Below are 48,955 nucleotides of genomic sequence, written 5' to 3'. Positions count from 1 at the left end.
CCAAAACCGAGCAAGGTGGTGCACGCGAGGAGCAGGGTGCTGAGTTGCCACAGCCATAGGTGGTTGTCGTCGGGGGCGGTGATGACGGTAGGTGTGGCGGGCGCGTCAACCACCAGGCTCGGGTTGATCGCCACTTGCAGGGTGCGGGCCGGCAGGCTGGTGCGCTCAAGGTGATCTTCGTGGGTGTTCCACCACACCACTTCAACGGCGGGCAGTTCCAGTGCACCTGCGCGGGTGGGCACCAGGGCTTCGCGGTCTTCGCGGCTGCCGATCAGGCCGCGGTCGCTGGTCTGGTTGCCGAGCACCGGTTGGTCCGGGTAGCGGCGCAGGCCGTTGATCTCGGTGCTGGGCAGCGCCGGCAGTTGCGCGCTGGACAGGCCTTCGGCCTTGACCGTGAGGCTGCGGGTCAGGGAGTCGCCGACCTGCACATGCTCAGGCTCCGGGTTCCAGCTTTCGCTCAGGATCAGGCTGCGCGCCGGTAGCCAGGGCGTATCGGCGGGGTACAGCGCCGGCTTGGGCTTGACCACCAGCGGCAGCTCCGCCGAGCTGACGTGGATCAGCTTGCCGGGCTTGGTACCTTGCAGCGTGTTCTCCTGCGGCGGGCGCGACTCCACCAGCGTCGCGCTGAACGTCTGCGCCGGAATCGCCAATGTGCCGCTGTGCTGCGGGTAAATCGCGTAGCGGGTTTCGATCACGCCGTGGCGAATGCTGTTGATCACCTTCTCGTAGGTGCGTGACTCGCCCAATTGCTCGACGCGTGCGTCGGCAATCTGCAACGGCGTGAGGCTGCTGTCGTCATACAGCGACACCGAGTGGTACACGCGCACGGTCAACAGCGCCTGGGCCTGGACGTAGACACTGGTCTGGTCAAGATTGGCCTCGACAAACACCGGCGCCAGTTCGGCGGCTGTGTTCTGGCTGGCGGTTTCTACCACTTGCAGGCTGATCGGCTGGGTCTTGTACTCGCCTACTTGCAGGGGCGGGATGAGCACCGTGCCGTTTTCCTTGGGCAGCAGCGTGATGATCCAGCGTGTGGTGGCGTGGTTATCGCCGCCCAGCGTGGTGAGTTGGTTGATCTGCCGCGTACCGCTCACTTCGAACTGCGCATCCAGCGGCGACAGGTCGGGTTTGCCGAACTGCGTTACATCGCTGGACTCTACCGTGAGCTCCACCGTTTCCCCGGAATTGAGGCGGCTGCGGTCGACGCTGGCGGTCAGGCTCGCCGCCTGGGCGTGGCCTGCCGAGAGTGCGAGCAGGAACAGTAGGGTGGTGCGGCGGCTCATCGAGTCTTGTCCTGATGTTGTTGCTGTTCGTACCAGAATTTGCGGCGCAGCAGTTCGCCGGGGTTGTCCGGGATCTCCCGCAGCCATTGCTCCAGGGCCTGGCGACGTTCACCGTCGAGGCTGGCGTCGGCAGGAAGCAGCGGCGGGGTGGTGGTTTGTTCGTCGCCCAGTTCGCTGCCCGGTACTTCATTGCCTGGGGCGCGCGGCGTATTACCGGCCTGGGTGTCGCCGGTGCCGGCTTCCCCCTGGCCTTGGGATGACTGCTCGCCACCCGTGGTGCTTTGCCCACTCGCGCCCGGTTGCGCAGTTTGGCCGGGTTGGGTGGTTTCGTCATCCTCGTTATCGGCTGGCTTATCGGGTTCGGGCGGCTCTTTTTCCTGCATCAGGGTTTCCACCAGCGCTTTGTTTTTCAGGGCCGGTTGCAAGTCGGGTTGTGCTTCAAGGGCCTGTTCGTAGGCGTCGATGGCGGCCTCCAGCTCACCGGACTTGGCCAGGGCGTTACCCCGATTGTAGTGGGCGTAGGCGTCATTGCCCTCGGCGAAACGCTTGATGGCCTCGGCATAGTTGCCGGCTTCGTAGAGCGCTACGCCCTGCCACTGCGGGTCTTCGAAGTGTTCGGCGGCTTCGGCGGGGCGTTTCTTCTTCAGCAGGTATTGGCCTTGTTGGTCGGGACGCAGCCACAGGTCCTGCAAACCGAAGGCATAGCTGGGTTGCGGCGCGCTCAACAGCAGCAGGGGCAGGCAGAACAACCAGCCACGCCGACCGGCGCAGGCAGCGAGCAGCAACAGCGGCAGGAGCAGCCAGTAACCCTGGTCTGCCCAGGTGTCGAGGTGCAGCAGTTGACCGTCGTTGCGCAAGGTGTGTGGCGGGTCCAGTACACCGAGTTGGCGCAGGTCCTTGTCGTCCAGGCGGGCGGCGCGGTAGCGACCGCCCATTTCGCTGGCGAAGGCCTTGAGCGTCGGGCTGTCCAGGCGTGGCACCAGGATCGCGCCTTGTTCGTCCTTGAGAAACTCGCCACTTTCCTGAGTCACCGGGGTGCCTTCCCGGCTGCCGATACCGAGGATCGACAGGGTCGGCGCCTGGCTACTTTGCAGCAGCAGCCGAATGCCCTGGCGTTCCTGTTTGGACAGCGAAGAGCCAATCAGCACCAGACGACCCTGGCCGAGGCCGCCTTGTTTGAGCAGGCCCAGGGCTTTCTCGACTGCCAGGTCGGCGCGGTGTCCGGGCTCCGGCATGATTGACGGGCGCAGGGCTTCGAGCAGGTTGCGGCTGGTGCCCAGGTCGTCTGACAGCGGCACCAGGGTGTGGGCGCTGCCGGCGTAAACGACGATGGCCGTCTGCGCATCGGTGCGTGCCTGCAATAGGTCATACAGCTTGCGCCGCGCCTGTTCCAGGCGGTTGGGCGGGCTGTCGGTGGCAAGCATTTCCGGGGTCAGCTCCAGCAGCACCACCAAAGGATCGGAGGGTTTCTGGCTGGACTGCTCAACCCTTTGCCAACTGGGCCCAAGCAGCGCGAGCACGGCCAAGAGCCAGGCAATGCCGAGCACCACCCATGGCGATTTGCTTTCGCGCCCGTTGCCACCACTGAGCAACACGGCGTGGAAGGCCGGCGGCAGGATCATCTGCCAACGCCCGGCGCGCTTTTGCCGATGCCACAGGTGCCAGAGCAACCAGCCGAGCAATGGCAGGAGCAACAGCGACCAAGGGCGGAACCAGTGCGGCCACAGGTCGATCATCGACGCCTCCGCAATCGCAGGCGTTTGAGGCGCTGGCGCCATTCCGGGTGCTGTTGCAGGAAAATCCCCTTGCTCGACAATTTGGTGAACCACCGATGCAAGGCGTTGTTCGGCCAGCGTTCCTGGATCACCAGCAACATGCTCAGCACCAACGCCAAGGCCAGCGGCGCGCTGTACAGGGCCAGGGCCGGGCGCGCCTGGGTGGGTTGCTGTTCAACGGGTTCGAGCTTGTCGAGCGTTGCCTTGATCGCTTGCAGCTCTTCGCCATCACGGGCGCGGAAGTACTGGCCGCCCGTAGCCTCGGCGATGGCCTTGAGTGCCGGTTCGTCGAGGTCCAGGCTCGGGTTGACGCCGAGGATACCCAAGGAACCGGTTTGTTCCGGGTCTGCGCCGATGCCGATCGGGTAGATCTTCACACCTTCTTCAGCAGCGAGGCGCGCGGCGGTCAGTGGGTCGATCTGCCCGGCGTTGTTGGCGCCGTCGGTGACCAGGATCAGTACACGGCTCTGCGCCGGGCGCTGACGCAGGCGTTTCAAGGCCAGGCCAATGGCATCGCCAATTGCGGTGTTCTTGCCGGCAATGCCGATGCGCGCTTCATCCAGCCAGGTGCGCACGGTGCGGCGGTCAAAGGTCAGCGGTGCTTGCAGGTAGGCCTGGCTGCCGAACAGGATCAGGCCGACGCGGTCACCTTCACGGCCTTCAAGAAAGTCGCCGAGCAAGTGTTTGACCAGGCTCAAGCGGCTGACGTCCTCGTCTTGCCAGTTCATATCGGGGAAGTCCATGGAGCCGGACACGTCCACCGCCACCAGAAGGTCGCGGCCACTGGCGGCAATCGGCAGCGGCTCGCCAAGCCATTCCGGGCGGGCAGCGGCGGTTAACAACAGCAGCCACAGCACCACAAAGGGCGCTTGCTGGCGCCAGCCGGGCAGGTTGACGCGGGCGCGGCGGCGAGCCAGGCCCTCAAGGTCGCTGAGGTAGCTGACTTTTAACGCCGGCTCGCCGCTGTCGGCTGCCGGCAACACAAGCCGCATCAGCCAGGGCAAGGGCAGCAGGGCGAAGATCCACGGCCAGGCGAACTCAAACATGTTTGCGAATCCAGGTGTCGACGGCTTGGGTCAGGCCGGCGATGGCCTTGTCGTCGAGTTTGCATTCGGGTTTGTAGGCGCCTTCTACCAACACCATCCAGCGTGTGAGGCCCGCGGCGGGGCAGCGGTTGTCGAGGAACGCCAGCCATTTTCGGCCGTTGAGGGTATGGCTCTGGCTGTAGGGATAGTCGTTGCGGCACAGGCGTTTGAGCAGGCCGTTGAGTTGCTGCAACCACGCGCCGGCCGGGGCCCCGTCGTAAGGTTTGGGCATCAGCGCCAGTTCCGCGAGGGCGGCGATGCGCAATGGGTCCAGCGGTTGCTCGGCGCGGGCGATGGGGCGACGGGTTGGCAGAAAGCGTCGCAGTGACCAAAGCCCCCAGCCGAGCAGTGGAATCACCAGCAGCAACAACCACCAGCCCGGCGCAGGCGGCCAAAAGCCGATGGCTGGCGGGGCGATCAGCGGTTGCAGTTGGTCAAGGCTGCTCATTGTTTTTTAACCGGACGTTGCGGGTTGAGGTACTCGCGCAGTTGCTCGACCATTTCGCTCTGGGTGCTCAAGGGCATCAATAAGATGCGCAGCTTCTGGGCGAGCAGCTCCCAGCGGGCGATGCGTGCTTCGGCTTGGGCCTTGTAGGCCTGGCGCAAATCGACGTTCAGCGTATCCAGTTCCAGCTGGGCACCGCGTTCGGCGAAACGCAGCAGCCCGGCGGCGGGCAGAGCGTGGTCCAGCGGATCGGAGATGGGCAACAGCAGCAGGTCGCAGTGCCGCGACAACAGGCTCAATTGCTGCTCGGCACCTTCGGTGAGCGCGCGTTCATCGCAGATCACAATCACCAGGCTGCCGGGGCGCAGCACTTCGCGGCCACGGCGCAGGGCCATGCCCAGGGCATCAGCCTCGGGGCGGCTTTCGGTGTTCAGGCTCTGGTTGACGCGCACCAACCGGTTGAGCAGTTGCAGCAGACTTTGTTTGCTGCGGCGCGGCTTGATTTCGTAGTGCTCGCTATCGCCGAACACCAGCCCACCCACGCGGTCGTTATGCCCCAGCGCCGCCCAGCCGATCAGGCTGGCCGCCTGGGCCGCCAGCACCGATTTGAACATTTGCCCTGAGCCGAAAAACAGCCGGCAGCTTTGCTCGACCATGATGAAGATCGGCCGCTCGCGTTCTTCGTGGAACAGCTTGGTGTGCGGTTCCTGGGTGCGCGCGGTCACGCGCCAGTCGATGGTGCGCACATCGTCGCCGGCCTGGTACACGCGCACCTGGTCGAAGTCGACACCGCGCCCCCGCAGCTTGGAGTGGTGCAGGCCGATCAGCGGGCTGCGCTGGCTCGGCGTGGAAAACAGCTGCACTTCGCGCACACGGTGGCGCATCTCGATCAATTCGCTGAGCGTGACGCGGATTCCATCGCTGGCGTTCATGGGTTTCAAGCGACGGCAACGACGTCAAGAATGCGTTGCACCACGCGGTCCTGGTCAATGCCGGCGGCTTCGGCCTCGAACGACAGAATGATGCGATGGCGCAGCACGTCGAACAGCACCGCCTGGATATCTTCCGGGCTGACGAAGTCGCGACCGGCCAGCCAGGCATGGGCGCGGGCGCAGCGGTCGAGGGCGATGGAGCCGCGTGGGCTGGCGCCATAGGCGATCCACTCGGCCATCTCCGGGTCGAACTTGGCTGGAGTGCGCGTGGCCATCACCAGTTGCACCAGGTATTCCTCCACTGCATCGGCCATGTACAAACCGAGGATTTCCTTGCGCGCGGCGAAGATCGCCTGTTGGCTGACGCGGCGCTCAGGCTTGGTTTCGCCGTTCAGCGCTTCGCCACGCGCTTGTTGCAGGATGCGTCGTTCGACTGCGGCGTCGGGGAAGCCGATCTTGACGTGCATCAGGAAGCGGTCGAGCTGGGCTTCGGGCAGCGGGTAGGTGCCTTCCTGCTCAATGGGGTTTTGCGTGGCCATCACCAGGAACAGCGGCGACAGGTCATAGGTGCTGCGTCCGACGCTGACCTGGCGCTCGGCCATGGCTTCCAGCAACGCCGATTGCACCTTGGCCGGTGCGCGGTTGATTTCGTCGGCCAGCACCAGGTTGTGGAAGATCGGCCCCTGTTGAAACACGAAGCTGCCGGTTTCCGGGCGATAGATCTCAGTGCCGGTGATGTCGGCGGGCAACAGGTCGGGGGTGAACTGGATACGATGGAACTGCGCTTCGATACCTTCGGCCAGCTCTTTGATGGCCTTGGTCTTGGCCAAGCCCGGCGCGCCTTCTACCAGCATATGGCCGTCAGCGAGCAAGGCGATCAGCAGGCGATCGATGAGTTTTTCCTGGCCGAGAATCTGCGTAGAAAGAAAGGTTCGCAGCGCAAGCAGCGCTTCACGATGTTCCATCGATGACGGTTCCTGGAGAGATGAGCCTGAGTGCCGTGAAAAAAGCGTCGGGCTTGGGGGGCTTACTTTAATGCATAGCAGGGGGTGGCGACTAACGGCGTGACGGGTATTTTTCGGAAAACTTGTAGGAATTTTGTGTGTGGCGCACCAATTCTGTTGAGCACACCGTTCATGTGGGAGCTGGCTTGCCTGCGATGCAGGCGACTCGGTGTGTCAGCCAGACCGGGTTGATGCCATCGCACCATTGGTATCTACCTATCAGGAGCGAGCCCTCTGCGTAGCAGCTGTCGAGCCCCGGCGAGGCTGCGTTTGCGGCTTGTCTGACACACCGCTGACGCAGCCTCGCCGGGGCTCGACAGCTGCTACGCACGTTCACTTTGAAGATGTGTAGAGGGTTACGACCAGCTCCCACAGTTGATCGTTGGTGCAGTTTAAATTCGGGTGAAAGTGCCGGTGCCTTTGAGGATGTTCTGCAGGGTTTCTTCAACTTCGGCCATGTCCGACGCGGCCGTGGCATGGGTGATCTGCAGCTGATCCTTACCACCCAGCGCGTCGGCATCGCCGGCGGCGACTTCTACCAGCACGGTCGTCTCACTCAGCGTGACCTTCAACCCATCCAGGGTCGACGGCTCGTAATCCCAGGTCAGTTCGACTTCGTCTTCATCGGGGTAACGGGTGAGCATGAACATCTCGCCGTTCTTGCCGTGGCAGCAGAGCATGGCCATGTTGTCTTCTTCGTCGTCGCACGGGGTGACCATCAGGGCGTCGGTTTTCAGCTGCAGCATGGGGAATCCTGTCTGGGGTAGGGCGTGATGGGGGCAATTGTGCCATTGCGACGAATTTTGTGCTGCATCCTGTGTCAGACCCCGTGCATGACCTGGCGGGCTGAATCAGTCATTTCTGGTACTCGGAGGATTGAAAAACGCCGGTTTTTCTACCTGGAAATCCGGGTTGCCCAAGTCGCAACCCCGAGCCTGCTTACCGATGACCGAATATGTCGCAGCGTCGCAAGCAGCTGTCTTCCTACACTCGTTAAGCTGCGCAACGGATGTGCACGTGCCAGGCGCTTGACCTGCCCGTCGTACCGTCACCCGGCAAGGTGCGCATCTTATGGAAGTTGTATGTGACCTCATTGTCTTGTCCAGCTTCACCCACCTGTCACTCTGATTCGTTTATGGTGTTTCCAGAATTACCAGCGAACAGAGCTGACGGTCTCCCCGCAAGGGGATAACACGCGACGCTTCCATCAATAACAAGCCCAAGCGGAGTACCACAGATGGCGTTCTTCACCGCAGCCAGCAAGGCCGACTTCCAGCATCAACTGCAAGCGGCACTGGCCCAGCACATCAGTGAACAGGCACTGCCACAAGTGGCGCTGTTTGCTGAACAATTCTTCGGCATCATTTCCCTGGACGAACTGACCCAGCGTCGCCTTTCCGACCTGGCCGGCTGCACCCTCTCTGCGTGGCGCCTGCTTGAGCGCTTTGACCACACCCAACCGCAGGTGCGGGTCTACAACCCCGATTATGAACGTCATGGCTGGCAGTCGACCCACACCGCGGTCGAAGTGCTGCACCATGACTTGCCTTTCCTGGTGGACTCGGTCCGTACTGAACTGAACCGCCGTGGCTACAGCATCCACACCTTGCAAACCACCGTGCTCAGCGTACGTCGTGGTGCCAAGGGTGAGCTGCTGGAAATCCTGCCGAAAGGCACCCAGGGCGAAGGCATCCAGCAAGAATCGCTGATGTACCTGGAAATCGACCGCTGCGCCAACGCCGCCGAACTGAACGTGCTGAGCAAAGAGCTTGAGCAGGTGCTGGGCGAAGTGCGCGTGGCCGTGGCTGATTTCGAACCGATGAAAGCCAAGGTCCAGGACCTGCTGGCCGGTATCGACGCCAGCCAGTTCAGCATCGACGGCGAAGAAAAAGCCGAGATCAAGAACTTCCTGGAATGGCTGGTGGGCAACCACTTCACCTTCCTCGGCTATGAAGAGTTTGTGGTACGTGACGAGGCGGATGGCGGTCATATCGAATATGACGCCGATTCGTTCCTCGGTCTGACCAAACTGCTGCGCGCCGGTCTCACCGCCGACGACCTGCGCATCGAAGACTATGCCGTGGCCTACCTGCGTGAACCGACCGTGCTGTCGTTCGCCAAGGCTGCGCACCCGAGCCGCGTGCACCGCCCGGCGTATCCGGACTACGTGTCGATCCGTGAGATCAGCGCCGACGGCAAGGTCATCAAGGAACACCGTTTCATGGGCCTGTACACGTCCTCGGTGTATGGCGAAAGCGTGCGGGTCATTCCTTATATCCGTCGCAAGGTCGCGGAAATCGAACGCCGTTCCGGCTTCCAGCCCAAGGCTCACCTGGGCAAGGAGCTTTCTCAAGTCGTTGAGGTGCTGCCGCGTGATGACCTGTTCCAGACGCCGGTCGACGAGCTGTTCAGCACCGTGATGTCGATCGTGCAGATCCAGGAACGCAACAAGATCCGCGTGTTCCTGCGCAAAGACCCGTACGGTCGTTTCTGCTACTGCCTGGCTTATGTGCCGCGCGACATCTATTCCACCGAAGTGCGTCAGAAAATCCAGCAGGTACTGATGGATCGGCTGAAAGCCTCGGATTGCGAATTCTGGACCTTCTTCTCCGAGTCCGTGCTGGCGCGCGTGCAACTGATTCTGCGGGTTGACCCGAAGAACCGCCTGGACATCGACCCGCTGCAACTGGAAAAAGAAGTGGTGCAAGCCTGCCGCAGCTGGCAGGACGACTACGCCAGCCTGGTGGTGGAGAGCTTCGGTGAAGCCCACGGCACCAACGTGCTGGCCGACTTCCCCAAAGGCTTCCCGGCCGGCTACCGTGAGCGTTTTGCCGCACATTCGGCCGTGGTCGACATGCAGCACCTGCTCAGCCTCACCGAAGCCAACCCACTGGTAATGAGCTTCTACCAGCCGCTGGGCCAGGTTTCCGGCCAACGCGAGCTGCATTGCAAGCTCTACCATGCCGACACCCCGCTGGCGCTGTCCGACGTGCTGCCGATCCTGGAAAACCTCGGCCTGCGCGTGCTGGGTGAGTTCCCGTATCGCCTGCGCCACGCCAATGGTCGTGAGTTCTGGATCCATGACTTCGCGTTCATCGCCGCAGAAGGCGTGAACCTGGACATCCAGCAGCTCAACGACACCCTGCAGGACGCGTTCGTGCATATCGTGCATGGCGACGCCGAGAACGATGCGTTCAACCGCCTGGTACTGACTGCCGGCCTGCCTTGGCGTGACGTGGCCTTGCTGCGTGCCTACGCCCGTTACCTGAAGCAGATCCGCCTGGGCTTTGACCTGGGTTACATCGCCAGCACCCTGAACAACCACACCGACATCGCTCGCGAGTTGACCCGGTTGTTCAAGACCCGTTTCTACCTGGCGCGCAAACTCACCGCCGAAGACCTGGAAGACAAGCAGCAACGCCTGGAACAAGCGATCCTCACCGCACTGGACGATGTTCAGGTGCTCAACGAAGACCGCATCCTGCGTCGCTACCTGGACCTGATCAAGGCCACCCTGCGTACCAACTTCTACCAAACCGACGCCAACGGTCAGAACAAGTCGTACTTCAGCTTCAAGTTCAACCCGCACGCGATTCCTGAGCTGCCTAAGCCAGTGCCGAAGTTTGAGATCTTCGTGTACTCGCCACGGGTTGAAGGTGTGCACCTGCGCTTCGGCAACGTCGCGCGTGGCGGTTTGCGCTGGTCCGACCGTGAAGAAGACTTCCGTACCGAAGTGCTTGGCCTGGTAAAAGCCCAGCAAGTGAAGAACTCGGTCATCGTGCCAGTGGGTGCGAAGGGCGGCTTCCTGCCGCGTCGCCTGCCACTGGGCGGCAGCCGGGACGAGATCGCGGCCGAAGGCATCGCCTGCTACCGCATCTTCATTTCCGGCCTGTTGGACATCACCGACAACCTGAAAGACGGCGCCCTGGTACCGCCGGCCAACGTTGTGCGCCATGACGACGATGACCCGTACCTGGTGGTGGCTGCGGACAAGGGCACTGCGACCTTCTCCGACATCGCCAACGGCATCGCCATCGACTACGGCTTCTGGCTGGGCGATGCGTTTGCTTCCGGTGGTTCCGCCGGTTACGACCACAAGAAAATGGGCATCACCGCCAAGGGCGCGTGGGTCGGTGTGCAGCGTCACTTCCGTGAGCGCGGCATCAATGTGCAGGAAGACAGCATCACGGTTGTGGGCGTCGGCGACATGGCCGGTGACGTGTTTGGTAACGGCCTGTTGATGTCCGACAAGCTGCAACTGGTCGCGGCCTTCAACCACCTGCATATCTTCATCGATCCAAACCCGAACCCGGCCACCAGCTTCGTCGAGCGCCAGCGCATGTTCGAGCTGCCGCGTTCGGCCTGGACCGACTACGACACCAGCATCATGTCCGAAGGCGGCGGTATCTTCTCGCGCAGCGCGAAGAGCATTGCCATCTCGCCACAGATGAAAGAGCGCTTCGACATCGCGGCCGACAAGCTGACCCCGACCGAACTGCTGAACGCCTTGCTCAAAGCGCCGGTAGACCTGTTGTGGAACGGCGGTATCGGCACCTACGTCAAGGCCAGCACCGAAAGCCACGCCGATGTGGGCGACAAGGCCAACGACGCACTGCGCGTCAATGGCAACGAGCTGCGCTGCAAAGTGGTAGGCGAGGGCGGTAACCTCGGCATGACCCAGCTGGGTCGTGTGGAATTCGGCCTCAATGGCGGCGGTTCCAACACCGACTTCATCGACAACGCCGGTGGCGTGGACTGCTCCGACCACGAAGTGAACATCAAGATCCTGCTCAACGAAGTGGTGCAGGCCGGTGACATGACCGACAAGCAGCGCAACCAGTTGCTGGCGAGCATGACCGACGAAGTCGGCAACCTGGTGTTGGGCAACAACTACAAGCAGACCCAGGCCCTGTCCCTGGCGGCGCGCCGTGCCTACGAGCGTGCCGCCGAGTACAAACGCCTGATGAGCGACCTGGAAGGCCGTGGCAAGTTGGACCGCGCCATCGAGTACCTGCCGACCGAGGAGCAGCTTGTCGAGCGCGCCGCGAATGGCAAGGGCCTGACCCGTCCGGAGCTGTCGGTGCTGATCTCGTACAGCAAGATCGACCTCAAGGAAGCGCTGCTCAAGTCGCTGGTGCCGGATGACGAGTACCTCACCCGTGACATGGAGACCGCGTTCCCACCGAGCCTGGTGGCCAAGTTCGGAGAGGCCATGCGTCGCCACCGTCTAAAGCGCGAGATTGTCAGCACCCAGATCGCCAACGACCTGGTCAACCACATGGGCATCACCTTCGTGCAACGACTCAAGGAGTCGACGGGCATGAGCCCGGCGAATGTGGCGGGTGCTTATGTGATCGTGCGTGACATCTTCCACCTCCCGCATTGGTTCCGCCAGATCGAAGCCCTGGACCACCAGGTGTCGGCTGACGTGCAACTGGAATTGATGGATGAGCTGATGCGCCTGGGTCGGCGCGCCACGCGCTGGTTCCTGCGCAGCCGTCGCAACGAGCAGGACGCTGGTCGTGACACCGCGCACTTTGGTCCGCACCTGGCGGCGTTGGGCCTCAAGCTCGACGAACTGCTGGAAGGCCCGACTCGCGAAGGCTGGCAGAACCGTTACCAGGCCTACACCGAAGCCGGTGTTCCTGAGCTGTTGGCACGCATGGTTGCAGGTACTACCCACCTGTACACCTTGCTGCCGATCATCGAAGCCGCCGATGTAACGGGGCACGACGCCGCTGAAGTGGCCAAGGCCTACTTCGCCGTCGGCAGCGCCCTGGACTTGCCATGGTACCTGCAGCAGATCAGCGATTTGCCAGTGGCCAACAACTGGCAGGCCCAGGCCCGCGAAGCCTTCCGTGATGACGTGGACTGGCAGCAACGCGCGATCACCATCTCCGTCCTGCAAATGGCCGACGCGCCACAAGACATGGAAGCCCGCGTGGCCCTGTGGCTTGAGCAGCACAAGGACATGGCCGAGCGTTGGGTGGCGATGATGGTTGAGATTCGTGCCGCTGTGGGCACGGACTACGCCATGTATGCAGTGGCCAACCGTGAGTTGCTGGACCTGGCGTTGAGTGGTCAGTCGGTGCTGCAACCGGCTTGATCAAGCGGTAAAACAAAAGCCCCCGTATCGTGAGATTCGGGGGCTTTTTGTTGGAACACCTTCTGACAAACGATGCAGGGCAACTGTGGGAGCAGGCAAGCCAGCTCCCACATTTTGATCTCCATCTACCTTGGGGTCAGTGGTGCTTCAGTAATTTAGTTTCCAGGTGGTCCAGATGCTGGGTCATCAGCGCCACCGCGGTAGTTGAGTCACGCTGCTCCACTGCATCCACAATCGCCGCATGTTCCTGCCACGCGCAATACGTGCAGGCTTTTGCTTCGTATTGGGCAATGATCAACGACGTCAGCGGCACCAAACTGTTAAGGAACTGCGCCAGCGGTGCATTGCGCGCCATCGCTGCCAATTGCAGATGAAACTCTCCCGACAGCCGAATCGCCGGCCCACGCTGGTCGCGCTCGATGCACTCGCGCTCGCGGGTAATCAGCTCGCGTAACTGGCGTACCTGGGTCGGTGTGGCGTGCGCGCAGGCCAGTTGCACCACGGTTATTTCAGTCAGGCGCCGTGCTTCGAGAATTTGCCGGGTTTGCTGCGGGTCCGGCGCGGCGACCTGGGCCCGTTGGTTGGGGCGCAGGATGATCACTTGTTGATGGGACAGTTTTGCCAGGACCCGGCGAATCACACTGCGGCTCACGCCAAAGATTTCGCCCAGGCCTTCTTCGGTAAAACGACTGGCCGGGGCAATGCGTTGTTCGAGGATGGCGTCGAACAGCTGCGGGTAGATGTCGTCCACCGAAGGCTTTTTACCGGCGACCAGGCGCAGGGCAGGGAGGATGGGATCGCGTTGCAGCGCGTGAGCGGTCATGGCCTGTCTCCAGAAAGTCAGCTGCCCAGATGGTCGTCCGGGATGTTCAAACGAATGCCCATGCGCAGGCCTTCCTGAAGGATGTGCCGACGCATTTCCGCACTGGCCAGGGCGCTGTTTTTGTTGCGGATGGCGCGCACCACGGCCTCGTTCTCTCGCAGGCGCTCCGCCAGGTGCTCGGGCGAGTTGCGCAGCACTTGGGCGCTTTGCTTGAGGGCATTGCTGGTTTGCTGCACCACGTTCTGGAAGATCGGGTTGGAGGTCAGGGCGAACAGTTCTTCATGGAAGTCGATGTAGGCGTTCATGCCGGCTTCGGCGTCGCCGGCGTCGAGGGCTTCGCGCATGTCCATCAAGGTCAGGCGCAATTGGCCGACCTCTTTGCTGCTGATGGATTGGGCCACCAGGCCGACGATGAAGGGTTCAAGGGTGTAGCGCAGTTGCAGGATATCTTCCAGGCTGGCGTCGGCCACGGCGTCGCTGGATTGCGGCTCGCTGACGCTGGTCTCCAGCACCACCACGCCTTTGCCGGGCATGGAGCGCACCAGGCCAAGGGTTTCCAGGACGATCACGGCTTCGCGCAGGCTGGGGCGGCTGATGCCCATTTGTTCGGCCAGTTCGCGCTGGCCGGGGAGCATTTCGCCGCGTCGCCACTGGCCCCGCTTGAGTGCGGCGCGCAGTTTTTCTACGACTGAATTGACGACGGTTGAGGTGCTGATCACGTCGTACACTCCTTTAAGTTGCAAATACAATAATTAAACTGGCGTTGAGCCAATGTGGGAGGCTGGCAAGCCAGCTCCCACATTTGAACCGTGTCGCTTGCTCAGAACTCCTGATGCGCCGGCAGCACCGGTTTCTTCGCCTGGAAGGCGTAGCCTTGGTGACCATCGAGGACCTTGTTGGCACGCTGGATATCGATGTCTTTCTCCCAGCGGGCAATGGCCACGGTGGCGACGCAGTTGCCGATCAGGTTGGTCAATGCACGGCCGATGCCCATGAACCAATCCACCGCCAGCACCAGCACCAGGCCCACCACCGGAATCGCCGGGATCGCCGTAAGCGTGGCCGCCAGAATCACCAGGGCCGACCCTGGAATGCCGTGGGCACCCTTGGAGGTAATCAGCGACACCAGCAAGATGGTCATCAGGTCGGTCATCGACAGCGGTGTACCGGTGGCATTGGCGATAAACACGATGGCCAGGGTCAGGTAGATCGAAAAGCCATCGAGGTTGAACGAATACCCGGTTGGAATCACCAGGCCGACGGTGGAACTGCCAATACCCAGGTGCTCAAGTTTACGCATGACCTGCGGCAGCACGGCGTCGGAAGAGGCGGTGCCCATGACAATCAGCAGTTCTTCACGCAGGTACTTGAGCAGCGGCCACATGCGCAGCCCCGACACGCGCATCACCAGGCCGAGAATCAGCGCGACGAAAGCGAAGCAGGTCAGGTAGAACAGGCCCACCAGGCTGCCCAGATGTTGCAGCGAGTCCAGGCCGTAGGTGCTGGTGGTGAAGGCGATCGCGCCGAATACGCCGATGGGCGCCAGGCGCACGATCATGCCCATGATGCGGAAAATCACGTGGCTCAGTTCATTGATCAGCCGCGTGATGCCGGAGGCCGCTTCGCCCACCAGGTTCAGCGCACTGCCGAACAGCACCGAGAACAGCAGCACCTGCAACACGTTGTTCTCGGCGAAAGCGCCGATCACCGAGTTGGGGATCAGGTCCATCAGGAATTGGCTGGTGCCCTTGATGTGCTGGCCCTTGTCGGCCAGTTCATTGAGGCCGGCGGAGGAGAGCTGTTCCAGGTGGATATTGGCGCCAGTGCCGATACCGGTGCTGAAGGCCATGATCAGGCCGATCACCAGGGCGATGGTGGTCAGCACTTCAAAGTAGATCACCGACTTGAGGCCAATGCGCCCGACTTTCTTCAGGTCGCCGGCGCCGGAGATGCCGCTGACCACCACGCAGAACACGATCAGGCCGATCAGCATCTTGATCAGCTTGATAAAGCCGTCGCCCAAGGGTTTGAGTTGCGAGGAGAATTCGGGAAGGGCCAGGCCGCAGATTATGCCTAACATCAGGCCGATCACGACTTGCAGGAAAATCGAACGCGAGCACCATCTGAGCATGGGAGGGATCTCTATTCGGTGCCCTGGTGGTTCCAGGGCTTAATTGTTGTGGTCATACCGGTAAGTCCAGTGCGGGGCCAGTCTAGGCCAGGTATTTTTGAAATAACAAGTCATTATTTGCCGGTTGACGGGTCCCGGTCTGACCAGTTGGTCGGTGAGGGCGATGCTTGAGCGGTTGGCGGGGTGGGATTTTTTTCGCTTATCATCCGCCGCTCGGCCTATGAGGTGATAGATGGACCAGCCAGGACTGACCACCGACGAAACCGGGCGCACCCATTGCACCTGGCGCACCGCAGCGCCGGAATACCCGCATTACCACGACTGTGAGTGGGGCGTGCCGGTAGCGGATGACATCCAGCTGTACGAGAAGATCTGCCTGGAAGGTTTTCAGGCAGGCATGGCCTGGATCACCATCCTGCGCAAACGCGAGCAGTTTCGCGCGGCGTTCGAAGGTTTTGATTTTCGCCGGGTGGCGCAGTACGGCGAGTCGGATATCGAGCGGCTGATGCAGGACCCGGGCATCGTGCGTAATCGCGCGAAGATCGTGTCCACCCTCAACAATGCGCGCAGGGCATGTGAGTTGGTGGAGGAGGCCGGCTCGCTGGCACGGTGGTTGTGGGCGTTTGAGCCCGCTGACGATGAACGCCCGGCCTTGGTAGACATGGCTTACTGGACGGGTAACCCCACCTCACCGGCTTCCGAACGTTTGTCGAAAGCCCTGAAGAAGCGGGGTTGGACGTTTGTCGGCCCGACCACGATGTATGCGCTGATGCAGGCGATGGGGATGGTTAATGATCATCTGGAAGGCTGCTACTGCCGGCCGCGAATTGAAACGCTGCGGCGGCAGTTCAAGCGGCCCTGAATCCCTGCTCCCACAGGGGGGTGGTGGTGTGGCTGATTAGTGTGGAAGGGGTGTCAGCACCTCAGCCTTGTCATCCAACACCATCACCACCAGCAACTTGGCCGGTTTTGTCTGGCTGGCATTGCTCGATTCAAAGTGCCGCGAACCCGCCGGTTCGTAGAACGACTCACCCACTGTGTAGGTCTTCGCCTTCTCCTCATTCACCCGCGAAGTCACCGCGCCCTCCAGCACGTAAGCCACGGCGGTGCCGGTGTGGCTATGGGGCACAGTGGCCTGGCCGGGGGCATAATCGACGGTGAGCAGGATGGTTTTCTTGCCGGGCACATTGGTCAGCGCGTGCTCTTGCAGAACCTTGATCGATTCCTGGTTGTAAACCGGTTCGTGTGCAAAGGCGGTGAGCGAGGTGAACATCAGCGCGCTGGCGAGCAGTCGTTTCATGGCGAGGTTTCCAAGTCATTCGAGACCTCTTCACCCTACGCCGCAGCGCCTGGGTGACCAATGACCAATCCAGCGGAAAACCGCCTAGCCAATCTGCTGGAGAATATCGCGGACCTTGTCCAGCGCCGGGTCGATGTCCAGGGTTTCGATGGCGCCGAAGCCGATGATCAGGCCAGGACGTACCGGAGCGTCGTGGAAGAACACATCCAGGGGGTACAGACCCACTTCGACCTGCCGCGCCAGCTCCATCAGCAGCGGGATGTTGACCGGCACCTTGCACAATGCAGCCATGTGGAACCCGGCCACGGTCGGCACGGCGTCGAACCACGGCGACAAATCCCCCGCCAAGCGCTGCAGGATGCGCTCGCGGCGCCCGGCATAGACCGTGTGGCAGCGGCGGATATGCTTGAGCAGGTAGCCTTCGCTGATGAATTTGGCCAATGCCCATTGCGGCAGCGTCGAGCTGTGCTGGTCGGTCAATTGCTTGGCTTTGAGCACCGCGCCATGAATCGCCGGTGGCAGCACCGCGTAGCCCAGGCGTAGCTCGGGCAGCAAAGTTTTCGAGAAGGTGCCGACGTAGGTCACCAGGCCGCGGGTGTCCATGCTTTGCAGGGAGTCGGTAGGGCGCCCCTCGTAGCGGAACTCGCTGTCGTAGTCGTCCTCGATAATGATCGCGCCCAGCTCTAGCGCCCGCGCCAGCAAGGCTTCACGGCGTGGCGGGCTCATGGGCATGCCAAGGGGGAACTGGTGTGAGGGCGTCACGTAGATCAGCCGCGTGCCGTCGGGAATCTGGTCGACGCGAATGCCCTGTGCATCCACCGGCACACTGGCAACGTTGGCGCCCATTGCCATGAACAACTGGCGTGCGGGGCTGTAGCCGGGGTCTTCCATGGCGACAATGCTGCCCGGTTCCAGCACCACGCGTGCGATCAAATCCAGCGCCTGCTGTGCGCCGTTGGTGACGATGATGTCGCTGTCGCGGCATTTCACGCCGCGCGAGAACGCGATATGCCCGGCGATTGCACTGCGCAACGCAGGCAAGCCTTCGGGTTGGCTGTAGAACCCACTGTTCTGGGCAATCCGGCGCAGCGCGTCCTGGGTGCAGCGCCGCCATTCATCCTGGGGGAACTGGTTGCGGCTGGTGGCACCGCCGATAAATTCGTAACGCAGCGTGCTGTCGCGCGTGGGGTGGCGCATGGGCGAGGGCAGCGACTGCCACTTCGCCAGGTTGGCGGCGCAGGCCAGGTCGGTGGCGGTTTGCAGGCGTTCGGACTGCGGTGCGCGGGCGTTGACGAAGGTGCCACGGCCCGTCTTGCCGACCAGCAGGCCTTCGTAGGTGAGGGTGGCGTAGGTGTCGGACACGGTCTTGCGCGATATGCCCAGTTGCTCGGCAAGCAAGCGGCTGGGCGGCAATTGCGCGCCAGCGGCCAGGCGTCCGGAGCCGATGGCTTCGTGCAGCTGTTGGTACAACTGTTCGGCCAGATCCTTGCGGCCGTTGATCACAACGTGCAGTTCCATGTCTTATCCCGGGCATTCACTCTTTGCCAAGATTACGCGCCTGCGTGACAGGCTCAAAATGGTCTGCGCATAAACCGGCTGATTGGCTATAGGGCTTATGCCTTGCGGACTCTAGGCTGGTTTGTCATTGCGCCCTACGCCAGAGAACCGTTCCATGGAACCTCGCCTCGATTACTACACCGCCTCGCCGCAAGCGCTCAAGGGCATGCTGATGCTGGAGGCGACAACCTTTGGTTTGTCCATCGAAAAGCCCTTGCTGGAGCTGATCAAGATTCGTGTCTCGCAGCTCAACGGCTGTGGGTTTTGCACAGACATGCACTCAATGGCGGCGCGCCAGCGCGGCGAAACCGAGCGACGCTTGTTCGCGTTGTGCGTATGGCGTGACTCGCCGTTTTTCACGGCACGGGAAAAGGCGGCACTCGCCTGGAGTGAATCGGTGGCGACGCTGCCGACCTCGACGGTATCGGATGAGTTGTACGCGGCTGTACGCTTGGAATTCAGTGAGCAGGAGCTGGTGGACCTGACCATGGCGGTGTCCAGCATCAGTGGCTGGAACCGCCTGGCGGTGAGCTTTCGGCAGCAGCCGCCGAATGCTTGAATGTGCCAGCTCCCACATAGAGTGCGGCTTTCAGGACAGGAAACCGCCATCCACATTCAGCGACACACCCGTGGTGTAGCTGGATGCATCGCTGGCCAGGAACAGCACCGCGCCGGCCATCTCGCTTGGATCCGCCACACGCTTGAGGGGGATCTGCGCCAGGGCCATTTTCAGGATTGCGTCATTCTTCACCAGGGCCGAGGCGAACTTGGTGTCGGTGAGGCCCGGCAACAGGGCGTTGCAACGAATGCCGAACTCGGCGCATTCCTTGGCGAACACCTTGGTCATGTTGATCACAGCGGCCTTGGTCACCGAATAGATGCCCTGGAACACACCCGGCGAAATCCCGTTGATCGACGCCACGTTGATGATGCTGCCGCCGCCGTTTTCGCGCATCAGCTTGCCGGCTTCCACCGACATGAAGAAATAGCCACGGATGTTCACGTCAACGGTCTTCTGGAACGCACCGAGATCGGTGTCCAGCACGTTGCAGAATTGCGGGTTGGTCGCAGCGTTGTTCACCAGGATATCCAGGCGACCAAACTGTTCGCGAATGCCGGCGAACACTTGGGTGATCTGCTCCATCTCGCCGATGTGGCAGGCCACGGCGGTGGCCTTGCCGCCGTCGGCGATGATTGCATCAGCCACGTGCTGGCAGCCTTCCAGCTTGCGGCTGGAAACGATCACGTGAGCGCCTTGTTGGGCCAGCAACTTGGCGATCGCTTCACCGATGCCACGGCTGGCGCCGGAAACGAATGCGATCTTGCCATCGAGGTCGAACAGGTTGGTCTTGGACATGAGGGTTCCTTAGAGGGCTGATTTACCGATGACATTCAGGCTCATTTGCTCCAGCAGCTTGTTCATTTGAATGAACTGCGCAAAGCGTTTGTCCTGGGTCTGGCCATGGAAGAAGCGGTAGTAGATCTGCTGCACGATACCGGCCAGGCGGAACAGGCCGTAGGTGTAGTAGAAGTCGAAATTGTCGATCTGCAGGCCCGCGCGTTCAGCGTAGTAATCGACGAACTGGCGGCGGGTGAGCATGCCGGGGGCGTTGCTTGGCTGACGGCGCATCAGTTGCACCGGCGCAGGGTCAGCGGCTTCGATCCAGTAGGCGAGGGTGTTGCCCAGGTCCATCAGCGGGTCGCCGAGGGTGGTCAGTTCCCAGTCCAGCACGCCGATGATCTGCATCGGATTATGCGGGTCAAGAATCACGTTGTCGAAGCGGTAGTCGTTATGCACGATGCTTGACGTCGGGTGGTCGGCGGGCATTTTTTCATTCAGCCAGGCGCGTACCGCATCCCAGCGTGGCGCGTCGGGGGTCAGAGCCTTTTCGTAGCGATCGCTCCAGCCACGGATCTGGCGTTCAACGTAGCCTTCGGGTTTGCCCAAATCCGCCAGGCCGCAGGCGCTGTAGTCCACCTGATGCAGTTCAACGAATTTGTCGATAAAGCTCTTGCACAGCGCCTCGGTCTTGGCGGCATCCAGGCCCAGCTCGGCCGGCAGGTCGGAGCGCAGGATGATGCCGTTGACGCGCTCCATCACGTAGAACTCGGCACCGATCACCGATTCGTCGGTGCAATGCACGTAGGCCTTGGGGCAGTAGGGAAAGCCGTCTTTGAGCTGGTTGAGAATGCGGTATTCGCGGCCCATGTCATGGGCGGACTTGGCTTTGTGCCCAAACGGTGGGCGACGTAGCACGAACTCCTGACCGGGGTATTCCAACAGGTAGGTCAGGTTGGACGCGCCACCTGGGAACTGGCTGATCGTAGGCGTGCCGCTCAAGCCCGGGATGTGAGCCTTGAGGTAGGGATCGATCAGGCTGGCATCAAGTTCTTCACCTGGGCGAATCTGGGTCGATTGGTCGTTCAGCGCCATGCTTATCCCTTCTGCTTATTCTAAAGGCCTTGGACTATTTCCTAATCTAATGCGCACCACCGCCCAGCGACAAGGTCGGGGCGGCTTAATAGGTTAGCGTGTTGGACGATGATCAGCGTGCCTGATCGGTCATTTATTGGGCGGGGGCAGGGCGACCGGCGTGAGCACCGGACGCCCGGCGAAGTATTCCACCAGGTTGTCGGCCACGCGTTGCACGGTGTCATGGGCGGCTTCCGGCGAGAGGCCCGCGACATGGGAGGTGAGCACGGTGTTGCCGAGTTTTTTGAGCGCGTCGGGCACCTTGGGCTCGTCGTCGAACACATCCAGCGCGGCGCCGCCGATGCGGCGTTGCTCCAGGGCGGCGACCAGGTCGGCGGTGACCACCACGCTGCCACGGCCGATGTTGACCAGATAGCCATTCGGCCCCAGCGCGTCCAGGGCATGGCGATCGATCAGGTGGCGGGTGCTGGCGCCGCCGGGGGTGGCCAGGATCAGGAAGTCCGAGGTGCGCGCCAGTTCCACGGCGGTTGCGCAGTAGGTGTAGTCCACGTCGTCGCGCGGCTGGCGGTTGTGATAACTCACCTCCATGCCGAATCCCAGGGCGGCACGCTTGGCGATCTCCAGGCCCACCGCACCGAGTCCAAGAATGCCCAGCTGCTTGCCGCCCAGCGACGGGCGCATCACTTTCGGCCATTCATGACGGCGCACGGCTGCGTCGGTCTGAGGGATGCCGCGCACCAGCGACAGCAGCAACGCCATGGCGTGATCGGCCACCGACGGCGCATTCACTCCGGCGCCATTGGTGACGACGATTCCGCGATTGCTGGCGGCCTGCAGGTCAACATGCTCATAGCCGGCGCCGATTACGCAGATTATTTCCAGCAGCGGCAGGGCGGCGATTTCCTCGGCGTACAAACCCAGCGGGCCACGGGTCAGTACGGCGTTGATCTGGCTGCCATGGGCTTTGATGGCTTCGGCGCGTTCGGTGGGCGTCGGCGCCAGGATCACGTGAAAGTCATTGCTCTCGATGATGGGCAGGTATTCGTTGATGGTTTCTACCAGGACCAGAACGGTGGCGGTCATCGGAAGGCTCTTCCTGAAGGGTTTGAGGGCATGAGTATGCAGTATTTGCGTGGTCAGAAGCGGATCTCAGCCGCTCTCGTGCGCTTCACAAACGCCCCAGCCAACGTCGCGTTGTGATGCTCGATAATCGCCTCGGCTTTCAATGCCGCAGTGTCCATGCAGGTATGGCCGTCTTCCGGCAGCACCACCTGGAAGCCCAGTTCCACCGCTACCCGGCAGGTGGCGTCGATACAGAACTGGGTTTTCATGCCCACGATCACCAATTGGCTGACCTGTGCCGCCCTCAGTTGCTGCTGCAAGTCTGTGCCCAGGAAGCAACTGGGGCGGGTTTTGTTGAACAACAGATCGCGCGACTCGTCGACATCCAGGCCATGCCATAGCTGCCAGGGCGCGCTGCCGGCTTCAATCGGCGAGCCTGCCGGGCCAGTGTGGCGGGCGACGAAGATCGGGGCGCCTGCATGGCGTGCACGCTGAATCAGTTGGTTGATGGTGGCGAGTACACGTTCGCGCTCGAAGGGCTTTTCCGGACCGTCGTATAAGCCAGTTTGCATATCAATGATCAGCAGGGCGTCAGTCATGGTGTTGCTCCTTGCAATGGCCAGATGGCGGAGCAATAAAAAGGCCCCGTCCATTGCTGGCGGGGCCTTGGGTTGAATCTGTGAGGTGTCTAGCGTGAACACCCACCGCAACCGCACGACCCGCCTGAGGCGGTCGTGGTGGTGGTGGGGGTGAGGTTCAGCTGAATACGGTTCATGGCTGGATCATGCTGAAAGCGGCGCCAAGTTGTCAACGAATGTGTTTGATTTGTGCGCGGCGCGTCGATGTACCACGCCACCGTTCCTCAGCTAAGTCTTTGCTTATTCAACAGAATCCCGGACAATCCGGCCCCTTCTATGGTCGGGGCGCTGCCTGTCAGGTTTTTCTGACTCGTCCCGACCGTGTAAAAGCGGAGATCCGATCGGATGAATGATCAGGCCAATAGCGTCGACCAACGCTATGAGACGACACCTGCAACCCTCACACGCTGGAGCCGCCAGGACACCACCTGGATGCTTGGCCTGTTCGGCACCGCCATTGGCGCCGGCACGCTGTTCTTGCCGATCAACGCGGGCCTGGGAGGCTTCTGGCCACTGGTGATCCTCGCGGTACTGGCCTTCCCGATGACGTTCTTCGCCCACCGTGGCCTGACCCGCTTCGTACTGTCCGGTCGAGAAGGCTCCGACATCACCGACGTCGTCGAAGAGCACTTCGGCATCAAGGCCGGTGCGCTGATCACCTTGCTGTACTTCTTTGCTATCTTCCCGATCCTGCTGATCTACAGCGTGGCGCTGACCAACACCGTTGGTAGCTTCATGGAACACCAACTGCACATCATGCCGCCACCACGAGCGATTCTGTCGTTGGTGCTGATCCTCGGCCTGCTGGCCGTGGTGCGTTGCGGCGAGCAAGTGATCGTCAAGGCCATGAGCCTGATGGTGTATCCGTTCATCGTCGCCTTGCTGTTCCTGGCGGTGTACCTGGTTCCGCATTGGAATGGCGGCATCCTCAGCACCGCCAGCGTAGTCCCGGCACCGTCTGCACTGCTCAATACGCTGTGGCTGGCGATCCCGGTGATGGTGTTCTCGTTCAACCATTCGCCGATCATCTCGGCCTTTGCGGTTGACCAGAAGCGCCAGTACGGCGCCCACGCCGATGAGCGCAGCTCGCAGATCCTGTCCCGCGCACACGTATTGATGGTGGTGATGGTGCTGTTCTTCGTATTCAGCTGCGTACTGACCCTATCGCCGGCGCAGTTGGCCGAAGCGAAGGCGCAGAACCTGTCGATCCTGTCGTACCTGGCCAACCACTTCGATAACCCGACCATCGAGTTTGCCGCTCCGTTGATCGCGTTTGTGGCGATTGCCAAATCGTTCCTGGGCCACTACATCGGCGCCAGCGAAGGCCTCAAGGGGTTGGTGCTGAAAACGGGTCGTCGCCCGGGTGCCAAGCGCCTGGACCGCATGACTGCCGCTTTCATGCTGGTGGCGTGCTGGATGGTTGCGACGTTAAACCCAAGCATTCTCCACATGATTGAGGCTCTGGGTGGTCCGATCATTGCTTCAATCCTGTTCCTGATGCCGATGTATGCCATCCGCAAAGTGCCGGCCATGGCCAAGTACCGTGGGCAGGCGTCCAATGTGTTTGTCACGGCGGTTGGCCTGGTGGCGATCACTGCGGTGGTGTACTCGCTGATTCCTTGATGTGAGCAAAACCTTCGACCCGGGCTTTCCTCACACCTGGATCACGCAGCGCTATGCAACGGCCGAATCAGCGTGCAACGCGATTTGGCCGTTTTTCTGCCAGGCCGGAAAACTCAGCGCTACCAGGTGGTCTTTGTTCACGCGTTGCGCAGCGCCGAGGCGACTCAACTGCACACCATTTTTCAGGAAATAACGCTCCAGTGCCGGGGTGGTGACCGCCACCACTCGATTGGCGCCCTGGCGCCAGGCATGGTGCAGGCTGTTCCACCAGATCCGCATCGGTAAGGTGCCTTCCTCAAGAGCTCGGGCGGCAAAGCGCGACACTTCCCAAGTATCACTGCTTTGCGGGCTGGGCTGGTCGCACAGAAATCCAAAGACTTCCGACAGCAGATAAGGCTGTGTGGTCGGCAACAGTCGTGCGCAACCGCAGACCTGGCCTTTGGTGTCCAGGGCGAGGATGTGACGGGTGTCGGCCTGGTCGAACTGGTCGAATTCGCGTTGGGGCAGGGCGCAGGTGGAGTCTAGTTTCCAGCCCAGTTGCTGGATGAATACTTCGTGTCGATAGCGGCCCAGGTCGTCCTCAAGGGCTGCAGACAGTTCATGGTGATGGCGGGTGATGATATTGATCATTGGATGTCCTTATCGTGATCGTCGGGCCCTAGATCAAGCCCAGTGCGGCGGCATAGGCAGCCGCCAGTGTCTTGTTGGCGGCCCCGAATTTTTTCTGGATGGCCTTGAGGTGAAAGTTCACGGTGTTGATGGAGATGGTGAGGATCAGCGCGATCTCGCCGGAACTTTTGCCGTCGGCGGTCCACTGCAGTATCTCCCGCTCACGCAGACTGAGGCACACCGATGGGTGGGTGCGTTCGCTATGGCCAAGGTCCGTCAGGCGCAGCGTCACCTGTTCGAGGATGCAGCGCAGGCGCAATTGTATTTCGTCGCTTTCTGCCTGTGAGATCCGGTCTTCGCGCCGGGCCACGGACAGTAACCGCAGCGAGTGATCGTGGCTGCGAATCGGCAGCGTGGCGCCGATGCGCAGACCCCAGTCCCGAGCTTCCAGCCATAACTTTCGACTGTTATCAAACAGTGCGTCGTTCCACAGCACCATCTCGGTGGAACGCAAGCCACTGAGAATCGACGGATCGACTGCCGCGTAGTTTTGCTCCTCGTAATGTTCCAGCCATCTTTCGGGGTAGGAGCCGTAAATCTCGGTTTTTGGACGGGTAAAAGGGGTCAGGTGGCGTACGCCATAGGCGTAATACTCGAACCCCAGTTGCAACACCTCCCGCTCCAGCAGCGCGAAGACTTGTGGCCCACCCTGTTGCTTGAGCATCTCTATCCGCAAGCGATTCCACCAGCGAATGAGGTCGTTTTCCTTCTCCATGGACAGTCGCCTCGATTCCCCAAACCTTTGGCAATCTAGCCCACGAGATATTTCTGTCAAACTTTTCCTAGGCTTTCCCGATGGCTCTGGCACGGTGCTTTCACCCAAGACGCTGGTGTTATGACGCTTGGCGCAGACGAGGAATTGAATGGCGCGCGTGGCACTGCTCAATGGCCTTGACCGCTGTTTCACAGGACGCCGCGTCGGCGGGCATCAGGCTACTCGCCCGCAGGCTGGCCTTTTGCAAGTGGGTATCGTGTAACAGTGCTGCGATCGCCCCTTGCAGGTCTTGGCTGTCCAGGGGCAGGTCGAGGCGAATCCCGCACCCCATGCGCACCAGTCGCTCGGCGTTATCGAACTGGTCGTGAGCGATCGGCAGGACGATCTGTGGAATGCCGGCCGCAAGCCCCAGGCTCATGGCACCAATGCCGCCGGGGTGGACCAGGCCCGCCGCGCGGGGCAACAGTGAACTCATCGGCAAGAACGGACGCTGCATCACCGTGGGCGGCAAGTCGCTGATGACCGGCCGATCACCGGTCAGAAAAATGCCGCGTGCGCCCGACTTGTGCAGCGCTGCGAGGGCGAACCGATAAAACTGATGGTCAAAGTGCTCAGTGGAGCCTTGGGTGAAGACAATGGGGGCAGATCCTGCGTCCAGAAAAGTTCGGCTTTGCTCATCGAGCCCGAGGGTGCCGCCGTCGAACAGTGGGAAGCCGGCCATGTGCAAGGGCTGCGGCCAGTCTTGCTGTACGGGGGCGAACCATTCGGGGAACAGGCATATTACCCCTTGAGGCGAATGCATCCATTGGCTGAAGATAGTCTTCACCGTGCCTGGCAGCCCGTGTTTGCGGCGCAGGGCATTGATTTGGGGCGCACAGGTACGGTCCAGGCTTAGGTATTCGATCCCGCGCCAGAGGAGTTTACGCAGGGTCAATGGCAAGCGCGGCGATACATTGAAGGTGGGGTGCACGGGCGGCAAATGTGCAGACAGCAACGTTGATGGTGATACTTGGACGGACAGGTAGGGGAAGCCGTATTTTTCATGGGCGATACGAGCACCCAAGGCCCACAGCGAGCCGACGACCACGGTGTCGTCGTTGTCCTGGGCGGTCACATAGTCGTAGACCGGCTCTAAAAGGCCGGCGATGGCTTGCCACAACACGCCGAAGGATGTCTTCGGGTCCCACAGCCGGGGATCACCCATGGCGGCGGTGTAGGTAGCCTCATCACATAACGGTACGAAGTCTAGGCCTCGCGCCTCAATGGTGCGTTGAAAAGCCGGCATGCTGCACAAGGTCACCTGATGACCGCGCAGAATCAGGGCAGAGCCCAGGCCGATAAAGGGAAAAACGTCACCGGCCGAGCCGATGGCAATCATGATTACTCGCATCATCCACATCCTTGTCGAAAAGTGCTCAGGCGAAGCTCAACTGCGCTCGGTGCGGGGGCGACGCGTGAAGCGCCTCTGGCTGGGTATCGCGAGGCGCCAGCAAATGACCGAGCAATGCACGGTGCACGCCGTTGGCCGCCGCCCGGGATTCCAGATCCAGAAAATGCCCGCTGCTCTCGGCCGTGGAGAAGCTGCAGTCACGGATGTACTGTTTGAAGCACTGCACGTCCATGGCGCTGGTGTATTCGTCCCAGGCGCCGTTCAAAAAGTGCACATGGCTGTTGATGCTCGAAAGTTGCGGCAGGTAAGCCCCCTCGTTGAGCTTGAGCGCCTGGTCGATATGGAATCGCGCTTGATGCTGCTCGGCGTCGATCAACTGCGCCATGTGTTGTTGATTAGCGGTCTTGAGTCGGGCCGGAAGGTGCTTGCCCAGTGTCTGGTTGAGCAAATGGCCGATACCTGCGTTGTCATCCCGGGCCATGAGTGCCTGGGCCCCGCTGACGTAGTCGAGCATCGGTGCGTTGAGGCCGGGAGCGAATGACATCACGACCGAGCTTTTGACGGTGCCCGGGTTTCTGGCGAGCGCCAACAGGGTCGACAAGCCACCCCAGGAGGCGGAAACCAGGTGGTGAATATTGAAGCGCTCGATCAATGCCAGCAATATCTGCACTTCGTCGTCCTTGGTCACCAGGCACCGGTCCGGGTTATGAACGCGGGAGTTTCCAGCGAACGGTAAGTCAAACAGCACCACGTTAAAGTGTTCGGCCAGGCATTTGCTTGTACGGGCAAAGGCCGACGTCGTGGCCATGGCGCCGTTGACCAGCAAAACGTTATTTTTATTGGGAGCATCGCCGATTTGTTCCACTGACACCGAATAATCCTTGAAGACCTTCTTGATCACATAGTGTTTACGCGACATAACACACCTCCAGTCAGCACTTGAAAAACAGGCGAGAGCGCCCCTGCCACTGAGCTCAGGTGCCGGGGGCAAGGCTTGATTGTTTTTTTATTAGAAGTAGTACGGCTTACAGCGCGAAGTAGATCCAGAGCAGGCGGATCCCATGACGCAGGTTTCAGGCTGTAGAGAGTTTTAGTCTTCAAAGTGTTGGGGGACAACTACCTGATCTGGTAGGTCGGTATACAAAGGCGGTCGGCAATCAGTGTGTTTCATCTGGCGCGGCGGTTCTTCAAGCACAAAAAAACGCCGCGTATCTTGCGATACGCGGCGTTTTTTTTACCGGGTGTAGCTACATCAACACACCCTTAGGCTTGAATCACCGGGATGTTGGCGCTTGCTGCGATCTTACGGAACTCAGCGATCTGGTCGAAGTTCAGGTAGCGGTAGACGTCACTGGCCATGGTGTCCAGTTTCGCCGCGTAGCCCATGTACTCTTCAACGGTCGGCAGGCGACCCAGGGTAGAAGCCACTGCTGCCAGCTCAGCCGAAGCCAGGTAGACGTTAGCGCCGTCACCCAGACGGTTCGGGAAGTTACGGGTCGACGTCGACACAACGGTCGAGTTCGGTTCTACGCGTGCCTGGTTACCCATGCACAGCGAGCAGCCCGGCATTTCCATGCGCGCGCCAGCTTTACCGTAGATGCCGTAGTAGCCTTCTTCGGTCAGTTGGTGAGCGTCCATCTTGGTCGGCGGCGACAGCCACAGACGGGTTGGCAGCTGACCCTTGACCTGCTCCAGCAACTTACCGGCAGCGCGGAAGTGACCGATGTTGGTCATGCACGAACCGATGAACACTTCGTCGATCTTCTCACCGGCAACGCTCGACAGCAGACGGGCATCGTCCGGGTCGTTTGGTGCGCAGAGGATCGGCTCGTTGATCTCGGCCAGGTCGATCTCGATGATTTCGGCGTATTCCGCGTCGGCATCGGCTTCCATCAGCTCAGGGTTGGCAACCCAGGCTTCCATCGCTTGGGCACGACGTTCCAGGGTGCGCGGGTCGCCGTAGCCTTCACCGATCATCCAGCGCAGCAGGGTGATGTTGGAGTTCAGGTACTCGGTGATCGACTCTTTCGACAGCTTGATGGTGCAACCGGCAGCCGAACGTTCGGCCGAGGCGTCGGACAGCTCGAAAGCCTGTTCCAGCGTCAGGTCGTTCAGGCCTTCGATTTCCAGGATGCGGCCGGAGAACGCGTTCTTCTTGCCTTTCTTCTCTACCGTCAGCAGACCCGATTGGATCGCGTAGTAAGGAATGGCATGAACCAGGTCACGCAGGGTGATGCCAGGTTTCATTTTGCCTTTGAAGCGCACCAGGATCGATTCCGGCATGTCCAGTGGCATTACGCCAGTGGCTGCGGCAAACGCGACCAGGCCAGAACCGGCCGGGAACGAGATGCCCATCGGGAAGCGGGTGTGAGAGTCACCACCGGTACCGACGGTGTCCGGCAGCAGCATGCGGTTCAGCCAGCTGTGGATGATGCCGTCGCCTGGACGCAGCGATACACCGCCACGGGTCATGATGAAGTCAGGCAGGGTATGGTGGGTGGTCACGTCGATCGGCTTTGGATAGGCCGCGGTATGGCAGAACGACTGCATTACCAGATCGGTCGAGAAGCCCAGGCACGCCAGGTCTTTCAGTTCGTCACGGGTCATCGGACCGGTGGTGTCCTGGGAACCCACGGTGGTCATCTTCGGTTCGCAGTAGGTGCCAGGGCGAACGCCTTTGCCTTCTGGCAGACCGCACGCCTTGCCGACCATTTTCTGTGCCAGGGTGAAACCTTTGCCGGTGTCGACAGGCGCTTCAGGCAGCTTGAACAGGTCGGTAGGGCCCAGGCCCAGTTCAGCACGCGCCTTGTCGGTCAAGCCACGACCGATGATCAGCGGGATACGGCCGCCGGCGCGGACTTCGTCCAACAGCACCGGGGTCTTCATTTCGAAGGTGGTGATGACTTCGTCGGTGCCGTGTTTGCAGACTTTGCCAGCATGCGGGTACAGGTCGATCACGTCGCCCATGTTCATGTTGGTAACGTCGAATTCGATTGGCAGTGCGCCAGCATCTTCCATGGTGTTGTAGAAGATAGGAGCGATCTTGCTGCCGAAGCAGAAGCCGCCAGCGCGCTTGTTCGGCACGTAAGGAACGTCGTCACCGAAGAACCACAGTACGGAGTTGGTCGCGGATTTACGCGAAGAACCGGTACCGACCACGTCACCGACGTAGGCGATCGGGAAGCCTTGGCCGCGCATCTCTTCGATCTGCTTCATCGGGCCGGTCTTGCCTTGCTCGTCCGGCACGATGCCTTCGCGAGCCATTTTCAGCATGGCCAGGGCGTGCAGCGGGATGTCAGGGCGGGACCAGGCGTCCGGGGCAGGGGACAGGTCGTCGGTGTTGGTTTCGCCGGTGACCTTGAACACGCGCAGGCTGATCTTGTCGGCCAGGGTCGGGCGGTTGCGGAACCACTCGCCGTCTGCCCAGGACTGGATCACGGCTTTGGCGTGATCGTTGCCATTGCGGGCTTTTTCGGCCACGTCGTGGAACGCATCGAACATCAGCAGGGTGTGCTTGAGTTGGGCGGCGGCGACAGGTGCCAGCTCGGCGTCGTCCAGCAGCTCAACCAGTGTCACGATGTTGTAGCCGCCTTGCATGGTGCCAAGCAGTTCAACGGCGCGTTTCTTGTCGATCAGGGGGGAAGTGGCTTCGCCCTTGGCCAGGGCAGACAGGAAACCGGCCTTGACGTAGGCAGCTTCGTCAACGCCTGGTGGAATGCGGTTGGTGATCAGGTCAACGAGGAATTCTTCTTCGCCAGCCGGAGGATTTTTCAGCAGCTCAACCAGGCCTGCGGTTTGTTCGGCGTTAAGCGGCTGGGGAACAATACCCAGGGCTGCACGCTCTTCGATATGTTTGCGGTAGGCTTCAAGCACAGTTATTACCCTCATCAGTGGTCCCACGGGACGCTCATCCAGCAATGAACGGCACGCATGCGCTCGGGGGCTTTTTGAGCCACAAAGCCAGCGCTGCCGGCATTTCTCACAGAAGCTGCTTTCAAAGTTTTACGCCTGCAGAACGGAGCTGATGAGGGTTGGCGAGGGCGTTGACCTACCGAGTCATTCACCATCGCCAACACCGTTCTGAAGGAACGACTGTGCTCGTGACGCTTTGAAAACAGCTTCCAGCGGATTATTGGCGCCTTACAAGGCCGGATGATTCTACGGCAAAAAAAAACTAAAGGTAAGTTGCCTCGCCAAGTTTGCAGGGTGATAGCCGTTAGACAAAGGGCTAACATGGCGCATTGTTTCGCTGATCTGCGTGTCGTTGCCCATGTCCAACCAAACCATCAAGACTCCCTGCGTCGGCCTGTGCTCCACGGTTTACGGCGATCTCGTGTGCCGTGGTTGCAAGCGTTTCCACCACGAAGTGATCCAGTGGAACGGCTATAACGAAGAAGAAAAACGCGCGGTCTGGCTGCGGTTGGAGCAGCTGTTGGTGCAGGTAATGGCCGGCAAAGTCGAGGTGTTCGACCCCAAGACCCTGCGTGGGCAGTTGGAGCAGCGCAAGATTCGCTTTGTGCCGCATCAATCCGAGTATTGCTGGGCGTACCAGTTGATCGCCCGTGGTGCGCGGGTTATTTCCAACTTGGAGGCTTACGGCATGGTGCTGTTGCCGGAGTTTCGCGATTGGCCCTTGCCGGACCTGCGCGATGCCATTGATCGGGAGTTTTTTATCCTGTCGGAGGCGCACTACCAGCGCTATATCGCGCCAAACTTTTTGAAGGATGCACTGGGGCACTGACTGGAGCGGTCAAGGCGGGAGCAGGCAAGCCAGCGCCCACAGTTGATTTTTGTTGCCTGAAGACCCCGTCAGGGCTTGCTGGCCAGTTCCTCCAGCTGATCCATCAGCGTGTCAGGCTTGAGCACCAACACATCACTTTCCACTGCATCCAGTATCACCTCCGCCGTATTGCCGATCAGCGCTCCGGTAATCCCGGTGCGCGCCACGGTGCCGATAATCGTCACCGCCGCCTGCCACTTATGGGCGGCGAACGGGATCAGCACATCCGCCGGGCCTTCCTCAATGTGCAAGTGTGAGTCGTCCACATCGAACTCTGTCTGAAACGCCTTACATTGCTCGCGATAACGCGCCTCGATGGTTTCCTTGAGTTGGAAGGTCGGGTCTGCCGCCGACAACATCGGCGACGGGTGGGCGCTGATGACATGCAACTGCGCCTTGGCCAGGCTGGCGATATCAAAACCATGGTCGATGATTGAATTGTGCAGCGCCCGATGATCTGCATCGGTGTTGCCCACATCGATCGCCGCCAGGATCACACCGCTCATCCACGGCTTAGCCGTCTTGACCAGCAGGACCGCCGACGGGCAGTAGCGCAGCAACTTCCAGTCCGCAGGCGTCAGCAGGGCTTTCTTCAACGGGCTGTCGGGGAAATGCTGCTTGATCACCAAGCCACAACCCTCGGCTTGCTGCACATCGATAATGGTTTCATGCAGGCTGTCATTCCAGGCCTGCTCGGTGCTGACGCTGTAGCCGTCTTCCTGCAAGCCCGACTTCAGCAGCGCCAGAAGCGCCGAGTGCTCATGCTTCTTGTCGCAGACCAGCAAATGCAAGTGCGCGCCAGTGACCCCGGCGATCAGCTTGGCGCGCTTGAGGGCCAGGCTTTCCGAATGCTCGGGTTCGATGACCACCAGGATGCTGCGGATGGCTTGCATGATTGGATCTCCAAAAGAGGCGGGGGCTGGAACAACTATAGTTGCTGCCCGCCAGACGTCATGTTGATGCACATCAAGGCCCGTGACTGGTGGTCTGCGGCGGGGTCGGTATAATCGCCGGCCTTTTGTGATCCTTTTGCCCGTGAGCCCGATGAACCTGCCAGAAATCCACGAATTCCTCGGTTGCCGCACCCCTGACGCTTGGGTCCAGGCCGCGCTGGCCGATCAGGAAACCCTGCTGATCGACCACAAGAACTGCGAATTCAAAGCCGCCAGCACCGCCCTGAGCCTGATGGCCAAGTACCACGGCCATGTTGACCTGATCAACATGATGTCGCGCCTGGCCCGCGAAGAGCTGGTACACCATGAGCAAGTCATGCGTTTGATCAAAAAGCGCAAGGTCGAGCTACGGCAGCTGCACGCCGGGCGCTATGCCTCGGGTTTGCGCAAAGTCGTGCGCAGCCATGAGCCGGTCAAACTGGTTGACACGCTGGTGGTGGGTGCCTTTATCGAAGCGCGCAGTTGCGAGCGTTTCGAAGCATTGGTGCCGCATTTGGACGAAGAACTCGGCAAGTTCTACTTTGGCTTGCTGAAAAGCGAGGCGCGGCACTTCCAGGGTTACCTGAAGCTGGCGTACCAGTATGGCGACGCCAAGGACATCGCTCAGGTGATCAAGCGGGTGAGGGCGGCCGAGCAAGAGCTGATCGAGTCACCCGACATCGAATTCCGCTTTCACAGTGGCGTGCCAGCCTGACGCGACGGCCACGCCGATCAGCGCGGTGATCCCGGTCAGCAGCAGGATCACCGTCTGGGTACTCAAGGGCGCGGCGAGTACGGCAATCGCAAGACCGGCCAATGGCTGTGCCAGGTTGTTGAGCAACGTGATCACGCCCACCGTTTTACCGAAGTCTTGCACCGGAATGACCCGTTGACGTGTGCTGCGCATATACACGTTGAACATTTTGTCGAAACCGGTGACCAGCAGGAATCCCACGGTGTAAGCCCAAAGCGTGGGGCTGACCGCCATGACCAGGGCCCCGGCCCCGATCATTGAATACGACAGCCCGCCCAGCACTTTCAACGACAGCGTGGCGCGCGCCAGGTAAAACAGGATAGCGATGGTGACCACTGCGCCGGCCGCCTGTAGCAACGCATAGGCATCCTTGCCGGCGGCGAATTGACCCGTGACCATCGCCGCCGACGTGGCCAGCGTCACGCCGATGATCAGGTTCACGCCGACCGCGAGGGCAATGATGCGCTTCAGCTCTGGCAGGTTGCGGATATGCCCGAATGCGATGCGCAGCGGTTGCAGCCAGATGTCCTGATGCTGTTCAAAACTCTCAAGATTCACCGTGGTGTTGCGCTGCCATGCCCGCATCGCCAGATCTGCCAGCACAAACAACCCGGCAACCCCAAGTACTACCCAATGCCAGGCCCACACCTCCAACATCAACGCCGCTACCAGCGGCCCCAGCACCAGGCCGCTCTGGTCGGCTATTTGTGAGTAGGACAAGGTCTTGGCGTAGGTGTAATGCTTGAAGATGTGTGGCATCACGACTTCGCGAGCCATGATGCCTTGCGTCGTCAGTACGCCGCACAGCGCAGACAGGGCCACCAGCCAATAGATACCGTCAAACACCCCGTAAAGCGCTACGGCCACCACGCACGCCAGTGCGCGGTAAACCTGGCTGATATGCAGGATGCGCACCGGCGAGAATTTATCGCACAACGCTCCACAGACGGGAAAGGCCAGGTAGCGCGGCAGCGATTCGACGAAAAACGCCAACCCGGCCCACGCGACGCTGTTGGTGGTCTGGAACACAATCAGCGGCACGATAAACAGCAGGATCTGGTCCGCCAGCCGTGACAGGAACAGTGAGATAAAAAAAGCCAGGTAATCCTTGCGCATGGTGCTCCCGTTTCAATGAATCATAGAGTCAACTGACAGCCGATCAATAGCTTGAGCCAGAGGTGTCGCTGAGGTTGTGGCGCTCATCGCCCCTGAGCGGCGGGTTGAACACACTCACCAGTACCAGGTCCTCGTCCTGACCACCGCGCAGGTAATGGCGGTCATGCTGGTCCAGCACATACATGTCCCCTGGGCGGATCTGATAGACGTTGCCGTTCATATCTTCAACCTCACCGTTACCTGCAATGCAATAACAGGCTTCCAAGTGATTACGGTAATGCAGCAGAGACTCGGTGCCTGCGCGCACGACGGTATGGCAGACGGTATAGCCCATCTGGTCTTTTTCCGTCAGCAGGCGGTGGCTGGTTCCAGCACCCCACTCAACAAAGTGGGCGGTGTTTTCAATATCGGCTTTGCTGCGAACAAACATCGTCGTCTCCCGTTAATGATTTGAGGCTAAAAGGGGGGGGGTGGAGCGCTGAAGCAGCACTGGCGAGCATGGCTGAATCCCAATGCGCGTCACGGTGCGCGGCCATTGTTTGCAGGTCGCGCCAGTGGCGATGCAACGGATTGCCGGTGGTCATCAACGAGGCGCCACTGTGTTCTACCAGTCGGTGTACGGCTTCAACGCATTGGCGGGCGAGGTAGCTGCGATCACGCTTGAGGGCTGACAACTGGCTCTCGCTGAGTGAGCGCAGTGCCTGACCTGATTCGTCCAAACGATTGACCAGTGAATCAAACAGCGCACTGGCCGCCGTCAACTGCGCGCCACTGTGGGCTACCCGCTCAAGGGCCACCGCCGAAGGTGGAGTAGTTTGCTGCGCGAGCGCCTGGAGGTGGAGGTCGTACGCCCCCTCCGCGCAGCCCAATAGCGGGCCTATGATCGAGGTCGTGATGAACGGCACGATGGGCACGCTGTAAAGGTAATCCGACCCGGTGCCCGCCGGTCGTGCACCGAACACCTCTTGAAGCGGGAAGACTTCGTGATGAGGCACCAACAGCTCTGGTGTTACGACATCATGCGAACCCGTGGCGCGCATGCCTATGCTGTCCCAGGAGTCGAGAACAGTGACACCTTGCTTCGCTACGACAACCAGGAAGCGCTCGCTGGCGTCGGCCGTAGGAGGGTTCGCGCAGGGTGCATTCAGAATCAACCACGTCGCGTGTTCAATGCCAGAACTGAATCGCCAGCGCCCGCTGACACGCATGCCCCCAGGCTCAATGGATAATCGACTGTCCGGGCCTGCCGATGCAGAGGCAAACAACTGTGTCGTGCCGCCGTCGTAGAGTTTCGCCTCAAACGACGGATTCAAGCGCGCTGCGATGGCGGCGTGTCCTCCCACCAAGCTGATTAACCAGCCTGTCGATGCACATGCCCTGGCCGCTATCCTTGATGAACGAACCAATGCTGGCCAGCCGGGTTTCAGCGGTTTGGCTCTGCGGGGGCAAACCAGGTTCAGCAAACCGCTTGAGCGCAACTCACCCAGTGTTTCGTCGCTCAATCTACGGCTTTTATCCGCAAGGGCAGCCCGCTCGCGCCACTGGGATAGATAAACGTCAGGCATCGAGAGCGTCCCCTTGCGGCTGTTTGCCAAGGGACGCATTTTCGAAGCAGAAGCCGCCGGGCTGATTGACCGGGCCTAGCAGTTCGAGGAAGTGCTCGATGTGGTTCTGATCGTCTGATGCGACGAATTCGCAGAAATTGGTGCTATTCCATAGCAGGAAGACGTGCTTGAAGTGCCGCTGAAGGGCTGCAACCAGAGCCTCCTTGCGGACTTGTCCGTTTTCCATCTGATCGAGCATTTGTCTGCGCTTCCACTCGATTTCTTCGACGGTGAAATAGCGCGTCTTGAAGCGTTTATCCTTGAGCGCTTCCCGGCGCAGATATTCCTCAGGGTCGGCGTGATTGAGTTTTTCCAAGAAGAACGCCAGGCCGCCCGGCTTGAGCAGCGGTTTGATATGACTGAGCTGCAGGTCGCGGTCCTGAGTGTAGAACTGGAATGCAGCGGTTTCGTAGAGGTAGTCGAAACCCTCGGCAAACCGTTGATAAGGCGCCGAGCTGAGCAACGACGGGGTGACCTTGAAGAACGATTGTGGGTAGAACAGTGAATGCTCAGGAGAGGCATACCGATCAAAGGCGATCTGATTGGCGCGGTTGGGCGAGCACGTCAGTGTCTGAACCAAGCCGCGAGAGTGGGCCGCCAGCGCGCGGCCATTGCTGCCGTCGAAGGCATCGACTTCAAAAAAACTGAAGTGTTGTGCCTGTCCGGTGCGGCGGGCGTTGGAAAGTCGGGTCAGCGCCACACCAATTCGCGCCATCTCCTCGAGAATGTACGGGACGCTGGCCAGGAAGTGCGAAAACAACGGGCCGGCATCAGCCACCAATTGATCGTGGTAGGCAATGACATCGACGTCCGCGATGGTATCGCGAAGATGGCTGGTGAGTGGCTGGGAAGGAACCTGGGTCGAGCCGGTGGCCAGGCTGTGAAAGTGCTCGGCCAACTTGAACATTGAACTGTTTTCTAATGCTGCGTCGTACGGCGGGTTCATCGTATCGCTCCTTGATTTCAAGCCAAGCCTTTACCGGTGGTCTTTCCGGAATCGGTTTGAGGCAACGCATCCATGAATGCCCATTGCGCCGGGACCATGTGCCAGTCCATCAGCCGTTTGCAATGCTCCTTTAATGCGGCTTCGCAAGTTGAATCGTGGTCTCGTTCCAGTACTACAAATGCCTTGGGCAAAAAACCCGCAGACTCGTCGGCTACCGGCATTACAACCACTTGGGCGACGGCGGGGTGGGAGGCCAGGCACTGCTCTATCTCGCGTGGGTTCACATTCCATATGTTGCGAGCAAATACATCATCCTTGCGCGCTATATAATAGAGAAAGCCTCGGTCGTCTTTCTTGAAAAGGTCGCCTGTGCGATAAAGTCTCGCTTCACCGAATACGTGTGTTTTTATGGCTGAGTGAGTGGCTTCAGGCATTTGCCAATATTCAAGCATCAAGTAATCACTGGTCACCCAAAGTTCACCGATAGTGTTCGGCTGTGTTATTTGTTCGCCGTCATCATTGACAATGAATACGCGAACACCGGGCAAAGCCTTGCCAACAGAAGTAGGGCGTCTATCAATTTCTTCAGGTGGCAAATAACTGACGCGTTTGCATTCAGTCAGACCATAATTGGAGAAGATTTGAACGTCGGGAAGTGCAGCGCGAATACGTTCTATATGACGGGAATACAGCGGCTGACCGCTGCTGGAAATATAGCGCAGCGTGGGCAGTTGCTGTCGCCAGTGCTCTTTGGTCGCGGCAAGCAGGAAAAATATGGGCGGGAAGACGTGCATGCCGGTTACGCCTTCACGTTTCACCACTTCAAGAACATCGTCCGCATCCGTCGGTGGCAAGCTCTCAATGACCGATGTGCCGCCGAAGTACAAGGGCATCAAGATGTTGTACACGCCGTAGTCAGAGGCCAATGTGGAATAGCTGAGGATCACATCGTCCGGCGTGTTGTTCAGATAAGCGGTAACGGCGCTTGTCGCCGCGGCCATGATGCGATGGTTGACCACCACGCCCTTCGGGTTGAAGGTGGAGCCGGACGTATAGAAAATCGACGTGATGCGAGTATCGTCCTGCAGGTCGGGAAGTGCGGCCGCCTGAGTGTCCGGTGTCGATACTGCACGGTCCAGAGAGACTATTTCCGGGTGCAGTGTTTCATCGTTGCCGATCAGAATGATGCGATCGACATCGGTTTCCAGGTGCAGCGTTTCCAGGGCATTGCAGCCTTGGGTGATCAGAACTTTCGCGCCAGTATGCTTGAGCTGATACACCAGTTTTTCGCGGCTGTAAGTCGGGTGTGTGGCGGCGGTAATAGCGCCGGTACGCAGGACGGCGAGATAGGCCGCGATCAGGTCGAAGCAAATCGGGGAATACAGGGCGACGCGATCTCCCGGATGAACGCCGTTGGCGACTAATACATGGGCTATTTGTAGCGTCCGTGTGCGAAGCATTTCATAGGTGTAACGGATTCCATCAACAACGACAGCGCACTTTTCGGGGTGTTTTGCCGCGATCTTCTCGATGACGTCGTGATACAAGAACATGAAAGGCTACCTGCATTCAATAATACAAATAATATAAAGAAGGTCAGAGCCGTTAGCGCGAATCTCTGAGCTAGATTATTGGTCTGTTGAATAAAGGGTGGTCGACAAAGTTATTGCGATAGATAAAATCGAGAAGTGGCACGATATCAGTTCCTTTGATATTTATTTTAATTGTCATCCATGAACTTTCGCGAAGAGGACTTGCTGAAAGTACACGGATAGTTTCATTTGAGTTGTAAGGCTGTCAACGGTAGCACGGTTGGTTTTTTGTCACGGCGTGGTGACAATATAGGGGGCGAGCCTGATAAATGTTAGAGGTGAAATTTCCTGATTAGACGTGAGCAACGGCTGTCAGAAAAAACCACGGTCACTCGTAAAAACGACGACGGTGGCCGGTGATTGACGCGTTAAAAAATACACGCGAAATGTTAAAAACTCTTAAAAACATGAAGTTTCTCTGAAAACTTCGGTGAAAGCCGGTTTCTGTCAGGCTCGGTGGCCTCTTCGGCCCAGCTTGCCACCTATAATGCTCGATCTTCAATCCGCTTCCGCACACTGAGAACTTATGGAAAACCTGGGGTTGGGCAAGGTCTTGCTCGTTGAGGACGACGAAAAGCTGGCAGGGCTGATCGCGCACTTTCTGTCACAGCATGGTTTCGAGGTGCGCGTGGTGCATCGAGGCGATGAGGCTCTGGCGGCGTTCCTGGACTTCAAACCGAAGATTGTCGTGCTTGACCTGATGCTGCCCGGCCAGAGCGGCCTGCATGTGTGTCGCGGGATCCGCACGGTGTCCGACACGCCTATCGTGATCCTGACCGCCAAGGAAGATGACCTGGACCACATCCTCGGCCTGGAGTCTGGTGCCGACGACTACGTGATCAAGCCGATCAAGCCCCCGGTGCTGCTCGCACGCCTGCGCGCCCTGCAGCGGCGGCAGGCGCCAGAGCCGACGGTGCGCGGGGCCCTCGCTTTCGGGCGGTTGGCCATCGACCGCAGTTGCCGGGTGGTCAGCCTGGGGGATGACAAGATCGACCTCACCACCATGGAGTTCGAGCTGTTGTGGCTGCTGGCGAGCAACTCGGGGACGATCCTGTCCCGTGATGACATCCTCAACCGCATGCGCGGTATCGCGTTCGACGGCCTCAACCGCAGTGTCGATGTGTACATCAGCAAACTGCGCGGCAAACTCAACGACAACCCGCGCGAACCGGTGTGCATCAAGACCATCTGGGGCAAGGGCTACCTGTTCAATCCGTTTGCGTGGGAGGTCTAGATGCTGCGGCTCTATATCCGCCTGTACATCATCCTGGCGCTGGGCCTGGCGGGGGCAATCTGGCTGGTTAACTACACCTTCGATGAGTTGCTCCCCGAGGCCAACGAAACCTATAACCGCGAAGCCCTGCGCGGCCCCGCCTATGGCCTGGTCGAGCAATTGCGTCCTGTGCCGGCCGAGGCGCGCGAGGTGCGCCTGAGCGAATTGCAGCAGCATTACGGTCTGCGTCTGGACTTGGTGCAGCGCGATGAGTTGGCGCTGAGCCAACGCGAGCAGCAATTGCTCGCGGCCGGGCAATTAGTGGTACGTGGCGACTTCATGGAGTTCATCGCCAATATCGATGGCGGCCCCCAACTGCTCAATATCAAGCTGCCTGAAGAGCCTAAATGGTTGTACCTGTGGGCCTACGGCCTACTGGGATTGAGCTTGGCAATCGTGCTGTATTTCTGGGTTCGTCCGCACTGGCGCGACCTGGAGCATATTCGCCTGGCTGCACAGCGTTTCGGTGACAACGACCTCAGTTCCCGCATCCTGCTGCCACGCCGCTCCACCGTGCGCGAGCTGGCGGGGCACTTCAACCAGATGGCCGAGCGCATTGAAAGCTTGATCGCTAACCAGCGCGAGCTGACCAACGCCGTGTCCCACGAGTTGCGCACGCCGATTGCGCGCCTGTCGTTCGAACTCGACCAGCTCAAGCAACAGACCGACCCGCGCCAGCGCGGCGAATTGATCGCGGACATGTACGCTGACCTCGGCGAGCTGGAAGACATGGTCTCCGAGCTGCTCACCTACGCTAGCCTGGAACGCGGTGCCACCCAGGTCACCCGCGAGCGCATCGAAGCCCACAGCTGGCTCGACAGTGTGATCGGCAGCGTGGCCCTCGAAGCCGAAGCGGCCGGCATTCAACTGTCGCTGCGTACGTGCGAAGTGGACTTTATCCAGATCGAGCCGCGCTTTATGGCGCGAGCGGTGATCAACCTGCTGCGCAACGCGATCCGATACGCCGAGCGCCGTGTGGAGGTGTCGCTGGTCAAGTTCGGCAGCGGCTATGAAGTGCGGGTGTGTGATGACGGCCCCGGTGTGCCGGAGGAGGGCCGCTCGAAGATCTTCCAACCCTTCATGCGCCTCGACGCCAGCCGCGACCGTCGCACCGGCGGCTTCGGCCTTGGACTGGCGCTGGTACAACGGGTGTCGCAGTGGCACGGCGGCCAGGTGCAAGTGCTGGATTCGGAATGGGGCGGGGCGTCGTTCCGGATGACGTGGGCGTACGCCGATTAACAACACTACAGTTGCTCCTGCCCTGGCCGGTGGTGACGTCGTACCCGGTCTGCAGGTCGTTACGGTCGCCAAAATGGCTGTTGAGGCTGGCATCGACGGAACCGTAAGCGCGGTGGAAGCAAACTTCAGTTATCCATAGCGTTCAGAATCGCATGCGCCACCTTCACGCGTTCGGCGTTCGGGTAGTTCTTGTTCGCCAGGATCACCACGCCTATATCCTTGGCTGGCACATACGCCACGTAGGCACCGAACCCGGCGGTAGAGCCAGTCTTGTTGAACAGGACCTGAGCACGATGCGTCTGAGCAGGTTTCAGCCAGTTGACCTTGTGCGGGTTCATCGCCATTGGGGTGGAGTTGCCGTCAAGCAACGCTTGCAGCGTGATCGGGTAAGGGTAGGACTCCCAGCCCAGGCCCTGGGTCATGCCCTTCACGGTGTAGTAGCCGGTATGAGTGGTGGCGATGGCTTGCTGCAGCGCTTTTTCCAGGGTGTCCGGGTGCATGTTCGCGATGACGTAACGCGCGAGGTCCTGGGTGCTGGTCTTGACGCCATAGGCTTCGCTGTCCAGCGCGCCGGGGCTTACGCGAACCGGTTTTTGATCCTTGTCGTAGCCCTGGGCATAGAGGCCTGCCTTGTCGGCAGGCACACTCACGTAAGTGTTCTTCAAGCCCAGCTTGGGCAGCAGGGTTTTTTCCATCGCGTCGTTGAAGGGCTGACCGAGGCTTTGCGCGGCGATGTAGCCAAACAAGCCAATGCTCGGGTTGGAGTAGAGGCGCTGTTCGCCGGGCGCGTATTTGGGTTTCCAGCGCTGGAAGTAATCGAGCATGGTCTCGGCGCTGTCGGCCGCGTCGGGAAACTGCAGCGGCAGCCCACCGGGTGTGTAGGTGGCCAATTGCAGCAGGCTGATGCTGTCAAAAGCGCTGCCGCGCAGGCTGGCCACGTGTGCGCTGGCCTTGTCCGAAAGCTTGAGCGTGCCGATGGCCTGGGCGTAGCCGCCCAGAGTGGCGTTGAAGGTTTTGCTCAATGAGCCGATTTCAAACAGGGTGTCTTCGGTAACCGGCTGCTGAGTGTCTTTGGCGGCAAAGCCATAGTTAAAGTATTGCACCTGGCCTTTATCCACCACGGCAACCGACAGGCCAGGAATGTTCTGTTGCTGCATCAGCGGTGCAACACGGCTGTCCACGAGCGTGCGCAGGTCGGTGGCGGCCATACAGGTGCCGGAGCCCAACAGCAAGGTTGATATCACAATTTTTTGTACGTGATGGTTCATGGCAATTTGCTTCCATTTCGATGATGCACTGATGATCAAGGCCTGCGCAGGCGCCGCAAATCTAGGTGGATTTTGTTCCCTCGGCAAACGATGATATCTCAGGCCAGTCATTAGAAATTTTAGGGTCAAGCATGTTGCGCTCCCATCTGCCCCTCAACGCACTGCGTGCCTTCGAAGCGTCGGCTCGCCACTTGAGCTTCACCCGCGCGGCCATTGAGTTATGCGTGACTCAGGCAGCGGTCAGCCATCAGGTCAAGAGCCTGGAAGCACAACTTAATGTCACATTATTCAAGCGTCTACCTCGAGGCCTGATGCTCACCCGTGAAGGCGAAACCTTGCTGCCGGTGGTGCGTGAGTCGTTCGACCGCATCGCCCAGACGCTCAGCCAGTTCGAAAGCGGGCACTACCGCGAAGTGCTCACCGTGGGCGCAGTCGGCACCTTTGCGGTGGGCTGGTTGCTGCCACGCCTGGCGGATTTTCACGCGCGTTACCCCTTTATCGACCTGCGGTTGTCCACCCACAACAACCGTGTCGACGTGGCCGCCGAAGGCCTCGACTACGCGATCCGCTTTGGCGCGGGAGCCTGGCACGGCACCGATGCCTGCGAACTGCTGGAAGCGCCCCTCACCGTGCTTTGCGTGCCGCAACTGGCCGAGCAACTGCACACCCCCACTGACCTGTTGAACCACACGTTACTGCGCTCCTACCGCGCTGATGAGTGGAGCCTGTGGTTCCAGGCCGTCGGTCTGCCCGCCGACACCCTGGTGCCGCGCAGTATCGTGTTTGATTCCTCGTTGGCAATGATGGAAGCGGCCTTGCAAGGAACGGGGGTGGCATTGGCGCCAGCGATGATGTTTTCGCGGCAGCTGGAGCGTGATGTGATTCGCCAGCCGTTCGACGTCGGCATCACCACCGGCAGCTATTGGCTCACGCGATTGCAGTCGCGGGCCGAGACGTCGGCGATGCTCGTCTTCAAGGGGTGGTTGCAAGAGCGGGTCCGTGGTTAAGCCAAGTACTTGCGAAACCATCCCAACGTTCGTTCCCATGCTAGATTCGCCGCCGCCTCGTCATATCGCGGCGTCGAGTCGTTGTGAAAACCATGGTTGGCGCCCTTGTAGATGTACGCCTCATAGTTCGTGCCTGCAGCCTTGAGTGCCGTTTCATACGCCGGCCACCCCTCATTGATCCGTGTATCCAGCTCACCGAAATGCAGCATGATCGGCGCCTTGATCCGTGGCACGTCGTTGGCCTCCGGCTGGCGCCCATAGAACGACACCGCCGCGCCCAATTCCGGATAGGCCACGGCTGCCGCATTGGTCACGCCGCCGCCGTAGCAGAACCCGGTGATGCCGACTTTGCCGGTGCTGCTGTCGTGGTGCATCAGCCATTCGATAGCGGCGAAAAAATCGTTCATCAGCTTGGTCGGGTCAACCGTCTGTTGCAGCGCCACGCCTTTTTCGTCGTTACCGGGGTAGCCGCCCACCGAGGTCAGGCCATCCGGCGCCAGGGCGATGAAGCCAGCTTTGGCCAGGCGCCGGGCGACGTCTTCGATATAGGGGTTGAGGCCACGGTTTTCATGCACGACTACCACGGCGGGCAACTTGCCCGCGGCCTTGGCCGGGCGCACCAGGTAGCCGCGCACGGTGCCGTTGCCTTTGGGCGAGGGGTAGGTGATGTAGTCGGCAACGATGTCCGGGTCGGTGAATTTCACCTGTTCGGCCAGCGCGTAGTTGGGGCTGAGGGCTGCGAGCAGAGCCGAGGCGGTGAGGCCACCCAAGGTGAACAGCGCGGCGCGGTCGAGAAATTCGCGGCGGTTGATCTTGCCGTGGGCGTAGCCGTCGTAGAGTTCCAGCAGTTCGGGGGCAAAGTCTTTCGCGGTGAGACGAGTCATCGGTGCATCCTCGATTAGCGGTGGCAGTCAATGTAGATCAGGATCAGCCCTCACGCCCATGGGCGGCGGCTGCCAATTGGCCGGTATCGACGCGCACGAAAACCGAGTCGCCCATGGCGGTGAGCACGTCACCCGCGTACACCTCGCAGATCACGCGGGTCTTGCGCCCCACGTCGCCCTCGACCCGTGCGCGCAGGGTGAGGGTGACGCCCATGGGCGTTGGCTTGATGAATTTGATGCCCAGGTTGCCGGTCACGCAGTCAATGCGGGGCAGGCTGCCGGGTTCGCGCCCCTCGGCGCGGTAGTGGTAGGCCATGGCGGTCCAGTTGGAATGGCAGTCGACCAACATGGCGATCAGGCCGCCGTAGACCAGGTCGGGCCAGCCGCTGTATTTTGCTTCGGGCATATGCTCGGCGATCAGGTGGATGCCGTCCGCGTCCCAACGGCTCTTGATATGCAGGCCGTGGGGGTTGCTGCCGCCGCAGCCGTAGCAGATGCCGTCCGGCGCGGTGAGGTCCTGAAGCGAAGGGGTGTGCATGGAGCGTCCTTATTATTCTGGGGCGACTACTCTGTTTAGCAGGACAAACGCCTGATGGGAACAAATCCCTGTTACAGCGTGTTAGCTCGGTACCTGTGTCTTTTCCTCTGCGGAGCGCTGCATGAAACGTCGAATGCCCCCGGTCGCCATACTGGTCCTGACCCTTGCTTTCTGTTCCAGCGCCCAGGCGGTGGAGTACAACGACGTCAACCGCACCGCCAGCCAGATCAGTTTTACCTATAAACAGTTGGGGCAGCGGGTGTACGGCACCTTCAGTGAGTTCGAAGGCACCTTGACGTTCGATACGCAAAAGCCGGAAGCCGGGCATGCATTGCTCAAGATCCAGCTTGCCAGCATCGACGCCGGTAGCCCGGACGCGAATGACGAGCTGCAGCGTGCGTCGTGGTTTGACACCGCGACCTATCCAGTGGGCGTTTACGAATCCACCGGCGTCGCGGTCCTGGGAGATAACCGCTTCAAGATCAGCGGCAACTTGACCATCAAAGGCACCACACGCCCGGTGGACGTCGACGTGGTGCTCAAGGAGCAAAGCGGTATCGGCGTGTTCGACGGCGAATTCATCCTCAAGCGCGGCGATTTCAAGATCGGCGAGGGCGAGTGGGCCGGCAACAGCGTGGTGTCGAATGACATCAACATCAAGTTCAAGATGGTCGCGCCGCAGCGTTAACGGGCGAACTTCTTCGCGCCCGCCACGCAGCCGATCACCGCGACCGTCACCAGCACCATGCCCAGGCTGACCTGCTCATGCAGCAAGCCCGCCGCCAATGCCAGGCCGAAAAACGGTTGCAGCAACTGCAACTGGCCGACGGCGGCAATGCCCCCCTGAGCCAGGCCGCGGTACCAAAACACAAAGCCGATCAACATACTGAACAACGCCACATAACCCAGGCTCAGCCAGGCCGACAGGCTAATGCCGCGCAAGCTTGGCGGTGCCAGGAGCAGGCTCAAGGGCACCACCACCGGCATCGCCACCACCAACGCCCAGCAGATCACCTGCCAGCCGCCCAGGCTGCGCGACAAGGTGGCGCCCTCGGCGTAACCCAGGCCGCAGACCAACACTGCCAGCAACATCAGCAAATCGCCGGCGGGTGCGGCGGTCAAACCCTGGGCGACGGCATAACCCATCACCAATACGCTGCCCAGGATCGAGAACAACCAGAACACTGGACGCGGGCGCTCACCACCGCGCAGTACGCCAAACACCGCGGTCGCGAGGGGGAGCAGGCCGATAAACACGATGGAGTGGGCCGAGGTCACGTACTGCAGCGCCAGTGCGGTCAGCAGGGGAAAGCCGATCACCACGCCAAGGGCAACGATCGCCAGGGGGACCCATTGGTGGCGCGCGGGGCGTTTCGCCTTGAACCACCACAGCAGGCACAACCCCAGGCTGGCGGCGATGGCGGCACGGATCATGGTGAGGAACACCGGGTCGAACTCCATCACGGCAAGCCGTGTGGCGGGTAAGGAACCGCTGAAAATCACCACGCCAATAAAGCCATTGATCCAGCCTTGGGTGCGGGTATCCAGGGTGCTGATGGGGGATGTGCGTTCCATGAGGAGGCGCCCGAATAATGAGGGGTTGCGTTCAGGTCATCCTAGGGGCGAGCATTAAGACAATCAAAAAATTGTCATGGATACATCCCTATGCCGCGCGCCCGCTACAAGTCGCTGGTCGACACCTTTGCCGAGAGCATCCGTTCGGGGAAAATGCCGCCGGGTACGCGCCTGCCGACGCACCGGCAACTGGCCGCCGATCATGGCCTGGCGCTGGTGACCGCGAGCCGGGTTTATACCGAGCTGGAAGCCATGGGGCTGGTCAGCGGCGAAACCGGACGCGGCACGTTTGTACGCGAGATCTCGCTGCCGCCAGGGCAGGGCAGTGGGCAGATGACGGTTGCGGCGGGCATGCTCGACCTCAATTTCAACTACCCCTCATTGCCGGGCCAGGCTGACCTGTTGCGCACGGCGTTGCGTCAGTTGGCGCTGTCCGGCGACCTTGAGGCCCTGTTGCGTTACCAGCCTCACGCAGGGCGTTTGCATGAGCGAGCTGCCGTCGCACGGCATTTACTGAACCGAGGGCTGACGGTAGAGGCCGACCAGGTGCTGCTGGTCAGCGGCGCCCAGCACGGCTTGGCGGTGACGATGATGGCGTTGCTCAAGCCGGGGGACGTGGTCGCGGTGGATGCGTTGACCTATTCGGGGTTCAAGGTGCTGGCCGAGACCCTGCACCTGGAAGTTGTCGCGATCCCGGTCACGCCCGCCGGCACAGACCTGAGCGCCTTGCAAAACCTGTGTCGCAAACGTCCGGTGCGGGCCGTGTACAGCATGCCGACCCTGCACAATCCCCTTGGCTGGGTCATGGACAGGGACCAGCGTGAGCAGTTGGTTTCCATCGCCCGGCAGCACAATCTAATGATCATTGAGGACGCGGCCTACGCGTTCCTGGTCGAAAACGCACCGCCACCCGTGGCGACCCTGGCGCCGGAGCGCACGGTGTATGTGGGCGGGCTCTCAAAAAGTGTCGCGACCGGTTTGCGCGTGGGGTATGTTGCGGCGCCAAATGACTGGGTTAAAGCACTCGAGCGCACCATCATGGCCACCACCTGGAACGTGCCCGGCGTCATGAGCGCCATTGCCGTGGCGTGGATCGAAGATGGCACGGTGGCGCAACTGGAAGCGCAAAAACGCCAGGACGCCCAGGCCCGGCAAGCCTTGGCGGCGCAGGTGTTGAAAGGGCTGGCCTACACCAGCCATCCCTCATCGTATTTTTTGTGGTTACCCCTGCCCGAGGACGCACGCGCTGACCAGATCGCCATGGCCCTGCAGTGCGACAATATCTCGGTATCCACCGCCGAACCGTTTGCCGTCACGGCTTATGTGCCGCACGCGCTGCGCCTGGCGCTGGGTTCGGTGGACATGGCGGCGCTGCGCGAGGCATTGCTGACAGTGCGCAAGGTGGTGGAGTGGTGAGCCGGCGCACGCGGCTCACCGCTGGCCATCAGTACTTGTAAGCCTGGCGCCCGATCAGCAGCCACTTGCCTTTCTGCTTCTGCCAAACCTGGAAATTGTCGATGTCGGTGGGCATTTCAACGCCACTGTTTACGGCCAGCGCGTGGAAGTGGTTGCGCACCAGGGCGGTGTCGCCTTGCAGGGTGACGGTCTGGTTCTGCATTTCCAGGGTCTTGAAGGCGCTGGTGTGGGTTTCCAGGTCGGCGATGAATTGCGCTTTGTTCTGCACCTTGCCGCTGGAATGGCCGTAGGTGAGTTTGTCGGACGTCAGCGCATCAAGCTGCTTGAGGTCCAGGTGCAGCATGGCTTGGGTCAGTTGGTCGACCGCTTGGGCCACCTCCTTTTCCGCAGGGGCAGGCGCTGCGGCGACATAGCCGGTAAACAGGCAGAGAAAACCGATCAGTACTTTGATTTTTTGCATGTGGGGTTCCTTATTGTTGTTGGGGTAGCGGACAACACGTTACTGTTTGTGTTGTCGTACAACATTGCTCTATCCACGCTTATTTTGAAAACTAAATTTTTGATTATTTACAGAGTTCCTGCATTGCATGGGGCTTGAGGTTTCATTGTTCTTGTACGATGTCCCATCACTGATTAAGAATGGTGTCCCGTCTAACAATAAAATAACGGAGACACACGATGAATCTTCCCCCTCTGCCTGCGCGGACTGACCACAGTCGCCGCGTCTTCCTCAAGCGTTCCTTGGCGGTTTCCGCATCGGTCGCGGTGCTGGGCAACCTGCCTCACCTGGCAGAAGCCGCCGAGCCGTTGAGCCAGCGTTATCCAGACCCACTGATCAAAGTGCTCGATGACAGTTTCCTGGAGTTGCGTCTGTTCAACGCCAGTGTCGAACGGCTGGCGACAGGTTTGCGCTGGGCCGAGGGGCCGGTGTGGGTCGGCGATGGCCGCTACTTGCTGGTCAGCGATATTCCCAATAACCGTATCGTGCGCTGGGACGAAGTGACCGACAGCCTGTCGGTCTACCGCGAAAACGCTAATTTCTCCAACGGCATGTGCCGC

Annotated in this window: 44 protein-coding genes and 1 pseudogene (1 of these 45 cut by a window edge); 12 read left to right on the top strand and 33 right to left on the bottom strand. The window is 60.5% G+C overall.

From position 1 onward, the window contains the following. From BFP95_RS05830 to BFP95_RS05800, 7 genes are all read right to left on the bottom strand, one after another. A partial coding sequence (locus BFP95_RS05830) for a BatD family protein (protein ID WP_065909534.1) occupies nucleotides 1-1,283 on the bottom strand: 1,283 nt, incomplete at its 3' end. Further along, nucleotides 1,280-3,019, bottom strand: a complete 1,740-nt coding sequence (locus BFP95_RS05825) for a tetratricopeptide repeat protein (RefSeq protein WP_065890875.1) — start codon at nucleotides 3,017-3,019, stop codon at nucleotides 1,280-1,282. The genes BFP95_RS05825 and BFP95_RS05830, both read right to left, overlap by 4 nt. Continuing rightward, nucleotides 3,016-4,104: a vWA domain-containing protein gene (locus BFP95_RS05820; RefSeq protein WP_065872840.1), complete on the bottom strand. Its 1,089-nt coding sequence runs from the start codon at nucleotides 4,102-4,104 to the stop codon at nucleotides 3,016-3,018. The genes BFP95_RS05825 and BFP95_RS05820 overlap by 4 nt, the downstream gene beginning before the upstream one ends. Then, nucleotides 4,097-4,591, bottom strand: coding sequence for a DUF4381 domain-containing protein (locus BFP95_RS05815; RefSeq protein ID WP_028616472.1), 495 nt, complete (start codon nucleotides 4,589-4,591; stop codon nucleotides 4,097-4,099). The genes BFP95_RS05820 and BFP95_RS05815 overlap by 8 nt, the downstream gene beginning before the upstream one ends. Beyond that, nucleotides 4,588-5,520 carry a DUF58 domain-containing protein gene (locus tag BFP95_RS05810; protein ID WP_065880657.1) on the bottom strand — a complete coding sequence of 311 codons (933 nt, stop codon included), beginning with the start codon at nucleotides 5,518-5,520 and terminating at the stop codon, nucleotides 4,588-4,590. The genes BFP95_RS05815 and BFP95_RS05810 overlap by 4 nt, the downstream gene beginning before the upstream one ends. A gap of 5 nt (nucleotides 5,521-5,525) precedes the next feature. Beyond that, entirely contained in the window at nucleotides 5,526-6,485 is a 960-nt protein-coding gene (locus tag BFP95_RS05805) for an AAA family ATPase (protein ID WP_003174327.1), read from the bottom strand. A 431-nt stretch (nucleotides 6,486-6,916) separates the two neighbouring features. After that, complete coding sequence (locus tag BFP95_RS05800) at nucleotides 6,917-7,270, bottom strand: hypothetical protein (RefSeq protein WP_065872842.1); 354 nt, start codon at nucleotides 7,268-7,270, stop codon at nucleotides 6,917-6,919. A 491-nt stretch (nucleotides 7,271-7,761) separates the two neighbouring features. Here BFP95_RS05800 and BFP95_RS05795 point away from each other — a divergent pair, with 491 nt between their 5' ends. Further along, complete coding sequence (locus tag BFP95_RS05795; RefSeq protein ID WP_065909532.1) at nucleotides 7,762-12,630, top strand: NAD-glutamate dehydrogenase; 4,869 nt, start codon at nucleotides 7,762-7,764, stop codon at nucleotides 12,628-12,630. A 136-nt stretch (nucleotides 12,631-12,766) separates the two neighbouring features. Here the strand turns inward: BFP95_RS05795 and BFP95_RS05790 are convergent, their stop codons facing one another. The 3 genes from BFP95_RS05790 to BFP95_RS05780 all read right to left on the bottom strand — a co-directional run bounded on the left by BFP95_RS05790 (nucleotide 12,767) and on the right by BFP95_RS05780 (nucleotide 15,599). Beyond that, nucleotides 12,767-13,453 carry a GntR family transcriptional regulator gene (locus BFP95_RS05790; RefSeq protein ID WP_065872844.1) on the bottom strand — a complete coding sequence of 229 codons (687 nt, stop codon included), beginning with the start codon at nucleotides 13,451-13,453 and terminating at the stop codon, nucleotides 12,767-12,769. A 17-nt stretch (nucleotides 13,454-13,470) separates the two neighbouring features. Next, on the bottom strand, nucleotides 13,471-14,172 hold the full coding sequence (locus BFP95_RS05785; protein WP_065872845.1) for a FadR/GntR family transcriptional regulator: 702 nt from the start codon (nucleotides 14,170-14,172) through the stop codon (nucleotides 13,471-13,473). 101 nt (nucleotides 14,173-14,273) lie between these two features. Continuing rightward, nucleotides 14,274-15,599 (bottom strand): C4-dicarboxylate transporter DctA, encoded by a 1,326-nt coding sequence (locus BFP95_RS05780; protein ID WP_175402987.1) that lies wholly within the window; start codon nucleotides 15,597-15,599, stop codon nucleotides 14,274-14,276. A gap of 217 nt (nucleotides 15,600-15,816) precedes the next feature. Between BFP95_RS05780 and BFP95_RS05775 the strand changes: the two genes are divergently transcribed. Beyond that, the gene (locus tag BFP95_RS05775) at nucleotides 15,817-16,446 is read left to right on the top strand and encodes a DNA-3-methyladenine glycosylase I (RefSeq protein ID WP_065872847.1); all 630 of its coding nucleotides are present in this window, start codon (nucleotides 15,817-15,819) and stop codon (nucleotides 16,444-16,446) included. Between the two features lie 36 nt (nucleotides 16,447-16,482). On the opposite strand, the gene BFP95_RS05770 is transcribed toward BFP95_RS05775, so the two are convergent. Both BFP95_RS05770 and BFP95_RS05765 read right to left on the bottom strand, forming a co-directional pair. Continuing rightward, nucleotides 16,483-16,884, bottom strand: a complete 402-nt coding sequence (locus BFP95_RS05770) for a cupin domain-containing protein (protein ID WP_065872848.1) — start codon at nucleotides 16,882-16,884, stop codon at nucleotides 16,483-16,485. Between the two features lie 84 nt (nucleotides 16,885-16,968). Continuing rightward, nucleotides 16,969-18,402 carry a MocR-like pyridoxine biosynthesis transcription factor PdxR gene (locus BFP95_RS05765; protein ID WP_065872849.1) on the bottom strand — a complete coding sequence of 478 codons (1,434 nt, stop codon included), beginning with the start codon at nucleotides 18,400-18,402 and terminating at the stop codon, nucleotides 16,969-16,971. A 154-nt stretch (nucleotides 18,403-18,556) separates the two neighbouring features. On the opposite strand from BFP95_RS05765, the gene BFP95_RS05760 reads away from it, so the two are divergent. Then, complete coding sequence (locus BFP95_RS05760) at nucleotides 18,557-19,000, top strand: carboxymuconolactone decarboxylase family protein (protein WP_065909530.1); 444 nt, start codon at nucleotides 18,557-18,559, stop codon at nucleotides 18,998-19,000. Between the two features lie 30 nt (nucleotides 19,001-19,030). On the opposite strand, the gene BFP95_RS05755 is transcribed toward BFP95_RS05760, so the two are convergent. The 4 genes from BFP95_RS05755 to BFP95_RS05740 all read right to left on the bottom strand — a co-directional run bounded on the left by BFP95_RS05755 (nucleotide 19,031) and on the right by BFP95_RS05740 (nucleotide 22,536). Then, nucleotides 19,031-19,798, bottom strand: a complete 768-nt coding sequence (locus BFP95_RS05755; RefSeq protein WP_049713006.1) for an SDR family oxidoreductase — start codon at nucleotides 19,796-19,798, stop codon at nucleotides 19,031-19,033. A 9-nt stretch (nucleotides 19,799-19,807) separates the two neighbouring features. Beyond that, nucleotides 19,808-20,875, bottom strand: coding sequence for a phosphotransferase family protein (locus tag BFP95_RS05750; RefSeq protein ID WP_065872851.1), 1,068 nt, complete (start codon nucleotides 20,873-20,875; stop codon nucleotides 19,808-19,810). A 129-nt stretch (nucleotides 20,876-21,004) separates the two neighbouring features. After that, nucleotides 21,005-21,958, bottom strand: a complete 954-nt coding sequence (locus BFP95_RS05745; RefSeq protein ID WP_065872852.1) for a 2-hydroxyacid dehydrogenase — start codon at nucleotides 21,956-21,958, stop codon at nucleotides 21,005-21,007. A 53-nt stretch (nucleotides 21,959-22,011) separates the two neighbouring features. Continuing rightward, a complete protein-coding gene (locus BFP95_RS05740) occupies nucleotides 22,012-22,536 on the bottom strand; it encodes a cysteine hydrolase family protein (RefSeq protein ID WP_065872853.1) in 525 nt (174 codons plus the stop codon). A 384-nt stretch (nucleotides 22,537-22,920) separates the two neighbouring features. On the opposite strand from BFP95_RS05740, the gene BFP95_RS05735 reads away from it, so the two are divergent. Continuing rightward, nucleotides 22,921-24,198, top strand: a complete 1,278-nt coding sequence (locus tag BFP95_RS05735; RefSeq protein WP_065872854.1) for a serine/threonine transporter — start codon at nucleotides 22,921-22,923, stop codon at nucleotides 24,196-24,198. 51 nt (nucleotides 24,199-24,249) lie between these two features. Here the strand turns inward: BFP95_RS05735 and BFP95_RS05730 are convergent, their stop codons facing one another. The 5 genes from BFP95_RS05730 to acnB form a co-directional block, all read right to left on the bottom strand. Then, the gene (locus BFP95_RS05730) at nucleotides 24,250-24,828 is read right to left on the bottom strand and encodes an acyl-homoserine-lactone synthase (RefSeq protein WP_065880651.1); all 579 of its coding nucleotides are present in this window, start codon (nucleotides 24,826-24,828) and stop codon (nucleotides 24,250-24,252) included. Between the two features lie 28 nt (nucleotides 24,829-24,856). Then, a complete protein-coding gene (locus tag BFP95_RS05725; RefSeq protein WP_065872856.1) occupies nucleotides 24,857-25,582 on the bottom strand; it encodes an autoinducer binding domain-containing protein in 726 nt (241 codons plus the stop codon). A 118-nt stretch (nucleotides 25,583-25,700) separates the two neighbouring features. Further along, a complete protein-coding gene (locus BFP95_RS05720) occupies nucleotides 25,701-26,972 on the bottom strand; it encodes a glycosyltransferase (RefSeq protein ID WP_065872857.1) in 1,272 nt (423 codons plus the stop codon). 25 nt (nucleotides 26,973-26,997) lie between these two features. Next, on the bottom strand, nucleotides 26,998-27,891 hold the full coding sequence (locus BFP95_RS05715) for an alpha/beta fold hydrolase (RefSeq protein ID WP_065872858.1): 894 nt from the start codon (nucleotides 27,889-27,891) through the stop codon (nucleotides 26,998-27,000). Between the two features lie 344 nt (nucleotides 27,892-28,235). After that, nucleotides 28,236-30,845: a bifunctional aconitate hydratase 2/2-methylisocitrate dehydratase gene (acnB, locus tag BFP95_RS05710; RefSeq protein ID WP_065872859.1), complete on the bottom strand. Its 2,610-nt coding sequence runs from the start codon at nucleotides 30,843-30,845 to the stop codon at nucleotides 28,236-28,238. Between the two features lie 397 nt (nucleotides 30,846-31,242). Between acnB and BFP95_RS05705 the strand changes: the two genes are divergently transcribed. Next, entirely contained in the window at nucleotides 31,243-31,713 is a 471-nt protein-coding gene (locus BFP95_RS05705) for a DUF1289 domain-containing protein (RefSeq protein WP_065872860.1), read from the top strand. Nucleotides 31,714-31,781: 68 nt separating this feature from the next. Here the strand turns inward: BFP95_RS05705 and BFP95_RS05700 are convergent, their stop codons facing one another. After that, nucleotides 31,782-32,645, bottom strand: coding sequence for a universal stress protein (locus BFP95_RS05700; protein ID WP_065872861.1), 864 nt, complete (start codon nucleotides 32,643-32,645; stop codon nucleotides 31,782-31,784). Between the two features lie 151 nt (nucleotides 32,646-32,796). Here BFP95_RS05700 and BFP95_RS05695 point away from each other — a divergent pair, with 151 nt between their 5' ends. Beyond that, nucleotides 32,797-33,399 carry a tRNA-(ms[2]io[6]A)-hydroxylase gene (locus BFP95_RS05695; protein WP_065909528.1) on the top strand — a complete coding sequence of 201 codons (603 nt, stop codon included), beginning with the start codon at nucleotides 32,797-32,799 and terminating at the stop codon, nucleotides 33,397-33,399. On the opposite strand, the gene BFP95_RS05690 is transcribed toward BFP95_RS05695, so the two are convergent. Genes BFP95_RS05690 through BFP95_RS05670 form a run of 5 tightly spaced genes read right to left on the bottom strand, consistent with a single transcriptional unit; the run spans nucleotide 33,355 to nucleotide 38,657 of the window. Then, nucleotides 33,355-34,554: an MFS transporter gene (locus BFP95_RS05690; protein ID WP_065872863.1), complete on the bottom strand. Its 1,200-nt coding sequence runs from the start codon at nucleotides 34,552-34,554 to the stop codon at nucleotides 33,355-33,357. The genes BFP95_RS05695 and BFP95_RS05690 overlap by 45 nt on opposite strands. A 43-nt stretch (nucleotides 34,555-34,597) precedes the next feature. Beyond that, the gene (locus tag BFP95_RS05685; RefSeq protein ID WP_065872864.1) at nucleotides 34,598-34,984 is read right to left on the bottom strand and encodes an ectoine synthase; all 387 of its coding nucleotides are present in this window, start codon (nucleotides 34,982-34,984) and stop codon (nucleotides 34,598-34,600) included. Continuing rightward, on the bottom strand, nucleotides 34,956-36,119 hold the full coding sequence (locus BFP95_RS05680) for a hypothetical protein (RefSeq protein ID WP_083224204.1): 1,164 nt from the start codon (nucleotides 36,117-36,119) through the stop codon (nucleotides 34,956-34,958). The genes BFP95_RS05685 and BFP95_RS05680 overlap by 29 nt, the downstream gene beginning before the upstream one ends. Further along, the gene (locus BFP95_RS05675; RefSeq protein ID WP_065909524.1) at nucleotides 36,112-37,104 is read right to left on the bottom strand and encodes a hypothetical protein; all 993 of its coding nucleotides are present in this window, start codon (nucleotides 37,102-37,104) and stop codon (nucleotides 36,112-36,114) included. Before BFP95_RS05675 ends, BFP95_RS05680 begins: the two co-directional genes overlap by 8 nt. Nucleotides 37,105-37,121: 17 nt before the next feature. Next, nucleotides 37,122-38,657, bottom strand: a complete 1,536-nt coding sequence (locus tag BFP95_RS05670; protein ID WP_083213977.1) for a class I adenylate-forming enzyme family protein — start codon at nucleotides 38,655-38,657, stop codon at nucleotides 37,122-37,124. A 565-nt stretch (nucleotides 38,658-39,222) separates the two neighbouring features. On the opposite strand from BFP95_RS05670, the gene BFP95_RS05665 reads away from it, so the two are divergent. Both BFP95_RS05665 and BFP95_RS05660 read left to right on the top strand, forming a co-directional pair. Continuing rightward, entirely contained in the window at nucleotides 39,223-39,930 is a 708-nt protein-coding gene (locus tag BFP95_RS05665) for a winged helix-turn-helix domain-containing protein (RefSeq protein WP_049713020.1), read from the top strand. Beyond that, on the top strand, nucleotides 39,931-41,208 hold the full coding sequence (locus BFP95_RS05660) for an ATP-binding protein (protein ID WP_065872868.1): 1,278 nt from the start codon (nucleotides 39,931-39,933) through the stop codon (nucleotides 41,206-41,208). 22 nt (nucleotides 41,209-41,230) lie between these two features. On the opposite strand, the pseudogene BFP95_RS29960 reads toward BFP95_RS05660, so the two are convergent. Continuing rightward, nucleotides 41,231-41,314, bottom strand: a pseudogene (locus BFP95_RS29960) (MipA/OmpV family protein); the annotation flags it as partial. Between the two features lie 19 nt (nucleotides 41,315-41,333). Next, nucleotides 41,334-42,476: a class C beta-lactamase gene (gene ampC, locus BFP95_RS05655; protein ID WP_065909522.1), complete on the bottom strand. Its 1,143-nt coding sequence runs from the start codon at nucleotides 42,474-42,476 to the stop codon at nucleotides 41,334-41,336. A 131-nt stretch (nucleotides 42,477-42,607) separates the two neighbouring features. Here ampC and BFP95_RS05650 point away from each other — a divergent pair, with 131 nt between their 5' ends. After that, nucleotides 42,608-43,483, top strand: coding sequence for a LysR family transcriptional regulator (locus BFP95_RS05650; protein WP_065872870.1), 876 nt, complete (start codon nucleotides 42,608-42,610; stop codon nucleotides 43,481-43,483). On the opposite strand, the gene yghX is transcribed toward BFP95_RS05650, so the two are convergent. After that, nucleotides 43,480-44,367 (bottom strand): YghX family hydrolase, encoded by an 888-nt coding sequence (gene yghX, locus BFP95_RS05645; RefSeq protein ID WP_065880647.1) that lies wholly within the window; start codon nucleotides 44,365-44,367, stop codon nucleotides 43,480-43,482. The two genes, BFP95_RS05650 and yghX, sit on opposite strands and share 4 nt — an antisense overlap. Nucleotides 44,368-44,410: 43 nt before the next feature. After that, nucleotides 44,411-44,905, bottom strand: coding sequence for a PaaI family thioesterase (locus BFP95_RS05640; protein ID WP_065872872.1), 495 nt, complete (start codon nucleotides 44,903-44,905; stop codon nucleotides 44,411-44,413). Nucleotides 44,906-45,026: 121 nt separating this feature from the next. Between BFP95_RS05640 and BFP95_RS05635 the strand changes: the two genes are divergently transcribed. After that, nucleotides 45,027-45,593, top strand: a complete 567-nt coding sequence (locus tag BFP95_RS05635) for a YceI family protein (RefSeq protein WP_371914448.1) — start codon at nucleotides 45,027-45,029, stop codon at nucleotides 45,591-45,593. Here BFP95_RS05635 and BFP95_RS05630 read toward each other — a convergent pair. Further along, complete coding sequence (locus BFP95_RS05630) at nucleotides 45,590-46,480, bottom strand: DMT family transporter (RefSeq protein WP_065880646.1); 891 nt, start codon at nucleotides 46,478-46,480, stop codon at nucleotides 45,590-45,592. The two genes, BFP95_RS05635 and BFP95_RS05630, sit on opposite strands and share 4 nt — an antisense overlap. 90 nt (nucleotides 46,481-46,570) lie before the next feature. Between BFP95_RS05630 and BFP95_RS05625 the strand changes: the two genes are divergently transcribed. After that, on the top strand, nucleotides 46,571-47,896 hold the full coding sequence (locus BFP95_RS05625) for an aminotransferase-like domain-containing protein (protein WP_065909518.1): 1,326 nt from the start codon (nucleotides 46,571-46,573) through the stop codon (nucleotides 47,894-47,896). Nucleotides 47,897-47,924: 28 nt separating this feature from the next. Here the strand turns inward: BFP95_RS05625 and BFP95_RS05620 are convergent, their stop codons facing one another. Continuing rightward, nucleotides 47,925-48,356: a nuclear transport factor 2 family protein gene (locus tag BFP95_RS05620; RefSeq protein ID WP_065909516.1), complete on the bottom strand. Its 432-nt coding sequence runs from the start codon at nucleotides 48,354-48,356 to the stop codon at nucleotides 47,925-47,927. A gap of 218 nt (nucleotides 48,357-48,574) precedes the next feature. Between BFP95_RS05620 and BFP95_RS05615 the strand changes: the two genes are divergently transcribed. Beyond that, nucleotides 48,575-48,955, top strand: partial view of an SMP-30/gluconolactonase/LRE family protein gene (locus BFP95_RS05615; protein ID WP_065872877.1) — the start only. It continues 717 nt past the right edge of the window; the window shows 381 of its 1,098 coding nt (coding positions 1-381); its start codon is at nucleotides 48,575-48,577; its stop codon lies off the right edge, out of view.

Origin of the sequence: Pseudomonas sp. 58 R 12 (genome assembly GCF_900005865.1) — a bacterium.
Taxonomy (GTDB): Bacteria; Pseudomonadota; Gammaproteobacteria; order Pseudomonadales; family Pseudomonadaceae; genus Aquipseudomonas; species Aquipseudomonas tritici.
The sequence above is the reverse complement of the archived record's forward strand: the minus strand, read 5'-3'. Positions and strand labels throughout refer to the sequence as shown.

Coding starts and splice junctions, on each gene's coding strand:
- BFP95_RS05825 (WP_065890875.1), bottom strand. CDS start 3,019: ATGATCGACCTGTGGCCGCACTGGTTCCGCCCTTGGTCGCTGTTGCTC.
- BFP95_RS05820 (WP_065872840.1), bottom strand. CDS start 4,104: ATGTTTGAGTTCGCCTGGCCGTGGATCTTCGCCCTGCTGCCCTTGCCC.
- BFP95_RS05815 (WP_028616472.1), bottom strand. CDS start 4,591: ATGAGCAGCCTTGACCAACTGCAACCGCTGATCGCCCCGCCAGCCATC.
- BFP95_RS05810 (WP_065880657.1), bottom strand. CDS start 5,520: ATGAACGCCAGCGATGGAATCCGCGTCACGCTCAGCGAATTGATCGAG.
- BFP95_RS05805 (WP_003174327.1), bottom strand. CDS start 6,485: ATGGAACATCGTGAAGCGCTGCTTGCGCTGCGAACCTTTCTTTCTACG.
- BFP95_RS05800 (WP_065872842.1), bottom strand. CDS start 7,270: ATGCTGCAGCTGAAAACCGACGCCCTGATGGTCACCCCGTGCGACGAC.
- BFP95_RS05795 (WP_065909532.1), top strand. CDS start 7,762: ATGGCGTTCTTCACCGCAGCCAGCAAGGCCGACTTCCAGCATCAACTG.
- BFP95_RS05790 (WP_065872844.1), bottom strand. CDS start 13,453: ATGACCGCTCACGCGCTGCAACGCGATCCCATCCTCCCTGCCCTGCGC.
- BFP95_RS05775 (WP_065872847.1), top strand. CDS start 15,817: ATGGACCAGCCAGGACTGACCACCGACGAAACCGGGCGCACCCATTGC.
- BFP95_RS05770 (WP_065872848.1), bottom strand. CDS start 16,884: ATGAAACGACTGCTCGCCAGCGCGCTGATGTTCACCTCGCTCACCGCC.
- BFP95_RS05765 (WP_065872849.1), bottom strand. CDS start 18,402: ATGGAACTGCACGTTGTGATCAACGGCCGCAAGGATCTGGCCGAACAG.
- BFP95_RS05760 (WP_065909530.1), top strand. CDS start 18,557: ATGGAACCTCGCCTCGATTACTACACCGCCTCGCCGCAAGCGCTCAAG.
- BFP95_RS05755 (WP_049713006.1), bottom strand. CDS start 19,798: ATGTCCAAGACCAACCTGTTCGACCTCGATGGCAAGATCGCATTCGTT.
- BFP95_RS05750 (WP_065872851.1), bottom strand. CDS start 20,875: ATGGCGCTGAACGACCAATCGACCCAGATTCGCCCAGGTGAAGAACTT.
- BFP95_RS05745 (WP_065872852.1), bottom strand. CDS start 21,958: ATGACCGCCACCGTTCTGGTCCTGGTAGAAACCATCAACGAATACCTG.
- BFP95_RS05740 (WP_065872853.1), bottom strand. CDS start 22,536: ATGACTGACGCCCTGCTGATCATTGATATGCAAACTGGCTTATACGAC.
- BFP95_RS05735 (WP_065872854.1), top strand. CDS start 22,921: ATGAATGATCAGGCCAATAGCGTCGACCAACGCTATGAGACGACACCT.
- BFP95_RS05730 (WP_065880651.1), bottom strand. CDS start 24,828: ATGATCAATATCATCACCCGCCATCACCATGAACTGTCTGCAGCCCTT.
- BFP95_RS05725 (WP_065872856.1), bottom strand. CDS start 25,582: ATGGAGAAGGAAAACGACCTCATTCGCTGGTGGAATCGCTTGCGGATA.
- BFP95_RS05720 (WP_065872857.1), bottom strand. CDS start 26,972: ATGCGAGTAATCATGATTGCCATCGGCTCGGCCGGTGACGTTTTTCCC.
- BFP95_RS05715 (WP_065872858.1), bottom strand. CDS start 27,891: ATGTCGCGTAAACACTATGTGATCAAGAAGGTCTTCAAGGATTATTCG.
- BFP95_RS05705 (WP_065872860.1), top strand. CDS start 31,243: ATGTCCAACCAAACCATCAAGACTCCCTGCGTCGGCCTGTGCTCCACG.
- BFP95_RS05700 (WP_065872861.1), bottom strand. CDS start 32,645: ATGCAAGCCATCCGCAGCATCCTGGTGGTCATCGAACCCGAGCATTCG.
- BFP95_RS05695 (WP_065909528.1), top strand. CDS start 32,797: ATGAACCTGCCAGAAATCCACGAATTCCTCGGTTGCCGCACCCCTGAC.
- BFP95_RS05690 (WP_065872863.1), bottom strand. CDS start 34,554: ATGCGCAAGGATTACCTGGCTTTTTTTATCTCACTGTTCCTGTCACGG.
- BFP95_RS05685 (WP_065872864.1), bottom strand. CDS start 34,984: ATGTTTGTTCGCAGCAAAGCCGATATTGAAAACACCGCCCACTTTGTT.
- BFP95_RS05680 (WP_083224204.1), bottom strand. CDS start 36,119: ATGCCTGACGTTTATCTATCCCAGTGGCGCGAGCGGGCTGCCCTTGCG.
- BFP95_RS05675 (WP_065909524.1), bottom strand. CDS start 37,104: ATGAACCCGCCGTACGACGCAGCATTAGAAAACAGTTCAATGTTCAAG.
- BFP95_RS05670 (WP_083213977.1), bottom strand. CDS start 38,657: ATGTTCTTGTATCACGACGTCATCGAGAAGATCGCGGCAAAACACCCC.
- BFP95_RS05665 (WP_049713020.1), top strand. CDS start 39,223: ATGGAAAACCTGGGGTTGGGCAAGGTCTTGCTCGTTGAGGACGACGAA.
- BFP95_RS05660 (WP_065872868.1), top strand. CDS start 39,931: ATGCTGCGGCTCTATATCCGCCTGTACATCATCCTGGCGCTGGGCCTG.
- ampC (WP_065909522.1), bottom strand. CDS start 42,476: ATGAACCATCACGTACAAAAAATTGTGATATCAACCTTGCTGTTGGGC.
- BFP95_RS05650 (WP_065872870.1), top strand. CDS start 42,608: ATGTTGCGCTCCCATCTGCCCCTCAACGCACTGCGTGCCTTCGAAGCG.
- yghX (WP_065880647.1), bottom strand. CDS start 44,367: ATGACTCGTCTCACCGCGAAAGACTTTGCCCCCGAACTGCTGGAACTC.
- BFP95_RS05640 (WP_065872872.1), bottom strand. CDS start 44,905: ATGCACACCCCTTCGCTTCAGGACCTCACCGCGCCGGACGGCATCTGC.
- BFP95_RS05635 (WP_371914448.1), top strand. CDS start 45,027: ATGAAACGTCGAATGCCCCCGGTCGCCATACTGGTCCTGACCCTTGCT.
- BFP95_RS05630 (WP_065880646.1), bottom strand. CDS start 46,480: ATGGAACGCACATCCCCCATCAGCACCCTGGATACCCGCACCCAAGGC.
- BFP95_RS05625 (WP_065909518.1), top strand. CDS start 46,571: ATGCCGCGCGCCCGCTACAAGTCGCTGGTCGACACCTTTGCCGAGAGC.
- BFP95_RS05620 (WP_065909516.1), bottom strand. CDS start 48,356: ATGCAAAAAATCAAAGTACTGATCGGTTTTCTCTGCCTGTTTACCGGC.